Source organism: Pseudomonas sp. SCT, assembly GCF_003864275.1.
Lineage (GTDB): Bacteria > Pseudomonadota > Gammaproteobacteria > Pseudomonadales > Pseudomonadaceae > Stutzerimonas > Stutzerimonas stutzeri_AE.
Genome location: NZ_BDJA01000003.1, coordinates 1 through 55,265, shown reverse-complemented (window position 1 = coordinate 55,265; position 55,265 = coordinate 1). Strand labels below are relative to the sequence as shown.

Annotated in this window: 58 protein-coding genes, 3 tRNA genes and 1 pseudogene (1 of these 62 running past the window's edge); 28 read left to right on the top strand and 34 right to left on the bottom strand. The window is 60.3% G+C overall.

The window, feature by feature from the left end:
* From uvrY to BHD08_RS08710, 6 genes are all read left to right on the top strand, one after another.
* Positions 1–40, top strand: partial view of a UvrY/SirA/GacA family response regulator transcription factor gene (gene uvrY / locus BHD08_RS08735; RefSeq protein ID WP_015277055.1) — the 3' end only. Its footprint begins 605 nt before the window's first position; only the last 40 of its 645 coding nucleotides appear in the window; its start codon lies beyond the left edge, outside the window; it ends in the stop codon at positions 38–40.
* Complete coding sequence (gene uvrC / locus BHD08_RS08730; RefSeq protein WP_015277054.1) at positions 40–1,863, top strand: excinuclease ABC subunit UvrC; 1,824 nt, start codon at positions 40–42, stop codon at positions 1,861–1,863. Before uvrY ends, uvrC begins: the two co-directional genes overlap by 1 nt.
* 34 nt (positions 1,864–1,897) lie before the next feature.
* Positions 1,898–2,455 carry a CDP-diacylglycerol--glycerol-3-phosphate 3-phosphatidyltransferase gene (gene pgsA, locus BHD08_RS08725; protein WP_041756630.1) on the top strand — a complete coding sequence of 186 codons (558 nt, stop codon included), beginning with the start codon at positions 1,898–1,900 and terminating at the stop codon, positions 2,453–2,455.
* 69 nt (positions 2,456–2,524) lie between these two features.
* A tRNA-Gly gene (locus BHD08_RS08720) sits at positions 2,525–2,600 on the top strand.
* 46 nt (positions 2,601–2,646) lie between these two features.
* Positions 2,647–2,720, top strand: a tRNA-Cys gene (locus BHD08_RS08715).
* A gap of 152 nt (positions 2,721–2,872) precedes the next feature.
* Positions 2,873–3,118: a hypothetical protein gene (locus tag BHD08_RS08710; RefSeq protein ID WP_015277052.1), complete on the top strand. Its 246-nt coding sequence runs from the start codon at positions 2,873–2,875 to the stop codon at positions 3,116–3,118.
* Here the strand turns inward: BHD08_RS08710 and BHD08_RS08705 are convergent, their stop codons facing one another.
* From BHD08_RS08705 to BHD08_RS08685, 5 genes are all read right to left on the bottom strand, one after another.
* The gene (locus BHD08_RS08705) at positions 3,119–3,301 is read right to left on the bottom strand and encodes a PLDc N-terminal domain-containing protein (RefSeq protein ID WP_177412664.1); all 183 of its coding nucleotides are present in this window, start codon (positions 3,299–3,301) and stop codon (positions 3,119–3,121) included.
* A gap of 124 nt (positions 3,302–3,425) precedes the next feature.
* Positions 3,426–3,656 (bottom strand): thioredoxin family protein, encoded by a 231-nt coding sequence (locus BHD08_RS08700; protein WP_003284956.1) that lies wholly within the window; start codon positions 3,654–3,656, stop codon positions 3,426–3,428.
* 8 nt (positions 3,657–3,664) lie between these two features.
* The gene (locus BHD08_RS08695; protein ID WP_125021597.1) at positions 3,665–5,041 is read right to left on the bottom strand and encodes a permease; all 1,377 of its coding nucleotides are present in this window, start codon (positions 5,039–5,041) and stop codon (positions 3,665–3,667) included.
* Between the two features lie 96 nt (positions 5,042–5,137).
* The gene (gene arsB / locus BHD08_RS08690; protein WP_125021595.1) at positions 5,138–6,217 is read right to left on the bottom strand and encodes an ACR3 family arsenite efflux transporter; all 1,080 of its coding nucleotides are present in this window, start codon (positions 6,215–6,217) and stop codon (positions 5,138–5,140) included.
* Between the two features lie 34 nt (positions 6,218–6,251).
* Complete coding sequence (locus BHD08_RS08685; RefSeq protein WP_125021593.1) at positions 6,252–7,337, bottom strand: ArsO family NAD(P)H-dependent flavin-containing monooxygenase; 1,086 nt, start codon at positions 7,335–7,337, stop codon at positions 6,252–6,254.
* A 191-nt stretch (positions 7,338–7,528) separates the two neighbouring features.
* Between BHD08_RS08685 and BHD08_RS23185 the strand changes: the two genes are divergently transcribed.
* The 8 genes from BHD08_RS23185 to arsJ all read left to right on the top strand — a co-directional run bounded on the left by BHD08_RS23185 (position 7,529) and on the right by arsJ (position 12,771).
* Complete coding sequence (locus tag BHD08_RS23185; RefSeq protein ID WP_256678617.1) at positions 7,529–7,942, top strand: arsenate reductase ArsC; 414 nt, start codon at positions 7,529–7,531, stop codon at positions 7,940–7,942.
* Positions 7,943–7,954: 12 nt separating this feature from the next.
* On the top strand, positions 7,955–8,311 hold the full coding sequence (locus BHD08_RS23180; protein WP_256678616.1) for a metalloregulator ArsR/SmtB family transcription factor: 357 nt from the start codon (positions 7,955–7,957) through the stop codon (positions 8,309–8,311).
* Positions 8,312–8,325: 14 nt separating this feature from the next.
* Positions 8,326–8,796 (top strand): arsenate reductase ArsC, encoded by a 471-nt coding sequence (locus BHD08_RS08675; RefSeq protein ID WP_125021591.1) that lies wholly within the window; start codon positions 8,326–8,328, stop codon positions 8,794–8,796.
* A gap of 18 nt (positions 8,797–8,814) precedes the next feature.
* Positions 8,815–9,528: an arsenical resistance protein ArsH gene (arsH, locus tag BHD08_RS08670; protein WP_125021589.1), complete on the top strand. Its 714-nt coding sequence runs from the start codon at positions 8,815–8,817 to the stop codon at positions 9,526–9,528.
* A 19-nt stretch (positions 9,529–9,547) separates the two neighbouring features.
* Positions 9,548–10,045, top strand: coding sequence for a cyclin-dependent kinase inhibitor 3 family protein (locus BHD08_RS08665; RefSeq protein WP_125021587.1), 498 nt, complete (start codon positions 9,548–9,550; stop codon positions 10,043–10,045).
* Between the two features lie 10 nt (positions 10,046–10,055).
* Positions 10,056–10,382, top strand: a complete 327-nt coding sequence (locus BHD08_RS08660; protein ID WP_125021585.1) for a YnfA family protein — start codon at positions 10,056–10,058, stop codon at positions 10,380–10,382.
* 27 nt (positions 10,383–10,409) lie between these two features.
* Entirely contained in the window at positions 10,410–11,414 is a 1,005-nt protein-coding gene (locus BHD08_RS08655) for an ArsJ-associated glyceraldehyde-3-phosphate dehydrogenase (protein WP_125021583.1), read from the top strand.
* A 142-nt stretch (positions 11,415–11,556) separates the two neighbouring features.
* The gene (arsJ, locus tag BHD08_RS08650) at positions 11,557–12,771 is read left to right on the top strand and encodes an organoarsenical effux MFS transporter ArsJ (protein ID WP_125021581.1); all 1,215 of its coding nucleotides are present in this window, start codon (positions 11,557–11,559) and stop codon (positions 12,769–12,771) included.
* A 41-nt stretch (positions 12,772–12,812) separates the two neighbouring features.
* On the opposite strand, the gene BHD08_RS08645 is transcribed toward arsJ, so the two are convergent.
* From BHD08_RS08645 to BHD08_RS23470, 10 genes and pseudogenes are all read right to left on the bottom strand, one after another.
* Positions 12,813–14,066: an alginate export family protein gene (locus tag BHD08_RS08645; RefSeq protein WP_125021579.1), complete on the bottom strand. Its 1,254-nt coding sequence runs from the start codon at positions 14,064–14,066 to the stop codon at positions 12,813–12,815.
* Positions 14,067–14,198: 132 nt separating this feature from the next.
* Positions 14,199–14,378, bottom strand: coding sequence for a hypothetical protein (locus tag BHD08_RS08640; protein WP_015277039.1), 180 nt, complete (start codon positions 14,376–14,378; stop codon positions 14,199–14,201).
* A 136-nt stretch (positions 14,379–14,514) separates the two neighbouring features.
* Positions 14,515–15,201 (bottom strand): RES family NAD+ phosphorylase, encoded by a 687-nt coding sequence (locus BHD08_RS08635; RefSeq protein ID WP_125021577.1) that lies wholly within the window; start codon positions 15,199–15,201, stop codon positions 14,515–14,517.
* On the bottom strand, positions 15,201–15,608 hold the full coding sequence (locus tag BHD08_RS08630; RefSeq protein WP_125021575.1) for an antitoxin Xre-like helix-turn-helix domain-containing protein: 408 nt from the start codon (positions 15,606–15,608) through the stop codon (positions 15,201–15,203). The genes BHD08_RS08635 and BHD08_RS08630 overlap by 1 nt, the downstream gene beginning before the upstream one ends.
* A gap of 258 nt (positions 15,609–15,866) precedes the next feature.
* Positions 15,867–15,953: transfer RNA gene (locus BHD08_RS08625), tRNA-Leu, on the bottom strand.
* An 89-nt stretch (positions 15,954–16,042) separates the two neighbouring features.
* Positions 16,043–18,322: an ATP-dependent DNA helicase gene (locus tag BHD08_RS08620; protein ID WP_125021573.1), complete on the bottom strand. Its 2,280-nt coding sequence runs from the start codon at positions 18,320–18,322 to the stop codon at positions 16,043–16,045.
* Entirely contained in the window at positions 18,319–19,956 is a 1,638-nt protein-coding gene (locus tag BHD08_RS08615; protein WP_125021571.1) for a VRR-NUC domain-containing protein, read from the bottom strand. Before BHD08_RS08615 ends, BHD08_RS08620 begins: the two co-directional genes overlap by 4 nt.
* Positions 19,957–20,096: 140 nt before the next feature.
* Positions 20,097–21,485 (bottom strand): oxygen-independent coproporphyrinogen III oxidase, encoded by a 1,389-nt coding sequence (gene hemN / locus BHD08_RS08610; RefSeq protein WP_015277034.1) that lies wholly within the window; start codon positions 21,483–21,485, stop codon positions 20,097–20,099.
* Positions 21,486–21,720: 235 nt separating this feature from the next.
* Positions 21,721–22,434 (bottom strand): methyl-accepting chemotaxis protein, encoded by a 714-nt coding sequence (locus BHD08_RS23475; RefSeq protein ID WP_375708250.1) that lies wholly within the window; start codon positions 22,432–22,434, stop codon positions 21,721–21,723.
* Positions 22,435–22,584: 150 nt separating this feature from the next.
* Positions 22,585–22,728, bottom strand: a pseudogene (locus tag BHD08_RS23470) (HAMP domain-containing protein); the annotation flags it as partial.
* 1,207 nt (positions 22,729–23,935) lie between these two features.
* Here BHD08_RS23470 and galU point away from each other — a divergent pair.
* The gene (gene galU / locus BHD08_RS08600) at positions 23,936–24,775 is read left to right on the top strand and encodes a UTP--glucose-1-phosphate uridylyltransferase GalU (RefSeq protein ID WP_015277032.1); all 840 of its coding nucleotides are present in this window, start codon (positions 23,936–23,938) and stop codon (positions 24,773–24,775) included.
* A 35-nt stretch (positions 24,776–24,810) separates the two neighbouring features.
* Here galU and BHD08_RS08595 read toward each other — a convergent pair whose 3' ends face one another.
* Positions 24,811–25,233: a VOC family protein gene (locus tag BHD08_RS08595; RefSeq protein WP_125021567.1), complete on the bottom strand. Its 423-nt coding sequence runs from the start codon at positions 25,231–25,233 to the stop codon at positions 24,811–24,813.
* A 70-nt stretch (positions 25,234–25,303) separates the two neighbouring features.
* Here BHD08_RS08595 and gorA point away from each other — a divergent pair, with 70 nt between their 5' ends.
* Complete coding sequence (gene gorA, locus BHD08_RS08590; RefSeq protein ID WP_125021565.1) at positions 25,304–26,662, top strand: glutathione-disulfide reductase; 1,359 nt, start codon at positions 25,304–25,306, stop codon at positions 26,660–26,662.
* A 42-nt stretch (positions 26,663–26,704) separates the two neighbouring features.
* Here gorA and BHD08_RS08585 read toward each other — a convergent pair whose 3' ends face one another.
* Positions 26,705–27,208 (bottom strand): copper chaperone PCu(A)C, encoded by a 504-nt coding sequence (locus BHD08_RS08585; RefSeq protein ID WP_015277029.1) that lies wholly within the window; start codon positions 27,206–27,208, stop codon positions 26,705–26,707.
* A gap of 396 nt (positions 27,209–27,604) precedes the next feature.
* Here BHD08_RS08585 and BHD08_RS08580 point away from each other — a divergent pair, with 396 nt between their 5' ends.
* From BHD08_RS08580 to BHD08_RS08570, 3 genes are read left to right on the top strand one after another with little or no spacing between them, the layout of a single operon-like run.
* Entirely contained in the window at positions 27,605–28,900 is a 1,296-nt protein-coding gene (locus BHD08_RS08580) for an exo-alpha-sialidase (RefSeq protein ID WP_125022218.1), read from the top strand.
* On the top strand, positions 28,900–29,517 hold the full coding sequence (locus tag BHD08_RS08575; protein WP_125021563.1) for a hypothetical protein: 618 nt from the start codon (positions 28,900–28,902) through the stop codon (positions 29,515–29,517). The genes BHD08_RS08580 and BHD08_RS08575 overlap by 1 nt, the downstream gene beginning before the upstream one ends.
* Before the next feature lie 40 nt (positions 29,518–29,557).
* Entirely contained in the window at positions 29,558–31,591 is a 2,034-nt protein-coding gene (locus BHD08_RS08570) for an LTA synthase family protein (protein WP_125022216.1), read from the top strand.
* 54 nt (positions 31,592–31,645) lie between these two features.
* Here BHD08_RS08570 and BHD08_RS08565 read toward each other — a convergent pair whose 3' ends face one another.
* The 5 genes from BHD08_RS08565 to BHD08_RS08545 form a co-directional block, all read right to left on the bottom strand.
* Positions 31,646–32,032: a diacylglycerol kinase gene (locus BHD08_RS08565; protein WP_125021561.1), complete on the bottom strand. Its 387-nt coding sequence runs from the start codon at positions 32,030–32,032 to the stop codon at positions 31,646–31,648.
* Positions 32,033–32,105: 73 nt separating this feature from the next.
* A complete protein-coding gene (locus BHD08_RS08560) occupies positions 32,106–32,447 on the bottom strand; it encodes a hypothetical protein (RefSeq protein ID WP_125021559.1) in 342 nt (113 codons plus the stop codon).
* A gap of 140 nt (positions 32,448–32,587) precedes the next feature.
* Positions 32,588–33,337, bottom strand: coding sequence for a helix-turn-helix domain-containing protein (locus BHD08_RS08555; RefSeq protein WP_125021557.1), 750 nt, complete (start codon positions 33,335–33,337; stop codon positions 32,588–32,590).
* Positions 33,338–33,432: 95 nt separating this feature from the next.
* Positions 33,433–34,386: a ribose-phosphate pyrophosphokinase gene (locus BHD08_RS08550; RefSeq protein ID WP_125021555.1), complete on the bottom strand. Its 954-nt coding sequence runs from the start codon at positions 34,384–34,386 to the stop codon at positions 33,433–33,435.
* Entirely contained in the window at positions 34,383–35,450 is a 1,068-nt protein-coding gene (locus BHD08_RS08545) for a phosphotransferase (RefSeq protein ID WP_125021552.1), read from the bottom strand. The genes BHD08_RS08550 and BHD08_RS08545 overlap by 4 nt, the downstream gene beginning before the upstream one ends.
* 245 nt (positions 35,451–35,695) lie before the next feature.
* Between BHD08_RS08545 and acsA the strand changes: the two genes are divergently transcribed.
* The 5 genes from acsA to BHD08_RS08520 are packed head-to-tail and all read left to right on the top strand — an operon-like array spanning position 35,696 to position 40,849.
* Positions 35,696–37,453, top strand: a complete 1,758-nt coding sequence (gene acsA / locus BHD08_RS08540) for an acetate--CoA ligase (protein WP_125021550.1) — start codon at positions 35,696–35,698, stop codon at positions 37,451–37,453.
* Positions 37,453–38,445: a pyruvate dehydrogenase (acetyl-transferring) E1 component subunit alpha gene (gene pdhA / locus BHD08_RS08535; protein ID WP_125021548.1), complete on the top strand. Its 993-nt coding sequence runs from the start codon at positions 37,453–37,455 to the stop codon at positions 38,443–38,445. The genes acsA and pdhA overlap by 1 nt, the downstream gene beginning before the upstream one ends.
* A complete protein-coding gene (locus BHD08_RS08530; protein ID WP_125021546.1) occupies positions 38,442–39,416 on the top strand; it encodes an alpha-ketoacid dehydrogenase subunit beta in 975 nt (324 codons plus the stop codon). The genes pdhA and BHD08_RS08530 overlap by 4 nt, the downstream gene beginning before the upstream one ends.
* 13 nt (positions 39,417–39,429) lie before the next feature.
* On the top strand, positions 39,430–40,578 hold the full coding sequence (locus BHD08_RS08525) for a dihydrolipoamide acetyltransferase family protein (protein ID WP_125021544.1): 1,149 nt from the start codon (positions 39,430–39,432) through the stop codon (positions 40,576–40,578).
* Positions 40,579–40,588: 10 nt separating this feature from the next.
* Positions 40,589–40,849 carry an acyl carrier protein gene (locus BHD08_RS08520; RefSeq protein WP_125021542.1) on the top strand — a complete coding sequence of 87 codons (261 nt, stop codon included), beginning with the start codon at positions 40,589–40,591 and terminating at the stop codon, positions 40,847–40,849.
* Between the two features lie 509 nt (positions 40,850–41,358).
* Here the strand turns inward: BHD08_RS08520 and BHD08_RS08515 are convergent.
* The 6 genes from BHD08_RS08515 to BHD08_RS08490 form a co-directional block, all read right to left on the bottom strand.
* Entirely contained in the window at positions 41,359–42,663 is a 1,305-nt protein-coding gene (locus BHD08_RS08515) for a zonular occludens toxin domain-containing protein (protein WP_125021540.1), read from the bottom strand.
* 3 nt (positions 42,664–42,666) lie between these two features.
* Complete coding sequence (locus BHD08_RS08510) at positions 42,667–42,963, bottom strand: DUF2523 family protein (protein WP_125021538.1); 297 nt, start codon at positions 42,961–42,963, stop codon at positions 42,667–42,669.
* A gap of 12 nt (positions 42,964–42,975) precedes the next feature.
* Positions 42,976–44,445, bottom strand: a complete 1,470-nt coding sequence (locus BHD08_RS08505) for a hypothetical protein (RefSeq protein WP_125021536.1) — start codon at positions 44,443–44,445, stop codon at positions 42,976–42,978.
* 157 nt (positions 44,446–44,602) lie between these two features.
* A complete protein-coding gene (locus BHD08_RS23175) occupies positions 44,603–44,734 on the bottom strand; it encodes a hypothetical protein (protein ID WP_256678613.1) in 132 nt (43 codons plus the stop codon).
* 237 nt (positions 44,735–44,971) lie between these two features.
* Positions 44,972–45,319, bottom strand: a complete 348-nt coding sequence (locus tag BHD08_RS08495; protein WP_125021534.1) for a DNA-binding protein — start codon at positions 45,317–45,319, stop codon at positions 44,972–44,974.
* 97 nt (positions 45,320–45,416) lie between these two features.
* Positions 45,417–46,739, bottom strand: coding sequence for a phage/plasmid replication protein, II/X family (locus BHD08_RS08490; protein WP_125021532.1), 1,323 nt, complete (start codon positions 46,737–46,739; stop codon positions 45,417–45,419).
* Between the two features lie 133 nt (positions 46,740–46,872).
* On the opposite strand from BHD08_RS08490, the gene BHD08_RS08485 reads away from it, so the two are divergent.
* Together BHD08_RS08485 and BHD08_RS22945 are read left to right on the top strand one after the other, a co-directional pair.
* Positions 46,873–47,247: a helix-turn-helix domain-containing protein gene (locus BHD08_RS08485; RefSeq protein WP_256678612.1), complete on the top strand. Its 375-nt coding sequence runs from the start codon at positions 46,873–46,875 to the stop codon at positions 47,245–47,247.
* Positions 47,248–47,804: 557 nt separating this feature from the next.
* Positions 47,805–48,002: a hypothetical protein gene (locus tag BHD08_RS22945; RefSeq protein ID WP_160128637.1), complete on the top strand. Its 198-nt coding sequence runs from the start codon at positions 47,805–47,807 to the stop codon at positions 48,000–48,002.
* Between the two features lie 400 nt (positions 48,003–48,402).
* Here BHD08_RS22945 and BHD08_RS08475 read toward each other — a convergent pair whose 3' ends face one another.
* The 6 genes from BHD08_RS08475 to BHD08_RS08450 all read right to left on the bottom strand — a co-directional run bounded on the left by BHD08_RS08475 (position 48,403) and on the right by BHD08_RS08450 (position 53,783).
* Positions 48,403–49,707 carry a zonular occludens toxin domain-containing protein gene (locus BHD08_RS08475; RefSeq protein ID WP_125021540.1) on the bottom strand — a complete coding sequence of 435 codons (1,305 nt, stop codon included), beginning with the start codon at positions 49,705–49,707 and terminating at the stop codon, positions 48,403–48,405.
* Between the two features lie 3 nt (positions 49,708–49,710).
* The gene (locus BHD08_RS08470) at positions 49,711–50,007 is read right to left on the bottom strand and encodes a DUF2523 family protein (protein ID WP_125021538.1); all 297 of its coding nucleotides are present in this window, start codon (positions 50,005–50,007) and stop codon (positions 49,711–49,713) included.
* Positions 50,008–50,019: 12 nt separating this feature from the next.
* Positions 50,020–51,489 carry a hypothetical protein gene (locus BHD08_RS08465; protein WP_125021536.1) on the bottom strand — a complete coding sequence of 490 codons (1,470 nt, stop codon included), beginning with the start codon at positions 51,487–51,489 and terminating at the stop codon, positions 50,020–50,022.
* Positions 51,490–51,646: 157 nt separating this feature from the next.
* Positions 51,647–51,778 (bottom strand): hypothetical protein, encoded by a 132-nt coding sequence (locus tag BHD08_RS23170; RefSeq protein ID WP_256678613.1) that lies wholly within the window; start codon positions 51,776–51,778, stop codon positions 51,647–51,649.
* A gap of 237 nt (positions 51,779–52,015) precedes the next feature.
* Positions 52,016–52,363 carry a DNA-binding protein gene (locus tag BHD08_RS08455; protein ID WP_125021534.1) on the bottom strand — a complete coding sequence of 116 codons (348 nt, stop codon included), beginning with the start codon at positions 52,361–52,363 and terminating at the stop codon, positions 52,016–52,018.
* A gap of 97 nt (positions 52,364–52,460) precedes the next feature.
* Positions 52,461–53,783, bottom strand: coding sequence for a phage/plasmid replication protein, II/X family (locus BHD08_RS08450; RefSeq protein ID WP_125021532.1), 1,323 nt, complete (start codon positions 53,781–53,783; stop codon positions 52,461–52,463).
* A 133-nt stretch (positions 53,784–53,916) separates the two neighbouring features.
* Here BHD08_RS08450 and BHD08_RS08445 point away from each other — a divergent pair, with 133 nt between their 5' ends.
* Both BHD08_RS08445 and BHD08_RS22940 read left to right on the top strand, forming a co-directional pair.
* Entirely contained in the window at positions 53,917–54,291 is a 375-nt protein-coding gene (locus BHD08_RS08445; RefSeq protein ID WP_256678612.1) for a helix-turn-helix domain-containing protein, read from the top strand.
* Positions 54,292–54,848: 557 nt separating this feature from the next.
* Positions 54,849–55,046, top strand: a complete 198-nt coding sequence (locus BHD08_RS22940) for a hypothetical protein (protein ID WP_160128637.1) — start codon at positions 54,849–54,851, stop codon at positions 55,044–55,046.
* The last annotated feature ends 219 nt before the right edge of the window (positions 55,047–55,265 follow it).

Here is a 55,265-nt window from a genome sequence, read left to right as displayed (position 1 = left end):
GCTGGCGGTTCGTCACGGGATGGTCGACACCGTCAACTGATGACAGAAACCTTCGACTCATCGGCGTTCCTGGCGGCTTGCAGCGGCCGTCCGGGCGTTTATCGCATGTTCGATGCGCAGGCCAAGCTGCTATATGTCGGCAAGGCCAAGAACCTCAAGAAGCGCCTGGCCAGCTACTTCCGCAAGACGGGGCAGGCGCCAAAGACCGCAGCCTTGGTGGCGAAGATCGCACAGGTCGAGACCACCATCACCGCCAACGAAACCGAGGCGCTGCTGCTCGAGCAGACGCTGATCAAGCAATGGCGGCCGCCTTATAACATCCTGCTGCGTGACGATAAGTCCTATCCCTACGTATTCCTCTCAGCCGGCGAATTCCCGCGACTGAGCATTCACCGTGGCGCGAAGAAAGAGCCCGGGCGTTACTTCGGACCTTATCCCAGCGCGGGAGCGATCCGCGAAAGCCTGAGCCTGCTGCAAAAAGCCTTTTTTGTGCGCCAATGCGAAGACAGTTACTACCGAAACCGCACACGGCCTTGCCTGCAGTACCAGATTAAGCGCTGCAAGGCGCCGTGTGTGAACCTGGTCGAGCCAGCGGAATACGCCGAAGACGTACGCCATTCGGTGATGTTTCTCGAAGGGCGCAGCAATGCGCTGGCCGAAGAACTGTCGCGTAACATGGAAAAGGCGGCGATGAGCCTGGACTTCGAGCGTGCCGCGGAAATTCGCGATCAGATCGGCATTCTGCGCCGGGTGCAGGATCAGCAAAGCATGGAAGGCGGCACTGGCGACGTGGATATCGTCGCCGCCGTGGTGAGCCCGGGCGGCGCCTGTGTGCATCTGATCACCGTGCGCGGCGGTCGCGTGCTGGGCAGCAAGAACTTCTTCCCGCAGGTAGCCATCGAGGAAAGCGTCAGCGAAGTGCTACAGGCGTTCCTGGAGCAGTACTACCTGGGCGCTGCCGAACGCGATCTGCCGGCAGAACTGATCGTCAATGCGGTACACGAAGACTTTGCGACGCTCATCGACGCCATTTCCGAGCTGCGCGGCGTAGAGCTGACCATCACCCACCGCGTCCGTGGCACGCGAGCCCGCTGGCAGCAGCTGGCGTTGACCAATGCCGAGCAGGCGATGGGCGCGCGCCTGGCCAACCGTCAGCACCTGTCGGCTCGCTTCGAAGCATTGGCCGAGGCGCTGGAACTCGACGAGCCGCCACAACGCCTGGAGTGCTTCGATATCAGCCATTCCAGCGGTGAGGCGACGGTAGCCTCCTGCGTGGTGTTCGGTCCGGAAGGTCCACTCAAGTCCGACTACCGCCGCTACAACATCGAAGGCGTTACCGCCGGCGATGACTATGCAGCGATGCATCAGGCGCTGTCCCGGCGTTTTCGCAAGGCAGCGGAAGGCGAGGGCAAGTTGCCGGATATCCTGCTGGTCGACGGTGGCAAGGGCCAGCTCAATATGGCGCGCGAGGTGCTCGAAGAGTTGGCAGTGCCTGAGTTGATCCTGCTCGGCGTGGCCAAGGGCGTGACCCGCAAGCCCGGCCTGGAAACGCTCTACCTCAACGACGCGGCCCACGAATTCACCCTCCCGGCCGACTCACCGGCACTGCACCTGATCCAGCAGGTGCGCGACGAGGCCCACCGTTTCGCCATAACCGGTCACCGTGCCAGACGTGGAAAAGCGCGGCGGACCTCGACCCTGGAGGAGGTTCCCGGCATCGGCCCGAAGCGCCGTCGCGAACTGCTTACGCATTTTGGCGGTCTTCAGGAACTGTGTAGAGCGAGCCTCGACGAGATCGCCAAAGCGCCCGGTATCAGCAAAAAGCTCGCCGAGTCGATTTATGCAGCTCTGCACAGTGAGTAAACTGTCCCCCGAATTCCGCCGATCAGTGGTACCGATGAATATCCCGAACCTGCTCACCGTTCTGCGCGTGCTGCTGATACCCATCTTTATTTTGCTGTTCTATCTCCCGTTCTACTGGAGCTACCTAGCTGCAAGTGCCGTGTTCACCGTAGCGGCGCTGACAGACTGGCTCGACGGCTACCTGGCGCGTCGGCTTGAGCAGAGCACGCCGTTCGGCGCCTTTCTCGATCCGGTCGCGGACAAGCTCATGGTGGCGGTGGCCCTGGTGCTGCTGGTCGAAGAGCACGCCAACCTCTGGTTGACGTTGCCTGCCGCGATCATCATCGGTCGGGAGATCGTTGTCTCGGCATTACGTGAGTGGATGGCCGAACTGGGCGCCCGCGCTCAGGTCGCAGTGTCAAACCTGGGCAAATGGAAGACCGCCGCGCAGATGGCGGCCTTGGTTATCCTGCTGGCCAATCCGCCGCAGCCGACAATCTGGGTGGGCCTGGGCTACGCGCTGTTGATCGTAGCGGCTGGGCTGACGCTGTGGTCGATGATCAATTACCTGATGGCTGCCTGGCCGCACCTAAGCACCACCGAAAAGAAATAAAAACTTTTTTAATCAAAGGGTTGACGGCAGCCTTCGATCGTATAGAATGGCGCCCGTCACCAAGACAACGCGGGAATAGCTCAGTTGGTAGAGCACGACCTTGCCAAGGTCGGGGTCGCGAGTTCGAGTCTCGTTTCCCGCTCCAGTTTTTAAGATCGCGCCGCAGTAGTAATGCGGCGCCTTCGTTTTGAGGCCGGTTGGCAGAGTGGTTATGCAGCGGATTGCAAATCCGTGTACGCCGGTTCGATTCCGACATCGGCCTCCATATTGAAAAGCCCCAAGCAATTCGTTGCTTGGGGCTTTTTCTTTTGCGCGACAGAATTTCGGGTGCTTCGCACTCAGCAGTGAGTTCGACGGCGGGCGGTTCCCCAAAGGCTATCTATACTTCGTCAGCGCCTTTTGCGCGGGAGAATAGCCATGCGCCGCCTCACAGCTTTTGCTTTTGCCATCCTCTTCAGCTCGCCGCTGCTGGCGATGCACTGCCCCATGGATATGGCCAAGATCGACGAGCAGCTCAAGACCAATCCGCCCAAGGATGCCGCTACGCTGCAGCAGGTTCGTGAGTTGCGCGCCGAGGGCGAACAGTTGCATCAGGCTGGTAAGCACGCCGATTCGGTGAGAGTGCTCGGCAGGGCTCTGTATCTGCTTGGCCTGAAGCCCTGATCAGCGGGCGCGGCGCAAGCCGGCCAGCAGCCAGAACAGCAGTCCCAGGACCGGAAAGACAGCGATGCCGATCGCCCAGAGCGCTTTTGCGCCTACGGTTCGGTCACTTTTGAATACGCTGATGATCGCGAGCAGATTCAGGGCTATCAGGGCTACCGCGGCAGCGATGGCCAGATACGTCATCGAATCGGACACTTCTCATTCTCCTGGTAGTTCACCTTTTATGAGGCCGTGAACTACGCAGTGCGGTTCCGTTCGGCAAGCCCCGCCGTGCCGCTGGTGCGGCACGATCAAGGCTCCGCATCACTCAGCCAAGCAGTTGCTGGAGTTCATCGCTGCTAGGCACCTTGCCTTCCACAACGATTTCTTCGTCTATTGCCAGCGCCGGGGTGCGCATGACGCCCGCGTCGATGATGGCGTTTACATCGGTGACCTTTTCGACCTCGAAATCGAGCCCAAGACGCCGCGCTGCTGCTTCGGCGTTGGCAGTGAGTTGCTGGCACTTGGCGCAGCCGGATCCATAGACAGTCAGTTTCATCGTCGTTCTCACATCAGTTGGCCATAGAGATAACCGCTGAGCGTGGCCATCACCACGACCAGCGAGCAGTACACGATCGTTTTCTGCGCGCCGAGCACGGTGCGGATGACCAGCATGTTCGGCAATGACAGGGCGGGACCTGCCAGAAGAATCGCCAGCGCCGGCCCCTTGCCCATCCCGGCGCCCAAAAGACCCTCCACAATCGGCACTTCGGTCAGCGTGGAAAAGTACATGAACGCGCCGAGGACCGAGGCGAGCAGGGTGGAGGTGAAGCTGTTGTCGCCCACAGCCCATACTACCCACTCGCTAGGGATCAGCCCTTCATGGCCAGGGCGACCGAGCAGCATCCCGGCGATCAATACGCCACCCAGCAGCAGCGGCATGATCTGTTTGGTGAAATCCCAGCTCTGGCCAACCCATTCCTGGCCGGCGGCGTTCTCGCGACTGGCCTGCAGCATCAGGCCGGCAATGCCGATGACCATGGCGAGTTCCGGCCATTGCGGTTTGAGCAAGGCGCTTGCCGCTACCAGTGCCCCTATAACCAGCAACGGTCGCACCGACCACTGCCAGCGGCGTACCAGCAGGGTTGCGAGCAATATGGCGAGCACCGCGGTGATCGGCCATTTCCAGCTGAACACTGCCATCCAGGCGGCGCTTTCAGCCCGTGCCCAGTTAGCGAAAACCAGGATGCCAATCATCAAGCCGAACAGCGCCACGATGTCACCTATCGGGTGGCCATCGTCATCATCGGCGAATCCGCGCGCGCCCTTGGCTGCGCGTGCTGCCTCCTCATGACGGTAGAGCAGATGCATGATGGCGCCGATCACCAGGGCAAAGACGATAGCGCCGACGGCTCGGGCAATCCCAAGCTCGGCTCCGAGCACCTTGGCGGTCACCACGATGGCCATCACGTTGATCGCCGGCCCCGAATAGAGGAATGCAATCGCTGCGCCCAGCCCCGCACCACGCTTGTAGATGCCGCCGAACAGCGGCAGCACCGTGCAGGAGCACACCGCCAGCAGCGTGCCGGCGACGGAGGCGACGCCGAACGCCACCGGCTTCGGCGATGCTGGGCCAAGGTGCTTCATCACGGCGCCCTGGCTGATGTAGACGGCCATCGCACCAGCGATGACGAATGCCGGCAACAGGCAGAGGATCACGTGCTCGCGGGCATACCACTGGGTCAGGCGCAAGCCTTCCAGTACCGCATTTTCGAAGCGCGGCTGGCCCATTGGCAGGAAGAAGATCAGCAGGAACGCGGCGCACATGCCAAGCAGCACCTTCGCCTCTGTCGGGTGACCCCGCCAGAAGTTGCCCAGATGCGTCCTTAGCGAAGGCGGCGTATGACTGGCTGGCACAGGTGGCTCGTGCGCGGGGCTGTCCATTTCTAAGTTCCTGTCAGACATCTCATACGGATGTTAGTCAGCTTGCGCCGGGCCCTGCTGATCAAGGTCAAGTGCTGACGATTGTTTCCCGGTGGATCAGTGAGCAGGCAGCGCTCGGTTATACCAGTCACGACTGCGGTTGATGCTGCGCACCAGCCAGAGCATGACTGGCACTTCGATCAGCACGCCGACCACCGTGGCCAACGCGGCACCCGAGTTGAAGCCGTAGAGCACGATGGCGACGGCGACCGCCAGTTCGAAGAAATTCGAGGCGCCGATCATCGCTGACGGACCGGCTACATCGTGACGAACCCGGAAGCGGCGATTGAGCCAGTAGCCGAGCCCGGCAATGAACAGGGTCTGCAGCAGGATGGGTACGGCGAGCATGGCGATGATCAGTGGCTGAGCGACGATCGCCTCGCCCTGAAAGGAGAACAGAAGCACCAGAGTCGCCAGCAGCGCGACGATGGAGAACGGCTGCACCTTCGCCAGCGCTGCCTGGAAGGCCGGCTCGCCGCGTTTCATCAACCGGCCGCGGATAAACTGGGCGATGGCCAACGGAATGACGATGTACATCACCACCGACAGCAGCAAGGTATCCCAGGGCACCGGAATGGAAGAAACGCCCAGCAGCAGCGCGACGATTGGCGCAAAGGCGAACACCATCACCACGTCGTTCAGCGCAACCTGGGTCAGGGTGAAATTGGCGTTGCCGTTGCAGAGATTGCTCCACACGAAGACCATCGCGGTGCAGGGCGCGGCGCCAAGCAGGATCAGGCCGGCCATGTAGCTATCGAGTTCGGCCGCCGGTAGCCAGGGTGCGAATACGTGCTTGATGAACAGCCAGCCAAGCAGCGCCATGGTGAATGGCTTGACCGCCCAGTTGACGAACAGCGTGATGCCCATGCTTGCCCGCTGCGCATAAACCTCGCGCAGCGCCGAGAAATCGATCTTCATCAGCATCGGGATGATCATCACCCAGATCAGCAGGCCGACCGGTATGTTCACATGGGCAACTTCCATTGCGCCGATGGTTTGTGCAGCGTCAGGCAGGCTGAGGCCGATGAGGGTGCCGGCGAAGATGCAGAGGAAAACCCAGAGCGTCAGGTAACGCTCGAAGAATCCGAGCGGGGCGCCGGCGGCTTTCTTGCCGGCTACTTCACATTGACTGGACATCGCTAGTTACACCTTGTCGGATTGCTTTGATTGATTACTGCAGGGCTTGCGGCGGTATCGCGGCAAGGGTCTGCACGACCTGGTCGACAGTGCTTCGTGCTGTGCGGGTAACGCCGATCAGCGTGGCCGAAGCCATGCCGGTCCAGTCGCCGTAGCCCACCAGCCAAAGATTGGGCTGTTTCACGGCGCGGGTATCCTCCACCAGAACCTTGCCATCAGCCTCGATGATGCCGAGCCCGCGCAGATGATCCAGCGCCGGACGAAAGCCGGTACACCAGATCACCGCGTCGAGGTCTTCGCTATGGTTGTCTTCCCATTCGACGCCAGTTTCCGTGAAGCGCGCAAAGGGACGCTCGGCCACCAATACGCCGCGTTCCCGCGCTTCACGGACCGGGGGCACCATGACGATGTCGCCGAAGCCGCCGGCGGGCTCGTCGATGTTGCGTCCCTCCTGCTGCGCTTTCCAGCGGGCGGTGGCGCGCTCGAACAGCACACGGCCGTCGACGTCATCGGGCAGAAAGGCCGGTGGCTCCTGAGTGATCCAGAGGGTTTCGCTGACTTTGGATACTTCGGCGAGGATCTGCGCGCCGGAGTTGCCGCCACCTACCACCATGACCCGTTTACCCTCGAAGGGGGCCGGGTTTCGGTAGCGAGCTGAATGAATCTGTTGGCCCTGAAAATGCTCCAGGCCTGGATAGGCTGGAATGAATGGCTTGCTCCAGGTGCCCGTTGCGCTGATGACCGCGCGAGTCAGCCATTGCTGATCACCGGCCTGCACCAGCCAGAGGTCGTCTAGGCGACTGATTGCGTCGACCCGTACCGGCCGCTGGATCGGAAACCGGTAGCGGTCTTCGTAACGTCGCAAATAATCGATAACTTCGTTGCGCGTTGGATTGCCCGGCTCGGTTGGAGTGGGCATTGGCCAGCCGGCAATCGAGCTCCAGGCGGCGGGGGAGAACAATCTCAGCGACTCCCAGGTATGGAGCCATGCGCCGCCGGGGCCGGGCTGTTCATCCAGCAGCAGATAGGACAACGACGTGCGCCGCAGAAAGTACGCGGTGGTCAGGGCGGACTGTCCCGCGCCAATGATGATGACATCGAGAACATTGGGTGCTGTCATCAAGCCGCTCCCGTAGGCTGATATTCGTTCGAATAAATATATGCGATACGGAATATACGCTTCTTGTTCCGGCGCAACAAACTTGCCTATCACAGCGCGCGATAGATAGATGGCTGAGTTCGAGGGGTGCTTTACTTGCTTATGCGCTAAGCAATATATTCGCCCAGGCATATCTTATGGGGATCGGCTTCATGGCCTACAAATCGCGTGTCCTGTTCGTCTGCGTTGCCAATTCGGCACGCTCGCAACTCGCCGAGGCGCTGCTGCGGCATACCGATTCGGAGCACTTCGAAGCCTTCAGTGCAGGCACCGCGCCGACGGATGTCGATCCGCGTGCGCTGGCGGCGCTCGAGCAGCTCGGTGTGCCGACCGCGGGTTTGCGTAGCAAATCGCTGACGGAACTGGAAGGGCAGCAGTTCGATTTCGTGATCACACTCTGTGACAAGTCATCACTGGAATGCCACGCGCTGCCCGGTGCCGGCGAGTACATCGCCTGGAACTTCGAAGACCCTGCCAGCAGCGACCAGCCGGATGCCTACCGGCACACACTTCACGAGATACACGAGCGGATCAAGATGTTCGTGCTGGTCAAGAACAAGCGCTGAGAAGGCATATCAATGGTCGAGCATCTGACACCTACCACCGTCTTCAAATGCCTGGCTGACGAGACTCGCGTGCGGATTGCATTGCTCATCGCCCGTGAGGGCGAGCTGTGTGTATGCGAGCTGACCTGTGCGCTGGATGAAAGCCAGCCGAAAATCTCACGGCATCTGGCGCTGCTGCGCAGCTGCGGAATACTGGAAGACCGCCGTCAGGGTCAATGGGTCTATTACCGGCTCCATCCGCATCTGCCCGACTGGGTGACGGATATGCTGCAGCCGATCCTGGCTGCCAACAAGAACTGGCTGAGCGACAACGTGCATCGCCTCGAAAGCATGCGCAACCGCCCCGAACGGGCCAGCTCATGTGCCTGAATCAAGGGACGACCATGAGGATTCTCTTTCTCTGCACCGCCAACAGTTGTCGCAGCATTCTGGCCGAGGCGCTGTTCAATCACCTTGCTCCGGTCGGCATGCGCGCATTCAGCGCTGGTAGCGAACCAAGAGGCGAAATCAATCCGCTGACGCTTGAGGCGCTGGCGCGGGCCGGCATTGCGGCTGATGGCTTGTATAGCAAGAGCAGCGATGCGCATCAGGCGCTGAATCCCGACTTCGTCATTACCGTCTGCGACAAGGCCGCTGGCGAAGCGTGCCCGGTGCATTTCGGGCCGGCCATCAAGGCGCACTGGGGGCTTACCGATCCATCCGAGGTCGTTGGCAGCCCTGCGGACGTCAAGGCTGCATTCGACGCCACGCTGGCCAGGCTCGAACTGCGTATCGCCGCGTTTCTGGCGCTGCCGCTTGTTGATCTGGATGCCGCTACGCTGAAAGCCGAGCTGGCGCGCATCGGCACTCTATAAATTCTGCAGGACATGCTAATGAACGACGATCTGCCCAATATCGACCCCGAACTACTGGATGTGCCCGACCTCGCCAAGCTTGGCTTGCCAGCGGGGCCGGAGCACAAACCACGCATCCTGCTGCTCTATGGCTCCAACCGGGAGCGCTCCTACAGCCGCTTGCTGGTGCAGGAAGCTGCGCGTCTGCTCGAGCGTTTCGGTGCCGAGACGCGCATCTTCGATCCCTCAGGATTGCCGCTGCCAGACGATGCGCCGGACAGCCACCCGAAGGTGCAGGAGCTGCGCGAGTTGATGCAGTGGTCGGAAGGGCAGGTGTGGTGTTCGCCAGAGCGTCACGGCTCAATGAGCGCGGTGTTCAAGGCGCAGATCGATTGGGTGCCGCTGGCCATAGGTGCGGTGCGCCCGACCCAGGGCAAGACGCTGGCGATCATGCAGGTCAGCGGCGGTTCGCAATCGTTCAACGCACTGAACCAGATGCGCGTGCTCGGCCGCTGGATGCGCATGGTCACCATCCCCAACCAGTCCTCGGTGGCCAAGGCCTTTCTCGAATTCGACGACGCCGGGCGGATGAAGCCCTCGGCCTACTACGATCGCGTGGTCGACGTCATGGAGGAGCTGATCAAGTTCACCCTGCTGGTGCGCGGTCGGGCCGACTATCTGGTCGATCGCTATTCGGAACGCAAGGAGTCGGCCGAAGCGCTGTCCCGTCGCGTCAATCAACGCTCCATCTGACTTCCAAGGAATCGCCCGCGTGTCCAACCATCCCTATGACATCCTCGATGTGCCCGGCAGCGCCGGTCAGCTGATCTTCACGCCGTGCCCCGGCAGCAAGGAGACCACTGTTGATGAGGCGCTCGCCACGCTACAAGCGGCAGGTGCCGAAGCAGTGATCACTTTGATGCCTGCCGAAGAGCTGGCCCGCAACGAGGCGAGCCAGCTGCCGCAACGCTGTGCCGAGCGCGACCTTGAGTGGTTTCACCTGCCGGTGGCCGACGAACAGGTGCCACAGGCGGATTTCGATCAGGCCTGGGAACAGTCGGCGGACCGGATCAATGAACTGCTGGATGCCGGCAAGCGCGTCGCCATTCACTGCAAGGGTGGCTCTGGTCGTACCGGGCTGATCGCAGCGCGCATTCTGGTCGACCGCGAAGTGCCGCGCGCGACGGCTATTGCCAGCGTGCAGGCACTGCGTCCCAAGGCTATCCAGCATCCGGCGCATGTCGGCTGGATAGAACGCTTCGGCGCATGACGGACCGCTCATGCTGAATACCCTTGGTCTGTTCGTCATTACTGCGATAGCCGAGATCGTCGGCTGTTATCTGCCGTACCTCTGGCTGAAACAGGGCAAGAGTATCTGGTTGCTGCTGCCGGCTGCGCTTTCCCTGGCACTGTTCGCCTGGCTGTTGTCGCTGCATCCCACCGCCGCCGGGCGCGTGTATGCCGCCTACGGCGGCGTGTATGTCGGCGTGGCGCTGGTCTGGTTGTGGCTGGTCGATGGCGTGCGCCCGACCTGGTGGGACCTGCTCGGCTGCGCCGTGGCGATGCTGGGCATGGCGATCATCATGTTTGCGCCACGAACTCCCTGATTCATCACTTCACGAGCGAGTCATGCAATGAGCATCAAAGTTGGCATCAACGGCTTCGGCCGTATCGGACGTCTGGCACTGCGCGCGGCGTGGGACTGGGCGGAGCTGGACTTCGTGCAGATAAACGATCCTGCCGGCGACGCGGCGACTCATGCGCACCTGCTGAACTTCGATTCCATCCACGGACGCTGGCAGCACGAAGCAAGCGCCGATGGCGACTGCCTGTTGATCGACGGGGAGCGAGTCAAGGTCAGCGCCAACAAGACGATCAGCGAAACCGACTGGTCAGGCTGCGATCTGGTCATCGAGGCCAGCGGCAAGATGAAGACCGTTGCGCTGCTGCAGCAGTATCTGGAGCAGGGCGTGAAACGCGTCGTCGTCAGTGCGCCGGTTAAGGAGCCGGGCGCGCTGAACATCGTCATGGGCGTCAATGATGGGCTGTTCGATCCTGCGCAGCATCGCATCGTCACCGCGGCATCCTGCACCACCAACTGCCTGGCGCCGGTGGTCAAGGTGATCCATGAGCAGCTCGGCATTCGCCATGGCTCGATCACCACCATCCATGACCTGACCAACACGCAGAGCATCCTCGATCAGCCGCACAAGGATCTGCGTCGCGCGCGGGCTTCGGGCATGAGCCTGATCCCCACCACGACCGGCTCGGCCACGGCGATCGCCGAAATCTTCCCTGAGCTGCGCGGCAAGCTGAACGGCCATGCCGTGCGGGTGCCGCTGGCTAATGCCTCGCTGACCGATTGCGTGTTCGAAGTGGAGCGCCCAACCGATGCTGTCGAGGTGAACCAGCTGCTAAACGTCGCCGCCGAGGGCGAGCTGAAGGGGATTCTCGGTTACGAGGAACGACCCCTGGTTTCCATCGATTACCGCACCGACCCGCGCTCGTCGATCATCGATGCGCTGTCGACCATGGTGGTCAACGGCACCCAGGTGAAGATCTACGCCTGGTACGACAACGAATGGGGCTACGCCAACCGCACTGTAGAACTGGCGCGCAAGGTCGGGCTGGCGGGGTGAGGCGGTCCTGATCAGAGTTTCCCGCCACTGAGCGCCGCGTGCATTGGGGTTAGGCGTTCTTTTCGACCATGCCCAAGCCCTTTGCCGTCGTCAGCTCAACCTGACCACGAATCCCCGCAGACCAATCAAACCGGAACCCCGCATGCAAGCCCTAGCCCGACTGTCTCCCGAGGTGCGCCAGTACCTGATTGTCACCGGTAATTACTGGGCCTTCACGCTCACCGATGGCGCGTTGCGCATGCTGGTGGTGCTGCACTTTCATGCGCTGGGTTACTCGCCGCTGCAGATCGCCGCGCTGTTTCTGTTCTACGAGGTGTTCGGGGTCATCACCAACCTGGTGGGTGGTTATCTCGGTGCGCGCCTCGGTCTGAATCGGACGATGAACCTTGGGCTGGCCATGCAGGTGGTGGCGCTGCTGATGCTCACCGTGCCGGCGGCGTGGTTGACCGTGCCTTGGGTGATGGGTGCGCAGGCACTGTCCGGTATCGCCAAGGACCTGAACAAGATGTCGGCCAAGAGCTCGATCAAGCTCCTTGTATCCGACAGCCAGCAGGGCACGCTGTACAAGTGGATCGCCATCCTCACCGGCTCGAAGAATGCGCTCAAGGGCGTGGGTTTCTTCCTCGGCGGCGCACTACTGACGCTGCTGGGATTCGCCGGTGCGGTCCTGACGATGGCTGCGGTACTGGCCGTGATCTGGATCAGCAGTCTGGTGCTTTTGAAAAAGGATCTTGGAAAGGCGAAGGCCAAGCCGAAGTTCAAGGACATCTTCTCCAAGAGTCCGGCGATCAACGTGCTGTCCGCGGCGCGGCTGTTCCTGTTCGGTGCGCGGGACGTGTGGTTCGTCATCGCGCTACCGGTGTACCTGAGCACTGTCTTTGGATGGAGTTTCTGGAAGGTCGGCGGCTTTCTGGCGTGCTGGATCATCGGCTATGGCATCGTTCAGTCGATGGCGCCGGCCATTACCGGCAAGCGCAGCGGGCAGGTTCCGGATGGGCGCGCGGCCTTCATCTGGGCGGCGTTGCTGGCGGCGCTACCGGCGGCGATCGCTGTGGGCCTGGCAACCGGTGCATCGCCGCAATGGGTGCTGATCGGCGGGCTGCTGCTATTTGGTGGGCTGTTCGCGGTGAACTCCTCGCTGCATAGCTACCTGATCGTCAGCTACGCCAAGGAAGATGGTGTCTCGCTGGATGTGGGTTTCTATTACATGTCCAATGCGATGGGTCGGCTGATCGGAACCTTGCTCTCCGGCTGGGTGTTCCAGGCCTATGGGTTGCAGGCTTGCCTGTGGGTATCGTCACTCTTCGTGCTGCTCGCCGCGATTATCTCGCTGCGCCTGCCTCGTCACACGCAATAGCTGAGTAGGAAGGTCGGGCGTGAACGCCCGACCCGTATCGCTTAGTAGCTGTACTGCAGCTGTGCCCAGAGTTTATCGGTGTCCACCGAATAGTCGTCCGCGTCATAGGCGGCGTACTTGACCGTTGCGACCAGCCCTTTGACCAGCGGGATGGCGCGGCTGTAACCGATGTTGATCTCTTCCCCGTACTGCTCGCTGCCACGCTCGGCGCGGAAGTCGTGGTACCAGGCCTGCAGCGTGCCGCCGAACAGCGGCAGGGTGCCGCCAAGATAGACATCCTGAACGCCGTCTGCCGGCGTCAGCAGGAAGGTATCGGCCCAGCCCTGAAAGGCGTGCTTGGTGGCCAGCGGCGTCTGGAATGCGCGATTGCCCGGCCCCGAGTCGCCGCCCAGTACTTCCACGCCCGCTTTCAGAGTCGCACCCTTGAGGGCATAGCCCAGCTCGGCCAGGTAGTACTCGCTGCTCAGTTCCTGTGGATTGCCTGAGTAGTCCTGCTGGCGTGCATATTCAAGCGCGTAGCTTAGGTTCTGGATGGCGCCGTTCAGACGCAGGCCTGTGGTCTTGCTGGACAGGGTGCCGAGCGCGGCGGCGGGTGCAGTGGCAATGTTGTCCAGCCCCAGCAGATAGCTGTAAGCGGTGGCCGTCAGCTCCGGTGAATACGCGTAGCGGGCGTTGAACAGATGACTGTGGCCTTCGATGTTGGCCGGGTTGGTGCGATTGTCGAAACGGTTGTCGCCCGGGCCAAAGATCGTGTTGATGTTGTCGATGTAGGCGTAGGTCAGCGTCAGCTTGTCGAGCGGTTGCAGTTGGCCCAGCACACCGTCGTAGGTCTGCTCGTTCTGCCGCCAACCAACCCCACCGACGAAGCGCTGATTGTCGAGATTTATCCGCTGACGGCCGCCGATGGCGCTGCCGAACGCATGGTCGTAGCGCAACAGCGCCTGGTTGATTTCGCTGCCGTCGGGATCGGGTACTGCCGAGTAGTCGGTCTGCCCGTTGCGAGTGCTGTTGTAGGCGGCGTCACCCAATCGGCTTACGTTGTCTGCTTCGACCAGCGCCGACAAGCCGTACCACTTGCCAGTCTGAACGCCGACACGGGTGCGCAGCGTCTGAGCGTTGGCGTGCTTCAGCGCGTTGTCCTGGTCGACGTGCTCATAGCGATAGCGCAGGTCCAGAATCGGCTTCGCGTCGGTGAACAGACTGCTGAAGGTTTCCTGGGCGAAAACGGCTGGGCTGCATAACAGTCCAGCGCTCAGCAGGTAGGGAGTCAGGTGATGTGAGTGCAGGTTCTTCATGTGCCGCTCCGTTGTGGATATCGGAGCGAACGATAGGCTGCTTGCTATTTTTGCCATTGACAGCAATCAAGGGCGGCAAAGGCTCTGGGACGGCCTATCGACGCATCCCGGTAGCCTTTCCGCACTGAATATCTAGTGGGGCAGGACGGCCCTCAGCATGCCGATATCGTGGGTAGCGCGCTGAATCAGCGCAGCGGCATTCGGCCCTGACTTGTCCTGGGCGTTGCGCCGGCCGCGACGCCAATGCGTCATAGGCTGCAGTGCGCTGATATCCGATCGGGTGACCAGTTCTTCGAGTGATCGCTTGCTCATGTTCGCGTCCTCACGTCGTGAGTTCGGTGGAGCGTCCGTGCGCCATGGGGGAGTCCATGAGCAGAGAATGCGCGCGGTTTGTTACAGCGGTTTGGCAGTGCCGGGCAGGCGGATGAACGGCGGCGCAGGCTGCGCCTCAGACCTCGCCGATCGCGCTGACGCTGGTGATGCCGGCGTTCCAGATCATCTCGTAATGGGCGGTCTGGACGATGGAGAGGACGCACCGCGGCGTCATCAGCGCCCAGCAATGCTGGCCCGGTTTGCGCACGGAGTGATAGCGCAAACCCGGAAAGCCATCCTCCCGCAACCGGCGGCCGAACTGCCGCGCTGCGGAATAGTCATTCGCAGCGTAGATCGGGTCAGTCGGTGTGATGGTCGTGGCGTCCAGCAGTCCTGCTTCATTGAACTGGCATGAGAGTCCGCGGAAAACGAAGCGCTCGAAGTTCAGCCCCTCGACGTTGGACCAATACAGCTCCTGATGATGGCGTACCTCGGCCAGCGCCGTTTCCATGCTGTCAGCCAGATAGAGCACGCCGTAACTGCCATCGCTGAAGCGTGAGCCGGCGGGATTCACATGGGTGAAGGGAGCGGTGGCGTAGGAACAGCCGGGTACGCCGAACGGAATTTCCGAGCGGGGGATCAGTTCAAGGCGGCCCGTCTCGTTGTGCAGGCGCGGGTTGGTCAAAGCCTGCAGCTGGTAGAGCATTTCGAATTCATCGGCGTCGGCCACGTCATCGAACAGATCAATGGGCGGAAACTTCGAATTGACCAGCCGGTACGCCTGGAGTCGGCCTTCTGGCCGGACTGGCAGCCGTTGCGGCACTACCACTGCGCGCCCCGCATGCTGTCGATCCGCCGGAACGACTCGTACAGCGAAATCATGTCGCCCTGCGCCATGACCTCCAGCGGCGAGCGCCCATTGAAGAACTCGTTGTGGTTGGGCATGCCGGGAAAGCCGTAGGTATTGTCCGGGTTATCGAAGATCAGCCGCAGGGCTGCATGAATATTCAGAATGAAGCTGACCCGCTGCATCTGATCCGGATCCAGGCTGACCGACCAATCCGGATTGCGCAGCTTGGCCCGCGCATGGGTGCTGCGAGAAATGCGCAGAATCCGACAAGCCTGCTCGGTAGTTGCCTGCCATTTATCAAGAATGTTCACTGCGGCGCGTAGGCCGGTAGCGCACTGATCCTTGGTAAAGGTGACAGCTTCCTGAAGAGTCGAGCTCATAAATAATCGCCTCTTTTAAATCTATGGATACACAATAGCACTATTTGTATCTGCAGATAAAAGAGTGAGTAAAAGAACTCTCATCAACGAGCTCCGGTAGCCTTTGAGGTAAGTAAGACGAAGCGAAATTTCGTGTCGGTAACCCGGAGCCAAACAGGTGTCTTAGCACTGAACGTGTCTGAAGCTTTGGCGTTAGTTGCGGAAACTGGAGTTTTACGGAATGCCGAATGGCAGCTAGCAAGGATAGCCAGCGAGAAGTGGTGCCCGGAGCGGGGGTCGAACCCGCATACCCTTTCGGATGAGGGATTTTAAGTCCCTTGCGTATACCAATTTCGCCATCCGGGCGGAGACTGCATTGCAGTGCGCCGATGGGGAATCGGCGGCGCAGGACTATAGCGAGCCTCCGAAGCCCACGCAACCAGAACGACCTGCGTTCAGCCACTGGAATTCCCAGATAAGGCCCACCAGCTGGGCAACAGGCGACGGACCTGCGGACGGCTGAAGCGGTCATCGATCAGATGCACGACGCCCTCGTCCTGCTGTGTGCGGATCACTCGTCCGGCGGCCTGCACGACTTTCTGCAGGCCGGGGTAGAGATAGGTGTAGTCATAGCCGTGACCGCGTCCGAATAGCTCGTCGAGCCGTGTCTTGAACTGCTCGTTGACGGGATTGACCTGCGGCAGGCCAAGCGTTGCGACAAATGCGCCAATCAAACGCTGGCCGGGCAGGTCGATGCCTTCGGCGAAAGCGCCGCCAAGTACGGCGAAGCCGATCCCCTCGCTGTGTTCGGTAAAACGATCGAGAAAGGCATTGCGCGCCGCTTCCTGCATGCCGCGAGTCTGTTCCCAGAAGGGGACATCAGGGTAGTGTTCGCGTAGCAGCGCGGTGACCTGCTGCAGGTAATCGAAGCTGCTGAAGAACGCCAGATAGTTGCCGGGGCGCTCGAGGTACTGGCGGGCAACCAGTTCGACCACAGCGCCCAGCGAGGCCTGTCGATCCTGGTAGCGGGTCGAGACATGCTCGGCCAGGCAGACCCGCAGCTGCCGGCTCTGGAACGGCGATTCGACGTCGATCCAGGCGCTGGCGGCAGGCAGGCCCAGCATGTCGGCATGGAACCTGCGCGGGCTCAGCGTGGCGGAGAACAGCACACTGGAGCGCGCCTGCGCCAGGCGGGGGGCGAGAAAAGGGGCGGGCACCACGTTGCGCAGACAAAGGATCGAACGACGGGCCTTGCTGCGAGCAGTCGCCGGCAGCAGGCTGACATCGAACAGCGAATGCGCGCCGAACAGCTCGGCGACCCGACAGAAATGCATGGCGTCGAAATAGGCCCGCTGCAGATCCGCATCCAGCCCTGCAGGCTGCTCGCCTAGATAGTCGGTGATGGCGCTGACGGCCTGCTGCAATGCACCCAGCAGCTTGAGCGGCAGCTCGGCCTGCACTTGGTAGGTCGCCACCTGCTCGCGATGCAGCTCGTTCCAGCAGCGCTGAACGCGGCTCAGCGGGCGCTTCAGCGGCGCGGGTGCCTTGCTGCTGAGACCGACGAAGGTGCGCTGGTCGAGTTCCGCGCTGTACATGCCGCGCGCTCGTTCGAGCAGGTTGTGTGCCTCGTCCACCAGCACGCATGCTCGCCAGTCGTTGCTCTGGGTCAGGCCGTAGAGCAGGGCGCTGATGTCGAAGTAGTAGTTGTAGTCACCCACCACAACATCTGCCCAGCGCGCCAGTTCCTGGCTCAGGTAATACGGGCAGACCTCATGCTCGAGCGCAACGCCTCGCAGCGTCGCCTGATCGAGCATGCAATGTTGCAGCGCTGCGGCGCGAGCGGCAGGCAGCCGATCATAGAAACCTCTGGCCAATGGGCAGGATTCGCCGTGACAGGCCTTGTCCGGATGCTCGCAGGCCTTGTCCCGGGCGATCAGTTCGAGCACACGCAATTCGCCCGCGCCACTGCGCCGTAGCGTGTGCAGTGCATCCAGTGCCAGCTGGCGGCCGGAGGTTTTCGCCGCGAGAAAGAACAGCTTGTCGAGCTGCTGGCCGGGAAACGCCTTGAGTTGCGGAAACAGCGTGGCAAGGGTCTTGCCGATACCGGTCGGCGCCTGCGCCATCAGCGTGGTGCCTGTGCAGGCCGCCTTGTAGACCGCCTCGGCCAGCTGCCGCTGGCCGGCACGAAAATCGTCGTGGGGAAAGCGCAGATTGGAAAGTGCCTGGTCGCGCGCGGCGCGGTGGGCCATTTCCTGTTCGGCCCAGGCGATGAACGCCTGGCACTGGGTCTCGAAGAACGCACGCAGCGCCGCTGCAGCGTGGCGTTCGACGAACAGCGTTTCCTTGTGGCTGGTGACGTCGAAATAGACCAGTGCCAGTTCGAGTTCATCGAGCCCACGCGTCTGGCACAGCAGCCAGCCGTAGAGCTTTGCTTGCGCCCAGTGCAGCTGGCGGTGGTTGGCCGGCTGGCGTTCCAGGTCGCCGCGAAAGGTCTTGATCTCTTCCAGGCGATTGCGCGCCGGGTCGTAGCCATCGGCGCGGCCGCGCACGCTCAGCTGCCCGTATTGCCCCGCCAGGGCGATCTCGCGCGCGTAGCCGTCGCCGCGCCTGGCGGTGACCTGGGCGTGCCCGGCGATGCCTTCCAGCGCGCTGGGCGAGGGCGTGAAGCGCAGATCCAGATCGCCGACCTTGGCGGTGAATTCGCAGAGCGCGCGCACCGCGACCCGATAGCTCACGCCATGACCTCGGCCCACTGCACATGGCAGACGGCAATGGGCAAACCGTGCTGATGGGCATAGTCGATCCAGCGCTTCTGGTTGTCCTGCAGGCGATCGCCTGGGCCCTTCACTTCGATCATGCGATAGCGGCGCGCTTCCGGCCACAGCTGGATCAGGTCCGGGAGGCCAGTGCGATTGCCAGTGACGTCCGCCAGGATGCGCTGGAACAGCAGCTTCAGGTGCGCGGCGGGAATGCAGTCCAGCGCCTGCGCCAACAGCTGTTCGTCGAGCAGGCCCCAGGCGACGAACGCGTTATGGATGCCGAGCTTCGCCTGGAAGGTGCGCCAGATGCAGTCACGGTAGTCATCGCTGTCGAGGCAGGCCAGGCAGGCGGCGAACAGACCGGCGCGGCGCTGGTGGAAGTCCGCGCGGTTCAGGTCAGCCGGCGCCCAGTGGAACGGGTGAAAGAACGCACCGGGCAACGGCGCGAAGATCGCGTCCCAGCAGAGCAGGCCGAACAGCGAGCCGACCAGGGCGTTTTCCACGTAATACACCGGAGCGTCCGGCGTCGTCAGATGCTCGCGCACCGCCTGTTCGACGCTGCCGGTGGGCCTTGGCAGGACCAGATCGAGCTGTTCCGGCTTGCGGCTGCGTGTTCGCTCGGTCGGGATGCCCAGGTTGCGTTGCAGTCGGGGCAGGATGCGCTGCAGCTGCTGCGCTTCATGTTCGCTTTCCGGCACAGCCCGGGCCTGAAGCAACAGATCCAGAGCTGCCGCTGGCTGGCCGCTGCGCTCCAGTACCCGAATCGCCCGCTCACGCGCACCGGGATAGTGATTGGACGCGTGCACGCGCAAGGCCTCGTCCAACTCGCCGAGTCGCTCGAACTGCTGGCCGATACGCAGCAGCAGCTTGCCGCGGCGACTTTCCAGCCAGGCATTGCCGAACGGCGCGGCCGGTACTGCTGCCAGGATTTCCGCCAGCGGCTCACCGGCATCGAAGCGCTCGCGACAGCGATGCAGATGCAGATAGGCATCCAGCTCGGCACGCGAGTTGAACGCCCGCGAGGCGGGGGAAAAGGGCACCTGCTCATAGCGATAGACGCCCAGATCGGCCAGGACGAACTCCGACCAGTCCTGATGGATATTGCCGAAGAACAGCAGGCGCAGCCGCTCGCAGAGTTCGTCGATGCACAGGGCAAACACTGCGTCCTCGGAACCCGCCCACCATGTCCCGAAGGGCTTGGCCAAGTCATGGACGGCATGCAGCCGTTCGAGCAGCTCGGCCTTGCGCAGTCCGGCCGCGTTCGCCGCGCCGAACAGCTGCAGCAGCTCGCTCTTGGTCAGCAGGCTGAACAGCTGTTCCAGCGTCAGCTCACGCCCGGCATCGATCCAGCCTTGCTCGATCAATGGCGCGGCCGCCTGACGCGGACAGCCGATCTCCCCATAGCGCAGCTTGCTGGCCCGAAACAGCGCGCCCTTGCGCATCACCATACGCACCAGCAGCGCCTGGGACGGCTGTGGTAGTACGGCGAAACGCTCGATGAAGACGCGCTCTGTTTCGACCAGCAGGTCGCCATGATGCCGGCCTACCCAGGCCAGAACCTGCTGGAAGTTGTCGAGATAGTAGAAGGGGTTTTCCAGGGCCTGGCGCATCGCACATCCGATAAAGCTGGGGGCGCGGGCGGCCCGCTCGAAAGCTGGCTATTTATACAGTTCGAGCGATGTTTGGCAATGGCCGGTGATCAGCGGAAGCGGCGGGGCGGCTGGATGCCGCCCCTGCAGCGATGGATCGATCAGACCGTGCGCGAGAAGCGTCCGCGCTGTTCGCCGCCGAGATAGGCATCGAAGGCCATGGCGACGTTACGCATCATCAGCTGCCCCTGCGGCAGGAGAATCAGCGCGTCGTCGCGCAGCTCCACCAAGCCATCGGCAACCGGCTCAGCCACTTTCGCCAGCGAATCGGCGAAATAGCTGCGGAAGTCGATGCCGTGCTTCTGCTCGATCTGCCGGTAATCGATGCGCCCATGGCACATCAGCGAGACGATCACGTCGCGGCGCAGGCGGTCGTCGTCGCTCAGCTTGTAGCCGCGGTGCACCGGCAGCATGCCCTCGTTGAGGCGCGCGTAGTACTGCGAGAGCTCCTTGACGTTCTGGCTGTAGCTGTCGGCGACCTTGCCGATGGAGGAAATGCCCAGGCCGATCAGGTCGCAATCGGCGTGCGTTGAATAGCCTTGGAAGTTGCGTTGCAGCGTGCCGTTGGCGCGCGCCAGGGCCAGTTCATCTTCCGGCAGGGAGAAGTGATCCATGCCGATATAGATGTAGCCGGCGGCGGTAAGGCGCTTGATGGTCAGCTCCAGCAGCTCCAGTTTGCGCTCGGGCGGTGGCATGTCCTCGGGACGAATCAGCTTCTGCGCCCGTACCAGCTCCGGCAGGTGGGCGTAGCTGTAGGCCGCGATGCGATCCGGGCGGATATCGATGATCTTGTCCAGGGTCGTGTCGAAGCTCGCCACCGTCTGCAGCGGCAGGCCATAGATCAGGTCGACGCTGATCGACTTGAACTGCGCATCCCGGGCAGCCTGGACCAGCTCGCGAGTCTGCTCTTCGGTCTGGATGCGATTGACGGCGATCTGCACCTGCTCGTCGAAGTCCTGCACACCGAAGCTCAGGCGATTGAAGCCCAGCTTGCGCAGGCCGTGGATCTGCTCGGGCGTGACGGTGCGCGGATCGACTTCCAGAGAGAACTCGTGGTTGTCGCTGTCATCCATGTTGAACGCCTGATGCAGACTGGCCATCAGGTCAGCCAGCTGCTCGCTGGTGAAGTAGGTCGGCGTGCCACCCCCCAGGTGCAGCTGCGTCAGTTTGCGTGAGCGATCGAACAGCTCGCCCTGCATGGCGATTTCACGCTTGAGGTACTCGAGATACTCGACCGCGCGATCGGTCTTGTGGGTGATGATCTTGTTGCATGCGCAGTAGTAACAAAGGCTCTTGCAGAAGGGGATATGGATGTATACCGACAGCGGCTTGGGCGGTTGCGCCTGATTGCTGCGTGCAGCCGCGGCGCGATAGTCGTCCTGGGCGAAGGCCTGATGAAACTGCGGAGCAGTCGGGTAGGAGGTGTAGCGCGGACCGGGACGGTCGTATTTCTCGACCAGGGCCCGGTTGAAGCTCGGCAGTTGGTCCATGTTCGTTTTCACCTAAGGGTTGAATTCGGAGTCAGGCGCGGAACGCGGTGTCACCCTCGGGTGTGTCCGGCTCAGGCAGGTCATGGGCGCGGATTATGGACGATTCGGTCCGGCGCGCCGACTGTCTCAGATCAAGAATAGCGCCCCGCTGGCACCCCGAGCCGCACCGTTGGGCGCTTCGGGGTGTGGATCGGGCACCGCGGAAGCTGGGCGAACAGCGGCCTCGCCACTGCGATCAGAGCTTGAACTGTCCGACCAGGCGGTTCAGTTCGGTGGCCAGGCGCACCAGCTCATCGCTGATCTCGGAAGTCTGAGTCGCGTCAGTCGAGGTGGTGTCAGCAATGCGGCTGATGGTCGAAATGTTGCGATTGATCTCTTCGGCAACCGCGCTTTGCTGTTCGGCGGCCGTGGCGATCTGCGTGTTCATCTCATTGATGGTGCCGACTTCGGTGGCTATCACGCCAAGGCTCTGTGCGGCCTTTTCGACGCACTGCGACCCTGAGCGCGCACGCAGTTGCGCTTCTTTCATCGCTTGCACCGCATTGCGTACGCCGCTTTGTAGCTGTTCGATCATCGCCTGAATTTCTTCGGTGGATTTCTGCGTACGCGAGGCGAGGGTGCGCACCTCATCGGCCACCACGGCAAAGCCACGGCCTTGCTCGCCGGCGCGTGCCGCTTCGATGGCGGCGTTAAGGGCGAGCAGGTTGGTCTGTTCGGCAATGCCGTTGATCACACCGAGCACCATGTCGATGCTGGCACTGTCGCTTTCGACACGCTGAATGACTTGCGCTGCTTTCTCGATTTCGGCGATCAGCACCTCAATGCCATCGAGCGCTTCGGTCGCCACCTTCACACCGGCCTTGGACTCGGTATCCGCTCCGGCGGATGCGGTAGCGGTCTGGTTGGCGTTGCGTGCCACTTCCTGCACCGTTGCACTCATCTCGTTCATCGCTGAGGCAACCATATCTGTCTCGCTGCGCTGCTCGTTGACTGCCGCCAGGGTCTTCTCCGCCACATGGGATACGCGCTCGGAGACATCGGTCAACTGATGGGTGACGCCGGCGACGGCTTCCAGGCTGTGACGGAACTTGCCGATCATCCGGTTGAACGCATCGCCCATGGCACCGATCTCGTCCTTGGCGCCGATTGCCACGCTGCGGCTCAGATCTTCATCTTCGGCCATCGCATTCATGGTATGCCGCATGGCGTTGATGCGACGGATGATCACGTGGCGCACCGTCATGCACATAACCACCACGCCAATGACCAGCAGCAGCAACTGGATGGCGCCACTGATCATGATGTTGCGGTCGACCTCCTGATCCAGCGCCTTGAGGTCATAGCTGATGCGCACCGCACCCATCACCGCGTTCTCCGCGACCTGGTGACAGGTCAGGCAGTTGGTACCACGGTAGTCCGCGTGGGCAAGGATCGGATTGATGACGGTCAGCACGCGGCCGCCGCTCTGCTTGTTGACTTCGATGATGCCTTCGCCGCTCAGTGCCCGGCGGTCCAAGGCGTCGACAGGGGACTGATGGTCGAAGCCCGGACCGAACACCTTGGTGACCTCGTCGCTGCGGATGATGCGGGCGTCGATTACACCAGGGCGGGCGAGAATCTTTTTACGCAAGACCTCACGTTGCGCCATGGTGCCGGTGAGCATCATGGTGTTGATGCTATCGAAGTAGGAGTCGGCGGCATCCTTGGTCTGTTGCTCCACTACCTGCAATACCAAGCGCTTTTCCGTACTGGCGGCAATGAACAGCGAGGCGGACATGATCGCCACCAGCACCAGTACCAGGGCCAGATTGATTTTGGTCTGCACGGACATTTGTCGAGAGGCGGAGCTGTTCATGTTTTTCCTTAGGACTACTGCCACCGGAGTAGCTGCCATTGCGCACTATTGTTCTGTTTTCCCACGACGCAGCGATGGGTTAGCAATCTGAATCCCCTATCGGCGACTTGCCGGATTTCTTGAAGATCGCCGCGAATGCTAGCCATGCGCCATTACTGAGCGCGCTATGGTATTGCGTTCCGCTCTATATGGAGCGCATCGAGAGATCAACGGAATGTGCAAATACAGCTTTCAATGACCCAGATCAGTGGGGTGGCCCGTTCGTATGGGGGCAATCTGGTCATGCGCCTGTAACGACAGGCAGATGAAGATGCGGTTAATGCAATGCTCCATATGGGTGCAAATGAAAAGAGAGCAGTGACCTGCTTTACAGAATGGCAAAGCGATATTAGCGTTGCCGACCCGTCTGGATCGCGAGCGTAGAACCGCTCCGGGTGGCGGGCATATTTTCTGCATCTACCCATTGCGCTCGCTGCGAACCCCTATGGAAAACGATGGTCGTAGGCTCTACGCCAGAAAGACCGGGCAACACCGCAAGGCAGCTGCTGAATCGACAAGCAGTGCATCGACTGGAACCTTCATTTCAAGGACTCACATGATCAAAAAATGCCTTTTCCCCGCTGCCGGATATGGCACACGTTTTCTTCCCGCAACCAAGGCCATGCCCAAGGAAATGCTGCCGGTGGTGAACAAGCCGCTGATTCAGTACGGGGTTGAAGAGGCACTAGCGGCTGGGCTTAACCAGATCGCGATCGTTACCGGGCGTGGCAAGCGCTCGCTGGAAGACCATTTCGACATCAGCTACGAGCTGGAACACCAGATCCGCAACACCGACAAGGAAAAGTACCTGGTCGGTATTCGCCGCCTGATCGACGAGTGCAGTTTTTCCTACACTCGCCAGGTTGAAATGAAAGGCCTGGGTCACGCGATCCTCAGCGGTCGTCCTTTGATTGGCGACGAGCCGTTCGCCGTGGTGCTGGCGGACGACCTGTGTATCAACCTGGATGGCGATCCCGTGCTGGCGCAGATGGTCAAGCTGTACAACCAGTTCCGTTGCTCGATCGTGGCGATTCAGGAAGTGCCGCCGGAAGAGACCAGCAAGTACGGCGTAATCGCCGGCGAGATGATCCGCGATGACATCTATCGCGTGAGTCACATGGTCGAGAAACCCAAGCCCGAAGATGCGCCGTCCAACATGGCGATCATCGGCCGCTACATCCTGACACCGGACATCTTCGACCTGATCGAGCAGACTGAGCCCGGCAAAGGTGGCGAAATCCAGATCACCGACGCGCTGATGCGCCAGGCCCAGGATGGCTGCGTGCTGGCGTACAAGTTCAAGGGCCAGCGCTTCGACTGCGGTAGCGCCGAGGGCTACATCGCGGCGACCAACTTCTGCTACGAACACTTCTACCTGACCGGTAAGGCGTTCTGAACAAATTGGGCCACCTTCGGGTGGCCCAATTCGTTTCAGGGCAGTGGCATGTCTTCTGCGCCCGGGCCTAGCGGCTGTCCGTAGCTGAACTCGACATAGTTACCCGCCGGGTCGCGCAACCCGCAGTAATAGCCCACCGGATAGGGTTCGTCGCGTGGCTCCCATATGAGACAGCCGTCGTCGCGCGCGCGGTCCGCAATCTCATCGACCTCTTCACGACTGGCTAGCGCAAAACCGAAATGACTGTAGTCGTTTGCTGCCAGCGCTCGATCCATGCCGCCAGGCATCATCACAAAAATGATCTCGCGTTCCTTTCCAGGCTCCGCCATCCAGACGATTCGTGAGCCCTTTCCGGGACGCTCATGGAACACGTGCATGCCGCAGAACCGCTCATAGAAGGCGATACAGACGTCCAGATCAGGCACATGCAGGGCAAGGTGGGTTAGGGTGGGGCGCATGGGGCACTCCTTCGGTGAACCAGAGCGATTGCGTGGGTTATGCTGTCGCTACAGAAGGAGACAACATTACATGGCTTACGACTTCGATCTATTCGTCATCGGCGCGGGTTCTGGTGGTGTGCGTGCGGCGCGCTTCGCTGCGGGTTTTGGTGCCAGGGTGGCCGTTGCCGAGAGTCGCTATCTGGGCGGCACCTGCGTCAATGTCGGTTGCGTACCGAAGAAGCTCCTGGTCTACGGTGCCCACTACGCTGAAGACATCGGCCAGGCGCAGGGTTACGGATGGACCATCGATGGCGCCACCTTCGACTGGAATACCCTGATCGCCAACAAGGACCGTGAGATTCAGCGTCTCAATGGCATCTATCGCAGCATCCTGGTGGACAGTGGCGTAACTCTTCTGCAGGCGCACGCCCGGCTGGTCGACGCGCATACCGTCGAGGTCGAAGGCAAACGGTATAGCGCCGAACATATCCTGATCGCCACTGGCGGCTGGCCGCATGTCCCGGAAATCGCTGGTCGCGAACATGCCATTACTTCCAACGAAGCGTTCTATCTCGAATCCCAGCCGCGCCGCGTGCTGGTTGTCGGCGGCGGCTACATCGCCGTCGAATTCGCCTCGATCTTTCATGGCTGCGGCGCGGATACCACGTTGCTGTATCGCGGCGAGCTGTTCTTGCGCGGTTTCGATGGTTCGCTTCGCGATCACCTGAAGGACGAGATGATCAAGAAGGGCGTGGATCTGCAGTTCAACGCCGACATCGTTCATATCGACAAGCAGCCCGATGGCAGCCTGCTCGCCACGCTGGAGGACGGTCGCACCCTGGAGGCTGACTGCATCTTCTACGCGACGGGCCGCCGCCCAATGCTCGACAACCTGGGCCTGGAACAGGCCGGCGTGGCGCTGGACGCTCGCGGCTTCATTGCCGTCGACGATGAATATCGCACCTCGGTGTCTTCGATTCTGGCAATCGGCGATGTGATCGGTCGTATCCAGCTGACGCCAGTGGCATTGGCCGAAGGTATGGCGGTTGCGCGCCGGCTGTTCAAACCCGAGCAATACCGCAAGGTCGACTACGCAACCATCCCTACCGCGGTATTCAGCCTGCCGAACATGGCCACAGTCGGCTTGACCGAAGAGGAAGCGCGCGAGAAGGGCTACAAGGTCACCATCTTCGAAAGTCGCTTCCGGCCAATGAAGCTGACCATGACCGATAGCCTGGAGCGCAGTCTGATGAAGCTGGTGGTGGACGCCGAAACCGACCGTGTACTCGGCTGCCATATGGCCGGGCCGGAGGCCGGCGAGATCATACAGGGACTGGCCGTGGCGCTGAAGGCAGGTGCTACCAAGCAGGTGTTTGACGAAACCATGGGCATTCACCCGACGGCGGCCGAAGAGTTCGTCACTATGCGCACGCCAGCTGAGATTTAAACGGGGGGAGGGGCGTGCCGGATGTAGCGGCACGCCGGACTGTCAGTGATGGTGGCCCTGTGTGGTGCCGCCCGCGGCGGGGGCATCGACCTCGATGCTCACCTCGGTAGTGACTTCCGCACCGTTATCGAACTGCAGGGTCACCGGGAAACTCTCGCCGGCAACCAGGGGCTGCTTCAGCCCGAACAGCATTACGTGGTTCCCGCCCGGCTTGAATTCCACCTTGCCGGCCGCCGGTACCTCCACCGAATCGATCTGCTGCATTTTCATCATGTCGCCCTGATGCACATGGGTGTGCAGTTCGGTCTTCTCCGCTCGCGACGTCTGCGCGCCAATCAGGCGTTGAGGCTGCTGCCCGCGATTTTCCAGAACGAAATACACCGCCCCGGTGGGCGCGCTCGGCGGCATCGCGCGCGACCAGGCCTGGCTGATGGCGAGCTCAGGCGCCGCTTGTGCCGGGGCTTGGTGGTCGTGGTTATGTTCCTGCGCAACGGCAGGCAGGCAGAGCGCCGCAACAGTGCCGGCAGCCAGTAAGCGAAGCAGCATGACAAAACTCCAGTTCCATTGAGATTGCGCCATATTACGCTGCTCGAGCCGCAGCGGTACCCGCAAACGCTCTGACGGCTGCTTGCCGGGAGTGAGTCAGCAGCCAACCGCGGCGAGTGTGGTGCGTCGATTTGCCACAGGCGCACCAGTCACACTATATTGCGACGCCGCGGTCTATCCACGCCTCGGCTGCCCGAAGCGTTGCATGGTTGCGCTGGGTGTCCCGCTTGCCCATGATCCGGCGGCGCTCGGTTCGGCGCTCCCATTCTGCAAGTCGAGCAAGCCCCTTGTAGAAACCAGTCAGCAAACCTCTTTCACCTCGGTCCTGATGGGGCCCTCGGTTGTTATTCGCGATCCCGCGAGACGGCGACAAGTGTTTATATGGATATGGTTTCTATGGGCTCTGGAAAATCGCGATTCTTTGTATCTGGTCTCTGTGCAGCTGGTCTCGCTTCCATTTTCACCGTCAGCTGGTGGCTACATCCGGACCGTGCAGTCTCTGGCTTTGCCGTAACGGCTGGTTCCGCTGAGTTGGCGGGCGCGCCGACACCGTTCTACAGCACCCGCTTTGCATCTTCCGATCTCGACGAGTTCGTGCATGCATCATCAGTGACATCGCTTCCAGATGGCGGGTTGATGGCCGTCTGGTTCGCAGGTTCGCGCGAGGGCGCGGCGGACGTTCAGATCCGCGGAGCACGCTATGACGCTCTGACGGCCGAGTGGGGCGAAGAGCTGGTCCTGGCAACCCGTGAATCAACCCAACAAGCCACCCGCAAGTACATACGCAAACTGGGCAATTCGGTCATCGCCCTGGCTCCCGATAACAGGCTGTGGCTTTTCTATGTGTCCGTATCCATTGGCGGCTGGGCTGGCAGTGCCATCAACACCATGTATTCGGACGACTTTGGCCAAAGCTGGTCGACGCCCAAGCAGCTGATCACCACGCCGTTCCTGAATATCAGTACGCTGGTTCGCAACGCCCCGGTATTTCACCGTGACGGCACCATTGGCCTACCCGTCTATCACGAGTTCCTCGGTAAGTTCGCCGAGTACCTGTACATCAGCCCGACCGGTGATGTGGTCGGTAAAAGCCGAATCAGCATGGGCACCGATTCGCTGCAGCCCACGGTAGTGCCGATGGACGAGCAGAACGCCATCGCCATGCTGCGTTACGCAGGCGTGACGCACCACCGTGTGCTAGCCAGCCGCACCGAGGATGCGGGCAGAACCTGGAGCAAGCCTTTCCCGATCGATCCAGCCAATCCCAACTCGGCACTCGCGGCGGTGGCTACACCGAATCACGGGCTGCTGGTCGCCTTGAACGATCTTGAGGATGGCCGTTTCCGCCTTCGCCTGATGGAAACCAACTCCAGCCTCGAACTCTGGAAGCCGGTAATCGACCTGGACGAGTCCCCCGATCCGGAAGGCAATCCGTTCAGCCCCCAGGCCTATCGGGAAATCATCGGCGACAAGTTTCGCCTCTCCAGCGGGCCGCGGCGTCTGTCGTTGGTAGATGAGTTTCTGACAAACCTTGACCAACGTGTTTGCAATACCCACGGCTGCGACTTCGAGTACGAGTATCCCTATTTCATCCGAAGTGCCGACGGCCTCTACCACCTGGTTTATTCCTGGAACAACACCTTCATCAAACACGTCAGCTTCAATGATGCCTGGCTAATGGAGCAGCTCTGATGCTTGGACTCTGGCAAGCGCATCTGACCTTTGCGCTATTTGCATTCGTTGTTCTTCCTGGTTTTGGCTTCGGCCGGCTTGCCCAGGGGCTTCGTTTGCTACTTCTTCTGGCGGTCAGCTTCGTTAGCGTGGATGGGCTTTCCCTTGCTGCGTACATGCGCAGCTTCACCGACGATGTCGCGATCACGACGCTGGTGGCGCTGGCTTTCATCGCTGCGGTGCGCCTGGGCCTGCTGGATGCGCCGAAGCAGAGTGTTCGCGTACAGCTGCTGATCGTGATGGCAGCACTGACGTTGTTTCTGTATCCGGCGACGATGGGGCTTTCCTACCTGGATCCCTATCAATTGGGCTACGACCCGCGCCCGTTGATCGTGACTGTGGGCGTGTTGGCCTTCGGGTTGTTGCTGCTGAGGAATTGGCTGGGGGTGAGCATGCTCGGTCTCGCTACCCTGGCGTTCAGCCTCGGGCTCAAGCCTTCGCCTAACTATTGGGACTATCTGCTCGACCCGTTCATCGCCTTGTTCAGCTGCGGAGCGTTGATCGGCTACGCAGTTAGGGTAGTCGCGCGCAGGCCAGCGAAGGCATCGCAAGAACTGAATCAGCCGACGAGCCTGTGATGGCTGGGCTGCGCTACTTGACGATTAGAGGAATGGAATGATGGATTGGGTTCGCTCGCGACGTTTGCACTACTGGTTTGGTGCAGTCGGGATTCTGTTTCTCACGCTGGCCGTGTTGCGCGGGATTTTCTTCGTTGGTTTTTCAGGCTTCGAGGCCAGCGCGCTAGGTGACATCGACGCCGTGCCGGAAACGCTGGGCATCGGCCTGCGCTTCGACCTTCGCCTGGCCATCTTGCTGATGCTCCCGATTGCCTTGCTGGCGTGGCTGCCGAAGTGGAACCTGACCCGCTCGCGAACCCTTCGTTGGCTGGCGCGTCTTTATCTCGCGCTGGCGCTCGGAGCAGTGCTGCTGGTCTACATCATCGATTTTGGCCATTACGCCTATCTGGGCGTGCGCATCAACGCCACGGTGTTGCGTTTTCTCGAAGACGCGCAGATTTCGACCGACATGGTCTGGCAAACCTACCCGGTAGTCTGGATCACCCTCGGCTGGGCTACCGCCACTGCTCTGGTCTGGTGGCTGCTGCTGCGCATCGAGCGCGTAACGCTGGATCGCCCGGCAAGACCCATCAGCCGCCTTTCGCTGATCTGGGGCAGCGCTTTGATGGTGGTGGCCGTTTTCGTCGCAATTCTGGGGCGCGTTGATAACATCAACCTGGAAAATCCGGTGCCGTTGCGGTGGAGTGACGCGTTCTTCTCCGGCGACAACCAGATTGCCGCGCTCGGCCTGAACCCGGTGATCTTCCTCTACGACACCCTGAAGGTGCCCAATCAGCCGTACGATCGTGAGCAGGTCGAGGCCCACTACGATGTCGTCAGCCGCTATCTGAGCGTCGATCAGCCTGATGCCAAATCGCTGAATTTCAGCCGGGAGCAGGGCGCCCAGCCCTATGCACTTGGCAAGCGACCAAACGTTGTCTTCGTCATGCTCGAATCGCTGGGAACGAGTGCAGTGGGCGCATACGGCAACCCGCTGAACCCAACTCCGAACATCGATCGGTTGGCCCAGCAGAGCTGGTTCTTCAAGAACTTCTACGTGCCCGTTACTGGCACGGCGAAAACGGTCTGGGCCAGCATCTCTGGCGTGCCCGACGTATCACGCCAGGAAACCGCAACGCGCAACCCGCTGATTACCCGCCAGCACAGCCTGATCAACGCACTGCAGGGATACGACAAGTACTACATGATCGGCGGCAACTCCGGTTGGGCGAACATGAATGCGCTGATCCGCCAAAGCATCGACGACATTCAGTTGTATGAAGAGCGCCACTGGAAATCACCGATGGTCGACGTCTGGGGCGTGTCGGATCTGGATCTGTTCAAGGAAAGCGACCGGATACTGCGTGAACAGGGGGAGGGTAAGCCGTTTTTCGCCTACATCCAGACGGCGGGCAACCACCGGCCGTTCACCATTCCCAAGCAGAACGACGGTTTCGAAGTGCGCGACCTGCCACTAGAGACGGTGCAAGGCGCCGGCTCCCGTAGCCTGGCGCAGTACAACGCGGTCCGTCTTCTGGACTTCAACATCGGACGCCTGATGGAGATCGCGCAGGAAGGCGGCTGGTATGACAACACCATCTTCGTGATGTTTGGCGACCACAACACTCGCATCAGCCAGATACCGCACATGCCGCCGGCGTTCGAAAAGCTGGGCCTGGAGAGCAATCATGTCCCACTGTTGATCCACGCCCCGAAGCTTCTGGAGCCACGCGTGATCGAAGAGGCCGTGGGGCTGGCCGACTTGCTGCCGACCGTGCTGGGCATGGCGGGGATGGAATACCGCAACGGGGCAATGGGTCGCGATATCCAGCAGTCGGCGCCGGAAGGCGAGCGGGTTGTTCCGCTTGTATTGCGAGAGGGCACGTTTCCGCTTATCGGCGGCGTTACCAAGGACTTCCTGTTGCAGATGCAGCACGACGGCAGCCAGCCGAGCCTGCATGACATCGCCTCACCGGAGCCACTGGTGGACGTCGCCGAGCAATACCCTGAAGAGTTCCAGCGGCTGGTCAAGCTGACACGAGGACTTCACGAGACGTCGCGGCTGATGCTCTATCAGAACGTCAGGAAAGACTGAAGTCGGGCTGATGGCGCGCGGTGGGAATGCCAATGAGCAAGCTCCCGCCGCGACTCAATAGAGGATCATCACCCAGGTTACCGCCACGATGACAAGAGACAGCAGCTGGGCGGCGCTACCCATGTCTTTTGCATTCTTGGACAAGGGGTGGAGTTCATAGGAGATTCGGTCGATGGTTGCTTCGATCGCGGAATTCACCAGCTCGATGACCAGCGTCAGCAGCGGCACGATAACCAGCAACACACGTTCTATCCGGCTTACCTCGAACGTGAACGCCAAAGGAATCAGCACGGCGTTCAGCAGCAGCAGCTGACGGAAGGCAGCTTCACCGGCGACGGCAGCGCGAATACCGGCAATGGAATAGCCAAGCGCTCTGAGGATCCGTTTCAGACCTTGATGCCCTTTGAGTGATTGCGCGTTGAGGTCTTCGATGCTGCTCATATTGGTCTTCCTGACGGAGTGGGCAGCAGTATAAACAGCTGCAAGGCTCCAATGGCAGGCGAGCCAATTCGGATCAAGCCCGCAGCCCAGGCAGTCCGATAGCCGACGATAGCAAATCAGCTGCAATGTCGTCGCCGGCGCCAGTGCGAGCGATATCAAGCGCGGCCTCGCCGCACGCTGTTGCAGCAGGTTGCGGACGATGGCGTGCTTGCTCAGCCCGGGCAAACCCATAACGTAGACGTTGTAAACCCTCGTGGCGCAAGCCGACGCCAAGATGCAGGGCACCCAACGCGCGTTCCTGCCCGAGAATGTCGGCCTGATCGGGCAGCTCGTATGTCGTCTCGAAGTCGAGCAGGCTATCGTCGCAGACGTGATGGAGCTGTTCTGCACGTAGTTCATAGGGTTGCAAATCCAATCTCCCGTTTCGTTACTACATTCACGCAGCCTCTCCTTGATCCAGCGAGCGCAGCGGTTTTCGTCGATTATTTCCGCATTTCCCCATTTCCCCATTTCCCCATTGCCCCGGCCTTGAGAGCCGTCAACCGTTCGAGACGCTCATCCAGCCATGCAAGATATCCGCGACGCCGGTGCGGCATGGGCAACCGCCAGCGAGCTGACATCCAGCAGCTGCACCTCCCGTCCGCGGGTTTCGATCAGACCGGCTTGGCGAGAGCGGGTGAACAGACGGCTGACGGTCTCGGTGGTCAGCCCCAGGTAACTGCCGATCTCCGCCCGGGTCATTGGCAGACTGAAGCGGGTCGGTGACAGACCGCGTCGGGCATGACGTGCCGAAAGATCGAGGAAGAAGGCCATGAAGCGCTGCCCGGCACCTTCGCGGCTATGGCGCAGATGGTCCTGTTCGACCTGCAGTTCGTGGCTGATGAACTTGAACAGCCGGGTACGCAGCTTGGCGTTCGCCGTCAGCAGATCCTCCAGCTCCCCAACCGGAATCGCACACACCAGCGAGGGCTCCAGTGCCATGACATGACTGGCGGATTGGCCACCGGCGAACGCGTCCAGGCCGACTAGCTCGCCAGGAAAGACGAAGCCGGTTACCAGTTCGCGGCCGTCGCTGCCGGTGAGATAGGTTTTCAGAGTGCCGCTGCGCAGCGCATAGACCTGATTGGCCGGATCGCTGGCGCGCGTAAGGTGTTTATGCCGGGCCACCCGGCGATTGTGCCGGATGATGTCTTCCAGCTGGCGTAAGTCCGGGTCGAGCAGTGACGCCGGCAGGCAGACGCCACGCAGTGCACATTCACGGCATTTCAGCGAAGCGGCCTGATCGACGTCCTTGCGTGCGTCCATGAGAGGCTCCTGATCGTGCTGGCTTTTTTCTAGGTCTTTGGCATGACTGTAGCCAAGAAAACGCGAGCCGGCGCGACCGTGCCGGCGACGAAGCCCTAGCGGTACTCGGCAGCGAGAGCAGCCGCAAGCGTGGCGCTCGAGTCGAGAACCGTCAGACGTCGGCCAGCCAGATCAGGGTCGAGCCGGAATGGCGGCACCGTATCGGTGATAACCAACTGGTCGAACACCGGACTTTCCAGCAACTCCGGGCCGCCGGTGAACAGGCCGTGTGCCGCGGCCGCATGCACCTGGCGGGCGCCGGCCGTGCGGCAGGCCTCACCGGCCCGCAGCAACGTGCCGCCGGTGCTGATCAGGTCATCGACGATGATCGCGATCCGATCGCGTACGTCTCCCACCAGCATCGTCCCGGTCACGATGTCGTTGCTGCGGTACTTTTCCATGTACGCACTGCCAACCGAGCGCCCGGTATGCTGCTGCAGAGCCCGACGAAAGGATTCCGCGCGCTTCGCGCCGCCGGCGTCAGGCGACACTGCCACCAGCTCGGCATCGGCGGACAGCTGCGCGAAATGCGCGGCGAACAGCTCAGCGCTTTCGATATGTCGGGTCGGGATGCGAAACGCGTTGTCGAACGCAGCGAGGTTGTGCACTTCGAGCGTAGTCAGTCGGTCCACCCGGCAGGCTTCGAACAGTGCCGCGACATAGCGGGTGATGATCGGGTCCTGAAACTGGGTGCGACGCTCCTTGCGCGCGTAGCAAAGGTAGGGCGCGACCACCTGGACGTGGCGGGCGCCCGCATCCTTGAGCGCGCCGCAGAAGAACAGCAGGCGGCAAAGTTTGTCGTTCACGCTGCGCTCGTCATCACCGTACAGCGCATGGAAGACGGCCACCTTGCGGCCCTCCACCGGAGTCAGAGCGCGGCTTTTGTGCTCGCCGTCCTCGAACGCACGTTCTTCGATTTCAGCGAGCTCGAGCCCCATGTGCCGAGCGACGCGGGCGGCGTACTCCTGTGTGCCTTGTAGCGCGAACAACAGGGGAGGGTGGTTGCTCATGGGTGGCTCCTGGTCGGGCGTAGAGGGACGGGCGCAAGCTGCGGGTAGCCCAGCCCCAGCGCCTGGTGATCGAGCAGATAGATGTGCGCCTGCTGCAGCAGGCTGCGGGCTTGCGCGGCCTTGGCCTGAGCGGCTTCGGGCGTGCTCTGGCGCTGCGAGCTGCTGGCCAGAGTGAAGCAGCGAGTCGCTGCGCGAACCGACAGGAACAACGGCAGGGGAAGGCAATCTTCCGCCTCGCCGCTCTCGTCCAGATAGGCGCGCAGCACGATTGACGCCAGGTGGCCCAGCTGATGATGCTGCAGGTCCATCAACACGAAGGCGAGATCGTGCAGAACGTCGATACAGGCGATCTCGTTGCTGAACTCGATGCCGTCGAACAGGGTAGGCCGCCCTTCGAGCAGGCAGATATTCGCCAGGCGCATATCGCCGTGACAGCGCCGCACGCACCCATCGCGGCGCCGCCGGTCCAGCTCCGCCGAGAGCTGATCGAGCAAGGCCAACTGCTCCCGGTAGAGTGCCTGCACCGCATCGTCATCGAGCAATGCACGCTGGCGGCACAGCTCCTGATGATTGGTCTCGATGGATCGGCGTATGCTGGCGCTGCCACCAAAGTCCGGCGTGCTCTCGGCACCGGCATGGAAACGAGCGACCTCGACACCCAAGGTTTGCATCAGCGCTGGCGTCAGCCTGCCGGCCAGGGCCATGCGTTCGAACAGCGCGGACTGCGGAAACCGCCGCATCACCACGACCCAATCCAGTACATCGCCGTCCGCGTCGAAGGCCAACACGCCGTTGCGATCCCGGGTGATCGAGCGCACCTCGAGATAGAGCTCAGGTGCAGTGCGTCGATTCAGCCGCAGCTCTGCATGGCAGGCCCGCTCGCGTTTTTCCAGCGTCAGGAAATCTAGCGATGCATAGGCAATCTGGCGTTTGAGCTTGTAGACGCGCTGGCAGCACAGAAAAATTAGCGAGCCATGTGTCTCGACACGCTCGACCATACCGCCCGGGCAGCCGTAACTTTCGGCGCGAGAAAGGAATTCGATGACCTCCTGCTGAGCGCTCATCCGTCCCCTCACGGTTGTTCGCCAAGGTAACCTTTCGAGGCGAAATCGACGCGTCGAAGGAATTGCTGTCTGCCAGTCTAGCTGCGCTCTGTCCGACTGCTCGCCGCATCGCCGTCGCATCTCGCAGCATTGATCGCGATCAAGCCAATTTCTCGATTCGGTTCTAGCCTTCTGAACAGTTGCGGTCGCGCTTCATTGAGTTGTCTGCGCACGGCAGCTTCCTCTCTTGGTTCCGGGGAATGGCTATGCGTACAGCGATCATCGAAAAACAACCAAAGGATCTGACGGTACCGCCCAATTGGCCCGATGCCCGGTTCAGCGAGGGGGAGTTCTCCTGGTCGATGGCAGCCGATGCTTTGAACGGGCTGCCCGGCGGCGGGCTGAACCTGGCCCATGAGGCGGTCGACCGGCATGCCGCCGGGCCGCGCGCCGGGTATTGCGCGCTGCGCTTTCTCGAGCGCAATGGCAGCCGTCGCGAGCTCAGTTACCTACAACTCAAGCGCCAGACCAATCGCTTTGCCAACGTGCTGGCGCAGCTCGGCATCGCCAGGGGCGAGCGGCTGTTCGTGCTCTGCAATCGCGGTGTGGAGCTGTATCTCGGCGTGCTTGGCGGCCTGAAGAACGGCTGCGTAGTGTCCCCGCTGTTCGCTGCGTTCGGCCCCGAGCCACTGGAAACCCGCCTGCGCCTCGGCGACTGCAGCGTGTTGCTGACCAGCGAGACGCTCTATCGCAAGAAGGTCGCCGGGCTGCGCGACCGGCTGCCGCTGCTCAAGCACGTGCTGCTCTACGACGAGAGCGGCGGCCACACCAGCATCGACGGCACGCTGGACCTGCACGACCTGCTGGCCGCCGCGGGCGAGGAATTCAAGATCGCGCCCACCACGGCGGACAGCCCTTCGCTGCTGCATTTCACCAGCGGCACCACCGGCACGCCGAAGGGCGCACTGCACGTGCATGGCGCCGCGCTGACCCACTATGTCACCGGCCGCTATGCCCTGGACCTGCACCCGGACGACATCTACTGGTGCAGCGCCGATCCGGGCTGGGTCACCGGCACCTCCTACGGCATCCTCGCGCCGCTGCTGCTGGGCGTGACCAGTGTGGTCGATTGCGGCGAGTTCGATGCCGAGCGCTGGTACGGCATCCTCGAGAAGGAGCGCATCAGCGTCTGGTACACCGCGCCCACCGCGATCCGCATGCTGATGAAGGCCGGGCCGGAACTGGCACGCCGGCATTTCCACCCGCAGCTGCGCTTCGTCGCCAGCGTCGGCGAGCCGCTCAACCCCGAGGCGGTCTGGTGGGGCAAGGAAGTGCTCGGCTTGCCGATCCACGACAACTGGTGGCAGACCGAGACCGGCGGCATCATGATCGCCAACATCCCGGCCATGCCGATCAAGCCAGGCTCCATGGGCAAGCCGCTGCCCGGCGTGGAGGCGGCCATCGTCCGACACGGCGAAGACGGCAACCTGACCTTCCTCGGCGACGACGAGATCGGCGAACTGGCCCTGAAACAGCCATGGCCGGGCATGTTCCGCACCTATCTGGGACAGGAGGAGCGCTACCGGCGCTGCTTCGCCGGTGACTGGTACCTGAGCGGCGACCTCGCACGGCGCGATGCCGATGGCTACTACTGGTTCATCGGGCGCAGCGACGACGTGATCAAATCGGCCGGCCACCTGATCGGCCCGTTCGAGGTGGAAAGCGCGTTGATGGAGCATTCCGCCGTGGCCGAAGCCGCGGTGATCGGCAAACCCGACCCGCTGCTCGGCGAGACGGTCAAGGCGTTCGTCTCGCTCAAGCGCGGCCGCGAGGCCAGCGAGGCGCTGCATGACGAGCTGATCGGCCATGCGCGCAAGCGCCTGGGTGCCGCCGTCGCGCCGAAGGAGCTGGAATTTCTCGCCAGCCTGCCGCGCACCCGCAGCGGCAAGCTGATGCGTCGGCTGCTCAAGGCTCGCGAACTGGGGCTGCCGGAAGGCGATACTTCCACCCTGGAGAATCCCTGATGAACACGCAGGCCACCCTGAGCTACCCGCCGGAGCTGGCGCTGAATCTGCTGCGCGACATGCTGCGCGTGCGCATCATGGAAGAACGCGCCGCCGAGCTGTACGGCGAGGGCAAGATCCGCGGTTTCCTGCACCTCTACATCGGCGAAGAGGCGGTGGCGGTAGGGGCGCTGCATGCGCTGGCCGCCGATGATGCGATCGTCGCCACCTATCGCGAGCATGGCCACGCGCTGATCCAGGGCGTGTCGATGCGGGCGATCATGGCCGAGATGTACGGGCGTCAGCAGGGCTGTTCGGGCGGGCGGGGCGGCTCCATGCACCTGTTCGATGCCGGCACACGCTTCTTTGGTGGCAATGCCATCGTCGGCGGTGGGCTGCCACTGGCGGTCGGCCTGGCACTGGCCGAGCAGATGCGGCAGGGCACGCGGGTCAGCGCTTGCTTCTTCGGCGAGGGGGCGATGGCCGAGGGTGCCTTTCACGAGTCGATGAACCTGGCGGCGCTCTGGCAGCTGCCAGTGCTGTTCTGCTGCGAGAACAACCTCTATGCGATGGGCACCGCGCTGGCCCGTTCGCAATCGCAAACCGACCTGTGCGCCAAGGCTGCGGCCTACCGGGTGGCAGCGCGTGCGGTCGACGGCATGGACGTGGCCGCCGTGCACGACGCTACCTGTGCGGCGGTGGAGCATGTGCGCAGGGGCCAGGGGCCGTACTTCCTGGAACTGCAGACCTACCGCTTCCGCGCCCATTCGATGTTCGATCCGGAGCTGTATCGCGACAAGGCGGAAGTGGAGCAGTGGAAACAGCGGGATCCGATCCACAGCTACAGCGCGCGGCTCCAGGCCCAGGGCCTGCTGGACGAGCCGGGCCTGCTGGCCATCGAGGCCGCGGTGCGCGAGGAGGTGGAGGACGCCGTGGCCTACGCCGAAGCCGGCACGCTGGAGCCCGTCGAACAGCTTTGCAACGATGTCTACACGCCGCAGGTGCAGCCATGAGCAACCGGATCAGCTACCGCGAAGCCCTGCGCGAAGCGCTGCGCGAGGCCCTGCAACGCGACGAAAGGGCCTTCCTGATGGGCGAGGATGTCGGTCGCTACGGCGGCACCTATGCGGTTTCCAAGGGCTTGCTCGCGGAATTTGGCGAGGCGCGCATCCGCGACACGCCGCTGTCCGAGCTGGCGTTCGTCGGTGCCGGCATCGGTGCCGCGCTGGGCGGCATGCGGCCGATCGTCGAGGTCATGACGGTGAACTTCGCGCTGCTGGCCCTCGACCCGCTGATCAATACCGCGGCGACGCTGCGGCACATGTCCGGCGGACAGTTTTCCGTGCCGCTGGTGTTGCGCATGGCCACCGGCGCCGGGCGCCAGCTGGCGGCGCAGCATTCGCACAGCCTGGAAGGCTGGTTAGCCCATGTGCCCGGCCTGAAGGTGCTCGCGCCGGCCACCGTCGAGGATGCCCGCGGCATGCTCTGGCCGGCGCTGCAGGATCCGGACCCGGTGCTCATCTTCGAGCACGCCCAGCTCTACAACCAGGAGGACGAGCTGCCGCCCTCGATGGCGGTGGACATCCGCTCGGCTCGGGTGCGCCGGCCGGGCAGCGACCTGAGCCTGATCGTCTATGGCGGCACGCTGCACAAGGCACTGCAGGCCGCCGACCAGCTGGCCGAGGAGGGCATCGCTGCGGAAGTCATAGACTTGCGCGTGCTGCGCCCGCTGGACGAGGCGACCATCCTCGATTCGGTACGCAAGACGCGGCGTGCCCTGGTGGTCGACGAAGGCTGGCGTAGCGGCAGCCTGTCGGCGGAAATCATCACCCGCATCATCGAACAGGGCTTCTTCGAGCTCGACGCACCGCCAGCGCGGGTATGCAGCGCCGAGGTGCCGATTCCCTACGCCAGGCACCTGGAGGAGGCGGCGCTGCCGCAGGTCCGGACCATCATCGCGGCGGCCCGCCAGCTGCTGTGCTAGTCACGAGGTGCGCATGATTGTTTTCAAACTGCCGTCGCTGGGCGCGGACATGGACGAAGGCACGCTGCTGCAGTGGAAGGTCAAGCCCGGCGAGCGCATCGAGCGCGGCGAAGTGATCGCCGTGGTGGATACCGCCAAGGCCGCGGTGGATGTCGAGTGCTGGCACAGCGGTGAAGTGCTCGAGCTGCTGGTCGAGCCGGGCAGCAAGATTCCGGTCGGCACGCCGCTGGCCAGGCTGCTGGAACCCGGCGAAGCCCGCGAGGCCGCGCTGGCGCAATCTCCCGCGGCTGTTCCCGTTGCGGTAGTGGCAGAGCAACCGCCGGTGACAGCGGTCGCGCCGCCGGCCGACACCAGCCGCGCACGCATCTCTCCGGTGGCACGCAGGCGCGCTGCCGAACTGGGTATCGACCCGGCGATCCTCAGCGGCAGCGGCCCGCACGGCAGCGTCACCCTGCAGGATGTCGAAGCCGCCGCCGCGAAGGCCGCGCCAGCGGATCGCAATGCCGCCATGCGCCAGGCCATCGCCGCCGCCATGAGTCGCTCCAAGCGCGAGATTCCCCATTACTACCTGAGCGAAACGGTCGCCTTCGGCGCCGCGGCGCGCTGGTTGCAGGCCTACAACGCTGAGCGCATTCCCGAAGAGCGGCTGCTGGCCAGCGTACTGCTGCTCAAGGCCGTGGCGCTGGCGTTGCGCGAGTATCCGCAGCTGAACGGCTACTGGCGCGACGGCGCGTTCCAGCCGGGCGAAGGCATCCACTTGGGCACCGCCATCTCGTTGCGCCAGGGCGGCCTGATCGCACCGGCGCTGCACGATGTCGCCGGTCAGCCATTGCCGCAGCTGATGCAGGCGCTCGGCGATCTGGTCCAGCGTGCCCGCAGCGGATCGCTGCGCAGTTCAGAGCTGAGCGACGCCACACTGACGGTCACCCAGCTGGGCGAGCAGGGCGTGGACAGCGTGTTCGGCGTGATCTATCCGCCGCAGGTGGCGTTGGTAGGAGTCGGACGCATCGTCGAGCGGCCCTGGGTCGAGGCTGGTGCGCTCTGCGTTATGCCGAGCGTGGTGCTGAGCCTGGCCGCCGACCACCGCGTCAGCGACGGCCATTACGGCGCACGTTTTCTCGCGGAAGTTCGCCGCCTGCTGCAAAACCCCGAGCAACTCTAAGGAGACGACCATGGACGAAGCGGAAATCCGCCGCGTAACCCTCGACGCACTGCAACGCATCGCACCGGAAGTCCAGGTAGGCGACTTGCGGCATGATCGCCCATTGCGCGACGAAGTCGATCTCGACTCGATGGACTGGCTGCGCTACCTAGCCGCCTTGCATCAGCGCCTGGGAGTAAACATTCCAGAAGCGGACTACCAGCTGCTGGTCAGTCTGGATGCACTGGTCGACTATCTGAAGCAACGCCTGTTGAAACGCGAGTTCGAATGATCCGTCCGGCATGAGATGCCTGCCGTCGCGGAGGAAAATTTGAGCAGGAGTCTCAAGTCTGCAATTAGCGGCTTTTTTCTGAAGAAGTACAAGGTGCAACGGGGAGAGGGATAGTTGTGGCATTCGCTTCGCAAGGACGTGAAGCGGGTGGAATTGATGGAGAGATCGAATCGTCTCCATATTCAATTTAACATAATATAGATTATGCGAAGCGCCTAATCATTTGAATCGTGCCGGTACGCGCTTCCAGCGATCAGGAGCTGTCAGGCCGAAAAGCTTGTAAAGCCGAGTCTTCCAGCGAGCTGGTGGCATGGGTACATCGATGTACTGAGTGGCTCGATTGTCCTGGTTCATTACGAAATCTCCATTATGCGAAGCGCCCTAGATAGGCTTGCGGCACATCGGGCAGGCATCTGCAGGCCACTGAGGCGGGTTCCAAAACGAAACGCCGCAACGACCGCAGCGCGTGTGTCGAAAGATGCTGAACATAGTAATTACCCATTTGCCAATCAGTTCGTATCAGTGAGTAGCGTTCGTGGCATCCGTGAGTTATCAGGGATGACAGCGACCTCGGCTGATCGGGTTGGCTGAGGCTTGGCCGCGGCTGTTTCTGTCTCGCTCCGCTCGGCAGAAACCAGCCGGGCCTGAGCAACGGAAGCACCAGGGACAGTATCGGTTAGGCCCATCTGGCCCGACCACGGTGTGACACGCTCGCCGTCCACGTCACACGACCAGTTGATTCCATCGGAATATGGCTCACAACCGGAAAGCGGCACGTAGCGAATGCCATTGAAGCTGCTGAGAATCGCAAGAGGCTCGCGGAGCTTGTGGCGTGCTGCCGGGCTGGACGGTTCGTTATAACCGGCGCGAGATTGCCAAGCCGTATCGGGCAATTCTGTTCCTGGGCGAATGTATCCGGATATACGCCAGATCGGACTCGGCTTGAGACTAGCGATCTCGACAGGCGCCGGATTGACTCTCTCAGGAAGCGGAGCGGGAGCCAACTGGAGAGGTTCGGGCTCAGGGTTTACGAGAGCGGGCCGTGTATCGACCTGCATAGGCTCCTCAGGCTCTTTGCCCTCCTCACGATAGGCACTGATGCTGTGCCAGAGAAAAACACACGCAGCGACGAAAATCGCAGGCGACAAGGTCATCTGGAGGATGAACCCAGGCGATCGCCAAATGGAGGTACGGCGATCCATGGCTTTCTCGTCACCGACATCGAAAGATTCCGACTGGGTGGCGCTTGAGTAGTACTGATAAATGTCCGGATCGTAGGTGCCGTACGACTGCCGAATCAGGTAGCGCTTCGGGATGTTCTCACCGGTCGGGCAGCCCTTGTAAATCTTAATGCTGAACCGATTGTCGGCGCCTACGGTGTCGAGTTTCTCCATCCAAAACGTGTGTTTGATGAGCTTGCGAACCCAACTAGCGAGGTCACTAGGGTCCTGAGTGACCAAAACGACCTGCATAGCGTTGCCCTGGTTGTCTACACGGTGGCGGTGTTCCTTGAGCCAATGCAGATCACCACTGGCAGCCTTGGATACCCTCTGACCGCTGGGCCAACGGTTCCAGCACTCATCAACGACAGCGACACAGCCAGCCGGGAATCGATCCGGCAGCTCAGGATCGTCCAGCGCGTCGAGCGGGAGCTGGGTGATCTCGCCGCCGAAAACCTGAGTGAGCGTCTCATCCTCGACGGGGATATTGGTGACAACGTGACGACCTTTTTTGAGTGCCGGAATAATAACGTGGGCGACGACACTATAACTTTTGCCCGATCCGGGCTGGCCGGTGTAAAGGTTGAGTGCCATATATCACCCGATGATTGGAATGCGACGAAGTATGAAACGAAGTATCAGAGCCGCAATAATCATCGCCACGCCCTCCTTCACCGCAAAGAACGTGAGAACGAAGACAACTTCGGAGGGTATGGCCGAAAAGAAACTCTGTGCGTTCGCCATGAAACTAGGAACGGGAATAGCCTCAAGAAGACCAGCGAGCGCATCAAGTAGCGCCTCCAATATCTTCTTGGGCGCCCAAAGAACCAGTTCTAGAAACCAATCGACAAACTTGGCAAACGTGTCAAGCAACCACTGAAATAGACCGCTCATTGGGTATGCCTCTTACGCCGTAAGGAAAGTTCTAATTGCTGCCCATGCCCAAATAGCCATGAAGACGTACCGCAAAGGTGGGAGCAGCGTGTTCAGCAGGTCACAGAAGGCAGACGTATTAATTGTCCCAATGTACTCAATCGTTACCGACGACCCGGAGCAACTTCCGCCTTCAGGAACACTTAGAGAGGTAACGGATTTAAGAATTGGAGCATTGGTCAATCGCTGGTAATAACCAGAAAGCGAATCGCCGTAGTCGGATGCCTCATCAAGGGAAGGCATTTCGCCTACTTCGCCCGGTTCATCTGTTTCTGAACAGTCTTTGCCTAATGCGCAGTCATTCATGCCGTCGCCGTCAGTATCCCCTTTTCCACCAACAGAACAGGCTGGACCCGAACAAGTTGTAGATTGGCTAACTTTAGTACCGGAGCTGTTATAGACAGTAACGGTGGTGTTGGTTGTGACTTTGGCCGTGCAGGAATTATTTCCGGTGCAATTGACTTGCGTAGCAGTGTCCGTTTTCGTGGATGTTTTAGTGCCGTCCGCATTGTTTTTATCAACAACTTGCGTGTCTATTTTTATCCCGTTTGTTTCTGGCGCCTTGCCAATACATACGAACTGACCATTAACGGCACCGCAGCTAGAATTTCCGGGCTGGTAGTTATAGTTATTTGACGAGCAAACACGACGACCCTCCCCGTCCTCTACATAAGTGCATGGCTGAGAGTTATTGGCAATAGGGGCATCCGGAACATCAGGGCAAGCCTCACCAGGGGGGCATACTCCGTCAATTCCTGGTGCGGTGGATATGGGCGGAGCTACAGGAGCAGAGCCAACCGTATTGCCAGTGAACGAAACCATCACTTTGCACTTATTGGTGGTCGGCTGAATCGACCCACCAGTCGGAAAGGTTCGAGCCGGAGCCATCTTGCAATGCCCGACAGTAGCGGCAACGGCTTCACAGCCCCGAGCATTGATAGGCGGTGGGGTTAATGGATTGCCGTCGCCATCAAAATTCACATAGAGGGTGTGCGGAGAGGCCGTGCCGGAAAGACTCTTGCATTGTGCAGCAGTATCGGCGCGTGTGTAGTCAACACATTGACCCGCCGAATCAATTACATGACCGAACGGGGAAAGAGCTGTACCAGTACCGGTACAGGAAGTGCCAGCGTTAGACGCGGCAGCGCACATAGTTTCAAGTTCACCAGTACGCGACCACTCACCATAATAAGCAATCAAGGCGGTATCACTTGGGTAGTAATAACACTTGCCGCCAACAGCGCCAGCGCCAGAAACAGCACCATAGTTACCAGATCGGGTAATACCGGCAGAATCGATGAGCTTTCGGCAAGCCTCACTGGCACCGGTAGACCCGGAAACCTGAAAGGACTTATTCCCGGAAAAGGCGGTGAAGCAATAAGCAAAAGCGCTGGTTGAAAAGATGGAGAGGGCGAATATCAGCAAAGAAGTTACTAGGCGCATGTTAAGGCCTCCCGAATCATAATAGCCCCCTTAGTGTTATGGCAGAGGCAGCAAACCCGGCGACAAAAAATGTGTAGTAATAAAGCTCAAGCATCTGGCCACCTCGAAGGATAAAAAAAGGGGCCGCAGTGGCCCCTTCTGGCTGCCCCGTTCCGAATTAACGGAGCATGCCGAGGACGCGCTTAGCACCCATCACAACAACTTGCAGCGAACCCTTGAGAGTTGCTACTGCAATAACGCCAGCAATGGCGGAAGTAACGGCCAGACCAGTAACGATATCAGCTTCCATTTTGCTACCTCACTTAAGTAATGACAGGATTTGTCTTGCACACATGCCCACAAACCAAACAGGAATGATGAGCGAGAATCCGAGCAGAAACATCATTGACGCATGTTGTGGGTCAATTTGCGAAAGCTCGAATGGTTCAGGAACCGGAACTAGCGTCCAGGCACCGGAACACAGGGGGGCGCCATCAGTTGCGATAACAACTTCGCCATCTGAACAACGGAGGACGCCGGAACTCATTTAGTTGCCACCCGCGACAGCAGCAGGACGCGGTTGTACGCGCTGAACTGGAACAGGAAGGCCATCATCGGAAAGCCACAAGTCCATGCCGAAAGCGGTGCCGGTTTTGGACTTCCAGGCTTTGGCGTATACCGGGACAGCAACTTGCTGGCCGATGTATTTCTTATAGGCATTCTCGATGCCCGAATCGAGTTGGCGCTTGGAGACTTTCAGGCCAATAGATTGCTCAACGTCTTGGCCGAACTGATCTTTACCAGGAGCGGTGAGAACCAAGTAATGCTCGATGATGGTTCCATTCATCTTTTCTTTGGTGGAGATGCCCTTGCACAGGCCCAGTTGTACCAGCATGGTGATTACCTCGGTTATGAACGGGCCCAGCGCCCGAGAAAGTGAATTGCCAACAGTCCGCACATAGTGACGACCAGGACGTTTATCGTTGGAGCAATCATGCAGCTTCTACCGATGGCTCAACGTACCAACCAGGACGTTGGGCGCTGAAGTCAACTTGCAGAAAGCGCAGGATCGGAATGACGTTGTTTTTCTGGTCATCCATCTTCAGCTTCTGAAGTGCAGCCTTCGAAAGTCCGCATTCGCAAATTTTGCCAACGTGATCGTAAAAAGTTCGGCGGGACATGGAGTCCATAGTTTCCTGCCAGCCGTAATCTTTAATACTCCGATATGTGCGAAACAGGTTAAGAGCAACTGTCTCGTTAGCAGGTCCAGGCACAAACACAGACGGGATAGTCGCGCCAGTCGCTTTATCAATCTTGGCCTTGGTCCACCGACCGCCCTGTTTGGTGAACTTTGCTTTAAGTGCGGCCAGCACTTTTTCATCGTTAATTACTCGCATGGAGATACCTTCAAAGGCCGCAAACAGTTCTTTAGTTACTTGTTCCCAACACCACTGAATAAAACAACTCCCCTGCTCTTCCAGTCGCTCCTGGTAGTCGCACAAGGCCCATAAATTCGTTGGGATGTTTCTGCGTTCGAGCCAGCGGTGCATGACAGTGGCTTCGAGACGAAGGAGGTTTTCGGCCCACTCCTGGAGCGCGGGGTTCTGGAGAACCGCCAGCAGCCGGTGAGCCGCGAACGCCTGGGACGGAACGAAGTTGGCACCGCCGTAGGCACGAGCGGCCTTGATGGCTTCGTCGAGCTGGCGGCGAAACTCAGGGCCCTTGAGGTACGCCTTGAGCTTGCGCAAGCGGGTTTCCTTGGAGCCCCAATAAGCCGTGGTTTCGTAGTCGTCACCACGGTTGCGGGTCTGGCCGTTGCTAACGCCGCGAAGCGCCTGGACGAGCTGTAGCGCGGTGCGCTGATCGGGCAGGCGGGCGGAATAGGTGCAGTCGATCCCATAAACCTCAGCAGCCTGCCAGTCCAGCAAGGCCCACAGCTTCGGGTAGGAGCCGGCAAGCCACTTCAACATGACCTCCCCGCCCTTGCGGATCGAAGTAGGCCCAAAGACGTTATGCCCCTGGAGCAACTTGGCCGGGCTGGCTTTCAGCTCGACGCCGGGCTGGATGCGCTTGCCGAGCGACTGGTGAAAGACCTTGAACGCCAACGGCGTAAAGCCGGTGGAGAGAGATTCCCAAGCGTGGCTTATGTCCTCGACCTGATATCCACCCTTCCCGTCCGAAAGGACGCTGGTAGCGCGGAGCGGAACGCCCAGGGCTTCCAGATCGACCATAAGCAGTTCGTTGCCACGCTTACCGGTGCTGGTAGCGATGGCATCGGCCCTGAATGGTACGAAAAGGTGGATTTTGTCGAGCACAGCAGAAATCCCTGTCAAGCCCCAAAATGTGTACGGCTAAGGTACGATATTTGTCTGAGCGCTGGCAAGACACTTTTGTCGTATCGATGGTCTATTTATCGGATATGTATATGCGTACAGGAGATAGAGTCAGATGGCTGATTTAAGCGACCCAGGCAGAGCAACCATGAGCGTTGGCGAAAACATTAGGCAAAAGCGTGAATCAATGAAGCTGTCCCAAGACGGGCTGGCAAGCCTGATCGGATCGACAGCGAAGACGGTCGCCAGATGGGAGAGTGATGCGAACTTTCCGGGGGGTGATGCCATCATCAACATGGCACACGTTTTTGGCTGTTCTACAGATGAAATTCTGCTGGAGCGAAGCGAGCGGGAAATCTCACCGGAAATGAGAGCGCTGTTCAGACGATTCGGCGATCTACCGGACGAGCTGAAGCCCATGGCAAGAGGAATGATTGGAGCGATCCTTGCCAGCCTGGAAGAAGAGGCAGCAAGAAAAACGGCAGCCTAAAGACATGAGAAAGTGCAGCCATTGCACAAGAGTCCACCATTAGAGATGGTGGACCCGGCTGCGCCGGTGAAGCCAAAAAAGCAAAAGCCCGGACGTTTCCAACGTCCCGCTCGCCCGGGGGGACCCGGGGGCCGCGAGGCCCAAAACAGACTCGTTCCTCGCTAGTTTTACGACACCCCAGCAACTGGCTACGCGGTTGCAGTGCAGACAGACAGGAAGTGCCCAGGAACACGGCAAAGCACGGCTGAACCATCGCAACTATCGTGACCTAACCGTCGGCGGTGCTGATGATCCTGGGAGAGCGGCAGAGAGAAGCCCAGGAGCGGTTCCATTTGGGCAGATCGGGGCGCGGGTTGAGGTAGTGGCGGGACAACGGGACGAAGATCGCGAGAAGCCTCCAGAGGGCCATACAGGCCGCTGGGGGCTTTTTTGTGGGTCGATGGTTGCGGCCCCTTCGGGGGTATCGTCGCAGGCGCTATGCAGCACGACAGGAGGCAGTGCAGGCGACTAATCGCCGCGAGCGGCGAGGTCGAGGCCAGGGGGACCGATCAGAGCTGGTGAATGCGGTCAGCGATCTGGCGAAGCTCTTCCAGGATGGAATCGAGCTCGGCGCCTTCCTGGTCGAGTTGGTCAACGCGCTTTCGAAGCTGGCGGATCTCGCGGACAAGTCGGGGATAGTCCTCGAGCAACCAACTGACGGCATCAGCTCCTTTTCGTCCAGGAGCGTACAGCTCAGCGGTCTTCAGCAGATGTGATTCGAGGTCAATAGCGCATCGCATAATCGGCCCTATGTTACGCGCCGCCTGGAGCCGGAGGCAGTTTCCAGACGACGCTCAACATAAGGCCGATTATGCGAAGCGCCTAATCATTTGAATCGTGCCGGTACGCGCTTCCAGCGATCAGGAGCTGTCAGGCCGAAAAGCTTGTAAAGCCGAGTCTTCCAGCGAGCTGGTGGCATGGGTACATCGATGTACTGAGTGGCTCGATTGTCCTGGTTCATTACGAAATCTCCATTATGCGAAGCGCCCTAGATAGGCTTGCGGCACATCGGGCAGGCATCTGCAGGCCACTGAGGCGGGTTCCAAAACGAAACGCCGCAACGACCGCAGCGCGTGTGTCGAAAGATGCTGAACATAGTAATTACCCATTTGCCAATCAGTTCGTATCAGTGAGTAGCGTTCGTGGCATCCGTGAGTTATCAGGGATGACAGCGACCTCGGCTGATCGGGTTGGCTGAGGCTTGGCCGCGGCTGTTTCTGTCTCGCTCCGCTCGGCAGAAACCAGCCGGGCCTGAGCAACGGAAGCACCAGGGACAGTATCGGTTAGGCCCATCTGGCCCGACCACGGTGTGACACGCTCGCCGTCCACGTCACACGACCAGTTGATTCCATCGGAATATGGCTCACAACCGGAAAGCGGCACGTAGCGAATGCCATTGAAGCTGCTGAGAATCGCAAGAGGCTCGCGGAGCTTGTGGCGTGCTGCCGGGCTGGACGGTTCGTTATAACCGGCGCGAGATTGCCAAGCCGTATCGGGCAATTCTGTTCCTGGGCGAATGTATCCGGATATACGCCAGATCGGACTCGGCTTGAGACTAGCGATCTCGACAGGCGCCGGATTGACTCTCTCAGGAAGCGGAGCGGGAGCCAACTGGAGAGGTTCGGGCTCAGGGTTTACGAGAGCGGGCCGTGTATCGACCTGCATAGGCTCCTCAGGCTCTTTGCCCTCCTCACGATAGGCACTGATGCTGTGCCAGAGAAAAACACACGCAGCGACGAAAATCGCAGGCGACAAGGTCATCTGGAGGATGAACCCAGGCGATCGCCAAATGGAGGTACGGCGATCCATGGCTTTCTCGTCACCGACATCGAAAGATTCCGACTGGGTGGCGCTTGAGTAGTACTGATAAATGTCCGGATCGTAGGTGCCGTACGACTGCCGAATCAGGTAGCGCTTCGGGATGTTCTCACCGGTCGGGCAGCCCTTGTAAATCTTAATGCTGAACCGATTGTCGGCGCCTACGGTGTCGAGTTTCTCCATCCAAAACGTGTGTTTGATGAGCTTGCGAACCCAACTAGCGAGGTCACTAGGGTCCTGAGTGACCAAAACGACCTGCATAGCGTTGCCCTGGTTGTCTACACGGTGGCGGTGTTCCTTGAGCCAATGCAGATCACCACTGGCAGCCTTGGATACCCTCTGACCGCTGGGCCAACGGTTCCAGCACTCATCAACGACAGCGACACAGCCAGCCGGGAATCGATCCGGCAGCTCAGGATCGTCCAGCGCGTCGAGCGGGAGCTGGGTGATCTCGCCGCCGAAAACCTGAGTGAGCGTCTCATCCTCGACGGGGATATTGGTGACAACGTGACGACCTTTTTTGAGTGCCGGAATAATAACGTGGGCGACGACACTATAACTTTTGCCCGATCCGGGCTGGCCGGTGTAAAGGTTGAGTGCCATATATCACCCGATGATTGGAATGCGACGAAGTATGAAACGAAGTATCAGAGCCGCAATAATCATCGCCACGCCCTCCTTCACCGCAAAGAACGTGAGAACGAAGACAACTTCGGAGGGTATGGCCGAAAAGAAACTCTGTGCGTTCGCCATGAAACTAGGAACGGGAATAGCCTCAAGAAGACCAGCGAGCGCATCAAGTAGCGCCTCCAATATCTTCTTGGGCGCCCAAAGAACCAGTTCTAGAAACCAATCGACAAACTTGGCAAACGTGTCAAGCAACCACTGAAATAGACCGCTCATTGGGTATGCCTCTTACGCCGTAAGGAAAGTTCTAATTGCTGCCCATGCCCAAATAGCCATGAAGACGTACCGCAAAGGTGGGAGCAGCGTGTTCAGCAGGTCACAGAAGGCAGACGTATTAATTGTCCCAATGTACTCAATCGTTACCGACGACCCGGAGCAACTTCCGCCTTCAGGAACACTTAGAGAGGTAACGGATTTAAGAATTGGAGCATTGGTCAATCGCTGGTAATAACCAGAAAGCGAATCGCCGTAGTCGGATGCCTCATCAAGGGAAGGCATTTCGCCTACTTCGCCCGGTTCATCTGTTTCTGAACAGTCTTTGCCTAATGCGCAGTCATTCATGCCGTCGCCGTCAGTATCCCCTTTTCCACCAACAGAACAGGCTGGACCCGAACAAGTTGTAGATTGGCTAACTTTAGTACCGGAGCTGTTATAGACAGTAACGGTGGTGTTGGTTGTGACTTTGGCCGTGCAGGAATTATTTCCGGTGCAATTGACTTGCGTAGCAGTGTCCGTTTTCGTGGATGTTTTAGTGCCGTCCGCATTGTTTTTATCAACAACTTGCGTGTCTATTTTTATCCCGTTTGTTTCTGGCGCCTTGCCAATACATACGAACTGACCATTAACGGCACCGCAGCTAGAATTTCCGGGCTGGTAGTTATAGTTATTTGACGAGCAAACACGACGACCCTCCCCGTCCTCTACATAAGTGCATGGCTGAGAGTTATTGGCAATAGGGGCATCCGGAACATCAGGGCAAGCCTCACCAGGGGGGCATACTCCGTCAATTCCTGGTGCGGTGGATATGGGCGGAGCTACAGGAGCAGAGCCAACCGTATTGCCAGTGAACGAAACCATCACTTTGCACTTATTGGTGGTCGGCTGAATCGACCCACCAGTCGGAAAGGTTCGAGCCGGAGCCATCTTGCAATGCCCGACAGTAGCGGCAACGGCTTCACAGCCCCGAGCATTGATAGGCGGTGGGGTTAATGGATTGCCGTCGCCATCAAAATTCACATAGAGGGTGTGCGGAGAGGCCGTGCCGGAAAGACTCTTGCATTGTGCAGCAGTATCGGCGCGTGTGTAGTCAACACATTGACCCGCCGAATCAATTACATGACCGAACGGGGAAAGAGCTGTACCAGTACCGGTACAGGAAGTGCCAGCGTTAGACGCGGCAGCGCACATAGTTTCAAGTTCACCAGTACGCGACCACTCACCATAATAAGCAATCAAGGCGGTATCACTTGGGTAGTAATAACACTTGCCGCCAACAGCGCCAGCGCCAGAAACAGCACCATAGTTACCAGATCGGGTAATACCGGCAGAATCGATGAGCTTTCGGCAAGCCTCACTGGCACCGGTAGACCCGGAAACCTGAAAGGACTTATTCCCGGAAAAGGCGGTGAAGCAATAAGCAAAAGCGCTGGTTGAAAAGATGGAGAGGGCGAATATCAGCAAAGAAGTTACTAGGCGCATGTTAAGGCCTCCCGAATCATAATAGCCCCCTTAGTGTTATGGCAGAGGCAGCAAACCCGGCGACAAAAAATGTGTAGTAATAAAGCTCAAGCATCTGGCCACCTCGAAGGATAAAAAAAGGGGCCGCAGTGGCCCCTTCTGGCTGCCCCGTTCCGAATTAACGGAGCATGCCGAGGACGCGCTTAGCACCCATCACAACAACTTGCAGCGAACCCTTGAGAGTTGCTACTGCAATAACGCCAGCAATGGCGGAAGTAACGGCCAGACCAGTAACGATATCAGCTTCCATTTTGCTACCTCACTTAAGTAATGACAGGATTTGTCTTGCACACATGCCCACAAACCAAACAGGAATGATGAGCGAGAATCCGAGCAGAAACATCATTGACGCATGTTGTGGGTCAATTTGCGAAAGCTCGAATGGTTCAGGAACCGGAACTAGCGTCCAGGCACCGGAACACAGGGGGGCGCCATCAGTTGCGATAACAACTTCGCCATCTGAACAACGGAGGACGCCGGAACTCATTTAGTTGCCACCCGCGACAGCAGCAGGACGCGGTTGTACGCGCTGAACTGGAACAGGAAGGCCATCATCGGAAAGCCACAAGTCCATGCCGAAAGCGGTGCCGGTTTTGGACTTCCAGGCTTTGGCGTATACCGGGACAGCAACTTGCTGGCCGATGTATTTCTTATAGGCATTCTCGATGCCCGAATCGAGTTGGCGCTTGGAGACTTTCAGGCCAATAGATTGCTCAACGTCTTGGCCGAACTGATCTTTACCAGGAGCGGTGAGAACCAAGTAATGCTCGATGATGGTTCCATTCATCTTTTCTTTGGTGGAGATGCCCTTGCACAGGCCCAGTTGTACCAGCATGGTGATTACCTCGGTTATGAACGGGCCCAGCGCCCGAGAAAGTGAATTGCCAACAGTCCGCACATAGTGACGACCAGGACGTTTATCGTTGGAGCAATCATGCAGCTTCTACCGATGGCTCAACGTACCAACCAGGACGTTGGGCGCTGAAGTCAACTTGCAGAAAGCGCAGGATCGGAATGACGTTGTTTTTCTGGTCATCCATCTTCAGCTTCTGAAGTGCAGCCTTCGAAAGTCCGCATTCGCAAATTTTGCCAACGTGATCGTAAAAAGTTCGGCGGGACATGGAGTCCATAGTTTCCTGCCAGCCGTAATCTTTAATACTCCGATATGTGCGAAACAGGTTAAGAGCAACTGTCTCGTTAGCAGGTCCAGGCACAAACACAGACGGGATAGTCGCGCCAGTCGCTTTATCAATCTTGGCCTTGGTCCACCGACCGCCCTGTTTGGTGAACTTTGCTTTAAGTGCGGCCAGCACTTTTTCATCGTTAATTACTCGCATGGAGATACCTTCAAAGGCCGCAAACAGTTCTTTAGTTACTTGTTCCCAACACCACTGAATAAAACAACTCCCCTGCTCTTCCAGTCGCTCCTGGTAGTCGCACAAGGCCCATAAATTCGTTGGGATGTTTCTGCGTTCGAGCCAGCGGTGCATGACAGTGGCTTCGAGACGAAGGAGGTTTTCGGCCCACTCCTGGAGCGCGGGGTTCTGGAGAACCGCCAGCAGCCGGTGAGCCGCGAACGCCTGGGACGGAACGAAGTTGGCACCGCCGTAGGCACGAGCGGCCTTGATGGCTTCGTCGAGCTGGCGGCGAAACTCAGGGCCCTTGAGGTACGCCTTGAGCTTGCGCAAGCGGGTTTCCTTGGAGCCCCAATAAGCCGTGGTTTCGTAGTCGTCACCACGGTTGCGGGTCTGGCCGTTGCTAACGCCGCGAAGCGCCTGGACGAGCTGTAGCGCGGTGCGCTGATCGGGCAGGCGGGCGGAATAGGTGCAGTCGATCCCATAAACCTCAGCAGCCTGCCAGTCCAGCAAGGCCCACAGCTTCGGGTAGGAGCCGGCAAGCCACTTCAACATGACCTCCCCGCCCTTGCGGATCGAAGTAGGCCCAAAGACGTTATGCCCCTGGAGCAACTTGGCCGGGCTGGCTTTCAGCTCGACGCCGGGCTGGATGCGCTTGCCGAGCGACTGGTGAAAGACCTTGAACGCCAACGGCGTAAAGCCGGTGGAGAGAGATTCCCAAGCGTGGCTTATGTCCTCGACCTGATATCCACCCTTCCCGTCCGAAAGGACGCTGGTAGCGCGGAGCGGAACGCCCAGGGCTTCCAGATCGACCATAAGCAGTTCGTTGCCACGCTTACCGGTGCTGGTAGCGATGGCATCGGCCCTGAATGGTACGAAAAGGTGGATTTTGTCGAGCACAGCAGAAATCCCTGTCAAGCCCCAAAATGTGTACGGCTAAGGTACGATATTTGTCTGAGCGCTGGCAAGACACTTTTGTCGTATCGATGGTCTATTTATCGGATATGTATATGCGTACAGGAGATAGAGTCAGATGGCTGATTTAAGCGACCCAGGCAGAGCAACCATGAGCGTTGGCGAAAACATTAGGCAAAAGCGTGAATCAATGAAGCTGTCCCAAGACGGGCTGGCAAGCCTGATCGGATCGACAGCGAAGACGGTCGCCAGATGGGAGAGTGATGCGAACTTTCCGGGGGGTGATGCCATCATCAACATGGCACACGTTTTTGGCTGTTCTACAGATGAAATTCTGCTGGAGCGAAGCGAGCGGGAAATCTCACCGGAAATGAGAGCGCTGTTCAGACGATTCGGCGATCTACCGGACGAGCTGAAGCCCATGGCAAGAGGAATGATTGGAGCGATCCTTGCCAGCCTGGAAGAAGAGGCAGCAAGAAAAACGGCAGCCTAAAGACATGAGAAAGTGCAGCCATTGCACAAGAGTCCACCATTAGAGATGGTGGACCCGGCTGCGCCGGTGAAGCCAAAAAAGCAAAAGCCCGGACGTTTCCAACGTCCCGCTCGCCCGGGGGGACCCGGGGGCCGCGAGGCCCAAAACAGACTCGTTCCTCGCTAGTTTTACGACACCCCAGCAACTGGCTACGCGGTTGCAGTGCAGACAGACAGGAAGTGCCCAGGAACACGGCAAAGCACGGCTGAACCATCGCAACTATCGTGACCTAACCGTCGGCGGTGCTGATGATCCTGGGAGAGCGGCAGAGAGAAGCCCAGGAGCGGTTCCATTTGGGCAGATCGGGGCGCGGGTTGAGGTAGTGGCGGGACAACGGGACGAAGATCGCGAGAAGCCTCCAGAGGGCCATACAGGCCGCTGGGGGCTTTTTTGTGGGTCGATGGTTGCGGCCCCTTCGGGGGTATCGTCGCAGGCGCTATGCAGCACGACAGGAGGCAGTGCAGGCGACTAATCGCCGCGAGCGGCGAGGTCGAGGCCAGGGGGACCGATCAGAGCTGGTGAATGCGGTCAGCGATCTGGCGAAGCTCTTCCAGGATGGAATCGAGCTCGGCGCCTTCCTGGTCGAGTTGGTCAACGCGCTTTCGAAGCTGGCGGATCTCGCGGACAAGTCGGGGATAGTCCTCGAGCAACCAACTGACGGCATCAGCTCCTTTTCGTCCAGGAGCGTACAGCTCAGCGGTCTTCAGCAGATGTGATTCGAGGTCAATAGCGCATCGCATAATCGGCCCTATGTTACGCGCCGCCTGGAGCCGGAGGCAGTTTCCAGACGACGCTCAACATAAGGCCGATTATGCGAAACGCCCAATCAGAACGGGAGCTGCTGCCGCAGCATGTCGAGCCAGTGAAGATCGGCGACGACCATGCCGATGACGATGCCCAGGACGAGCACAACAAAATGGCTAAAGAACCCCCGG

Coding starts and splice junctions, on each gene's coding strand:
- uvrC (WP_015277054.1), top strand. CDS start 40: ATGACAGAAACCTTCGACTCATCGGCGTTCCTGGCGGCTTGCAGCGGC.
- pgsA (WP_041756630.1), top strand. CDS start 1,898: ATGAATATCCCGAACCTGCTCACCGTTCTGCGCGTGCTGCTGATACCC.
- BHD08_RS08710 (WP_015277052.1), top strand. CDS start 2,873: ATGCGCCGCCTCACAGCTTTTGCTTTTGCCATCCTCTTCAGCTCGCCG.
- BHD08_RS08705 (WP_177412664.1), bottom strand. CDS start 3,301: ATGACGTATCTGGCCATCGCTGCCGCGGTAGCCCTGATAGCCCTGAAT.
- BHD08_RS08700 (WP_003284956.1), bottom strand. CDS start 3,656: ATGAAACTGACTGTCTATGGATCCGGCTGCGCCAAGTGCCAGCAACTC.
- BHD08_RS08695 (WP_125021597.1), bottom strand. CDS start 5,041: ATGGACAGCCCCGCGCACGAGCCACCTGTGCCAGCCAGTCATACGCCG.
- arsB (WP_125021595.1), bottom strand. CDS start 6,217: ATGTCCAGTCAATGTGAAGTAGCCGGCAAGAAAGCCGCCGGCGCCCCG.
- BHD08_RS08685 (WP_125021593.1), bottom strand. CDS start 7,337: ATGACAGCACCCAATGTTCTCGATGTCATCATCATTGGCGCGGGACAG.
- BHD08_RS23185 (WP_256678617.1), top strand. CDS start 7,529: ATGGCCTACAAATCGCGTGTCCTGTTCGTCTGCGTTGCCAATTCGGCA.
- BHD08_RS23180 (WP_256678616.1), top strand. CDS start 7,955: ATGGTCGAGCATCTGACACCTACCACCGTCTTCAAATGCCTGGCTGAC.
- BHD08_RS08675 (WP_125021591.1), top strand. CDS start 8,326: ATGAGGATTCTCTTTCTCTGCACCGCCAACAGTTGTCGCAGCATTCTG.
- arsH (WP_125021589.1), top strand. CDS start 8,815: ATGAACGACGATCTGCCCAATATCGACCCCGAACTACTGGATGTGCCC.
- BHD08_RS08660 (WP_125021585.1), top strand. CDS start 10,056: ATGCTGAATACCCTTGGTCTGTTCGTCATTACTGCGATAGCCGAGATC.
- BHD08_RS08655 (WP_125021583.1), top strand. CDS start 10,410: ATGAGCATCAAAGTTGGCATCAACGGCTTCGGCCGTATCGGACGTCTG.
- arsJ (WP_125021581.1), top strand. CDS start 11,557: ATGCAAGCCCTAGCCCGACTGTCTCCCGAGGTGCGCCAGTACCTGATT.
- BHD08_RS08645 (WP_125021579.1), bottom strand. CDS start 14,066: ATGAAGAACCTGCACTCACATCACCTGACTCCCTACCTGCTGAGCGCT.
- BHD08_RS08640 (WP_015277039.1), bottom strand. CDS start 14,378: ATGAGCAAGCGATCACTCGAAGAACTGGTCACCCGATCGGATATCAGC.
- BHD08_RS08630 (WP_125021575.1), bottom strand. CDS start 15,608: ATGAGCTCGACTCTTCAGGAAGCTGTCACCTTTACCAAGGATCAGTGC.
- BHD08_RS08615 (WP_125021571.1), bottom strand. CDS start 19,956: ATGCGCCAGGCCCTGGAAAACCCCTTCTACTATCTCGACAACTTCCAG.
- hemN (WP_015277034.1), bottom strand. CDS start 21,485: ATGGACCAACTGCCGAGCTTCAACCGGGCCCTGGTCGAGAAATACGAC.
- BHD08_RS23475 (WP_375708250.1), bottom strand. CDS start 22,434: ATGAACGAGATGAGTGCAACGGTGCAGGAAGTGGCACGCAACGCCAAC.
- galU (WP_015277032.1), top strand. CDS start 23,936: ATGATCAAAAAATGCCTTTTCCCCGCTGCCGGATATGGCACACGTTTT.
- BHD08_RS08595 (WP_125021567.1), bottom strand. CDS start 25,233: ATGCGCCCCACCCTAACCCACCTTGCCCTGCATGTGCCTGATCTGGAC.
- gorA (WP_125021565.1), top strand. CDS start 25,304: ATGGCTTACGACTTCGATCTATTCGTCATCGGCGCGGGTTCTGGTGGT.
- BHD08_RS08585 (WP_015277029.1), bottom strand. CDS start 27,208: ATGCTGCTTCGCTTACTGGCTGCCGGCACTGTTGCGGCGCTCTGCCTG.
- BHD08_RS08580 (WP_125022218.1), top strand. CDS start 27,605: ATGGGCTCTGGAAAATCGCGATTCTTTGTATCTGGTCTCTGTGCAGCT.
- BHD08_RS08575 (WP_125021563.1), top strand. CDS start 28,900: ATGCTTGGACTCTGGCAAGCGCATCTGACCTTTGCGCTATTTGCATTC.
- BHD08_RS08570 (WP_125022216.1), top strand. CDS start 29,558: ATGGATTGGGTTCGCTCGCGACGTTTGCACTACTGGTTTGGTGCAGTC.
- BHD08_RS08565 (WP_125021561.1), bottom strand. CDS start 32,032: ATGAGCAGCATCGAAGACCTCAACGCGCAATCACTCAAAGGGCATCAA.
- BHD08_RS08555 (WP_125021557.1), bottom strand. CDS start 33,337: ATGGACGCACGCAAGGACGTCGATCAGGCCGCTTCGCTGAAATGCCGT.
- BHD08_RS08550 (WP_125021555.1), bottom strand. CDS start 34,386: ATGAGCAACCACCCTCCCCTGTTGTTCGCGCTACAAGGCACACAGGAG.
- BHD08_RS08545 (WP_125021552.1), bottom strand. CDS start 35,450: ATGAGCGCTCAGCAGGAGGTCATCGAATTCCTTTCTCGCGCCGAAAGT.
- acsA (WP_125021550.1), top strand. CDS start 35,696: ATGCGTACAGCGATCATCGAAAAACAACCAAAGGATCTGACGGTACCG.
- pdhA (WP_125021548.1), top strand. CDS start 37,453: ATGAACACGCAGGCCACCCTGAGCTACCCGCCGGAGCTGGCGCTGAAT.
- BHD08_RS08530 (WP_125021546.1), top strand. CDS start 38,442: ATGAGCAACCGGATCAGCTACCGCGAAGCCCTGCGCGAAGCGCTGCGC.
- BHD08_RS08525 (WP_125021544.1), top strand. CDS start 39,430: ATGATTGTTTTCAAACTGCCGTCGCTGGGCGCGGACATGGACGAAGGC.
- BHD08_RS08520 (WP_125021542.1), top strand. CDS start 40,589: ATGGACGAAGCGGAAATCCGCCGCGTAACCCTCGACGCACTGCAACGC.
- BHD08_RS08515 (WP_125021540.1), bottom strand. CDS start 42,663: ATGGCACTCAACCTTTACACCGGCCAGCCCGGATCGGGCAAAAGTTAT.
- BHD08_RS08510 (WP_125021538.1), bottom strand. CDS start 42,963: ATGAGCGGTCTATTTCAGTGGTTGCTTGACACGTTTGCCAAGTTTGTC.
- BHD08_RS08505 (WP_125021536.1), bottom strand. CDS start 44,445: ATGCGCCTAGTAACTTCTTTGCTGATATTCGCCCTCTCCATCTTTTCA.
- BHD08_RS23175 (WP_256678613.1), bottom strand. CDS start 44,734: ATGGAAGCTGATATCGTTACTGGTCTGGCCGTTACTTCCGCCATTGCT.
- BHD08_RS08495 (WP_125021534.1), bottom strand. CDS start 45,319: ATGCTGGTACAACTGGGCCTGTGCAAGGGCATCTCCACCAAAGAAAAG.
- BHD08_RS08485 (WP_256678612.1), top strand. CDS start 46,873: ATGGCTGATTTAAGCGACCCAGGCAGAGCAACCATGAGCGTTGGCGAA.
- BHD08_RS08475 (WP_125021540.1), bottom strand. CDS start 49,707: ATGGCACTCAACCTTTACACCGGCCAGCCCGGATCGGGCAAAAGTTAT.
- BHD08_RS08470 (WP_125021538.1), bottom strand. CDS start 50,007: ATGAGCGGTCTATTTCAGTGGTTGCTTGACACGTTTGCCAAGTTTGTC.
- BHD08_RS08465 (WP_125021536.1), bottom strand. CDS start 51,489: ATGCGCCTAGTAACTTCTTTGCTGATATTCGCCCTCTCCATCTTTTCA.
- BHD08_RS23170 (WP_256678613.1), bottom strand. CDS start 51,778: ATGGAAGCTGATATCGTTACTGGTCTGGCCGTTACTTCCGCCATTGCT.
- BHD08_RS08455 (WP_125021534.1), bottom strand. CDS start 52,363: ATGCTGGTACAACTGGGCCTGTGCAAGGGCATCTCCACCAAAGAAAAG.
- BHD08_RS08445 (WP_256678612.1), top strand. CDS start 53,917: ATGGCTGATTTAAGCGACCCAGGCAGAGCAACCATGAGCGTTGGCGAA.